The following is a 56,330-nucleotide window of genomic DNA, read 5'->3' as shown; positions in this document are numbered from 1 at the left end:
ACGGCCCGATCGCTTCGCGCGAACTGCTCAAGGCCGCCGACATCTGGGCCGCGGGCGTTTCCCGCGACCTGACCCAGGAAGCGACCAAGTCGCTCGACGCCAAGGTTGGCAGCACCCAGCCGGCCGCCGAGGGCGCCGCCCAGCAGCCGGCGCAATAATCGAGCGCGCCAGCGCCAGTCATCACGTTTCGAGGAGCCCGGAGTGATCCGGGCTTTTCTTTTGCCTGGGGGCACCACTATATGTGCCTGCGGCGCGGTCCTCGGCTGGCCGCGACTGGCTGCCGGACGCGAGATCGTTCGGCCAGCTTTCCATTTCGCCATTCCGGCCCGCTTGCTTTCAGGAGACTGCCCATGCCCGCATTCGACTATGACCTCTTCGTGATCGGTGGCGGGTCCGGTGGCGTCAGGAGCGGGCGCCTGGCGGCAAGCCTCGGCAAGAAGGTCGCGATCGCGGAGGAGTTTCGTTATGGCGGCACCTGCGTCATCCGCGGCTGCGTGCCGAAGAAGCTCTATGTCTACGCGTCGCAGTTTTCCGAACATTTCGAAGACGCTGCCGGCTTCGGCTGGTCGGTCGGCGAGAGCCGGTTCGACTGGAAGAAACTGGTCGCCGCCAAGGAGCAGGAGATCACCCGGCTCGAGGGGCTCTACCAGAAGGGGCTGAACAATGCCGGCGCCGAAATCCTGCATACGCGCGCCGAGCTCGTCGGCCCGAACACCGTTCGCCTGCTCGACAGCGGCAAGACGGTAACGGCTGAGCGGATCGTGATCGCCGTTGGCGGTCATCCCACACCACATGACGCGCTGCCGGGACACGAACACTGCATTTCCTCGAACGAGGCTTTCGATCTCGCAGAGCTGCCGAAGTCGATCCTGATCGCCGGCGGCGGCTACATCGCCGTCGAATTCGCCAACATCTTCCACGGCCTCGGCGTCGAGACGACGCTGATCTATCGCGGCAAGGAAATTCTCTCGCGCTTCGACCACGACCTGCGTCGCGGGCTGCACGTGGCGATGGAGGAGAAGGGCATCCGTATTCTCTGCGAAGACATCATCCAGTCGGTCACCCTCGATGCCGACGGCAAGCGCGTCGCGCACACGATGAAGCACGGCGACATCGCCGTCGACCAGGTGATGCTGGCACTCGGCCGCGTGCCGAACACCAGGGGGCTCGGTCTCGAAGCGGCCGGTGTGAAGACCGATGAGCGTGGCGCCATCGTCGTCGATGCGTTCTCGCGCACCAGCGCGCCCGGCATCTATGCGCTTGGCGACGTGACCGACCGCGTGCAACTGACGCCGGTCGCGATCCATGAGGCCATGTGCTTCATCGAGACCGAGTACAAGAACAATCCGGTCTCGCCGGATCACGACCTGATCGCCACCGCCGTCTTCTCGCAGCCGGAGATCGGCACGGTCGGTCTGACGGAAGAAGAAGCCGCGCGCCGCTTCGACGAGTTGGAAGTCTACCGCGCCGAATTCCGGCCGATGAAGGCGACGCTTTCGGGCCGCAAGGAAAAGATGATCATGAAGCTGGTCGTCAATGCCGCCGACCGCAAGGTGCTTGGCGCGCATATCCTCGGCCACGACGCCGGCGAGATGGCGCAGTTGCTCGGCATCTCGCTCAAGGCCGGCTGCACCAAGGACGATTTCGACCGGACGATGGCGGTGCATCCGACGGCGGCCGAGGAACTGGTGACGATGTATTCGCCATCCTACCGCATCCGCAAGGGTGAGCGGGTCTGACCGCCTCTGGCGGATGCGCCTGCAACCCCTCCCGAAAGTCCACCTGTCGCACGCAGGGGCCTCCTGCCGCGGGCCGGAAGCCGCCGGGCATGTTTGATGAACTGACTGTCGCCGATCTCGTCGCTGTTTCCACGCAGAAAGGGCGGCGGCGAGGTGGCGCCACTATCTCGTTGAAACTGCGCACAATTCTTTCGAGATGTCGCCTTCGCTTTTCAGGATTGTGCGTTGCCTGGACATATCCTTGCGCCGGATGTGTCCTGCAACGCAATGAATTCTGGTAGGATGGCTTTCCAAGCGTTTCCTTAACGTCTATAAGCCCGCATTCCGCGGCGTTTCCGCCCGGGGCCGGCGCAGAGGCCAGGCTCAGCGTCCGGGCAGGGCACGCGGATGTGAGTGAAATTTCCGAATACCGGGCGGCCGCCTTCGGCCGTCAGGGCGCGACCCGCGCGGATGGATCCGCGGCAGACAACAGGTGAACGAAATGGCACAGACTTGGACTCCAAACAGCTGGCGGCAGAAACCCATCCAGCAGGTGCCGGACTATCCGGACCTGGCAGCGCTTGAGGCGACCGAAGCGCGCCTCGCGAAGTATCCGCCGCTGGTGTTTGCGGGTGAAGCGCGTCGTCTGAAGAGTGCCCTTGCCAATGTCGCCGAAGGCCGCGGCTTCCTGCTGCAGGGCGGCGACTGCGCCGAAAGTTTCGCCGAGCACGGCGCCGACACGATCCGCGACTTCTTCCGCGCCTTCCTGCAGATGGCCGTCGTCCTGACTTTCGGCGCGCAGCAGCCGGTGGTGAAGGTCGGCCGCATCGCCGGCCAGTTCGCCAAGCCCCGTTCTTCCGGCGTCGAAAAGCAGGGTGATGTGACGCTGCCGTCCTACCGTGGCGACATCATCAACGGCATCGAGTTCACCGAGGAAGCGCGTATCCCGAACCCGGAACGCCAGATCATGGCTTACCGCCAGTCGGCCGCGACGCTGAACCTTCTGCGCGCCTTCGCCATGGGCGGCTATGCCAACCTCGACAACGTGCACCAGTGGATGCTCGGCTTCGTCAAGGACAGCCCGCAGGCGGAACGTTACCGCAAGCTCGCCGACCGGATCTCCGAAACCATGGACTTCATGAAGGCGATCGGCATCACCTCGGAAAACCATCCGAGCCTGCGCGAAACAGACTTCTTCACCAGCCACGAGGCGCTGCTGCTCGGCTACGAGCAGGCGCTGACCCGCGTCGATTCGACCTCGGGTGACTGGTACGCCACCTCCGGCCACATGATCTGGATCGGCGATCGCACCCGCCAGCCCGACCACGCCCACATCGAATACTGCCGCGGCATCAAGAACCCGCTCGGTCTCAAGTGCGGTCCTTCGCTGACGGCCGACGGCCTGCTCGAACTGATCGACATTCTGAACCCGGCCAACGAAGCCGGACGCCTGACGCTGATCTGCCGCTTCGGCCATGACAAGGTGGCCGAGCATCTGCCGCGCCTGATCCGTGCGGTCGAGCGCGAAGGCAAGAATGTCGTCTGGTCCTGCGATCCGATGCACGGCAACACGATCACGCTCAACAACTACAAGACCCGTCCGTTCGAGCGGATCCTGTCGGAAGTCGAGAGCTTCTTCCAGATCCACCGCGCGGAAGGCACGCATCCGGGCGGCATCCATATCGAGATGACCGGCAACGACGTGACGGAATGCACCGGTGGTGCACGTGCGCTTTCCGGTGACGATCTTGCTGACCGCTACCACACGCATTGCGATCCGCGCCTCAATGCGGACCAGGCGCTGGAACTGGCGTTCCTGCTCGCCGAACGCATGAAGGGTGGCCGCGACGAGAAGAAGATGGTCGTCAACGGCTGATCCCGCCGCGCCGACAAGACGGTGCTGCAGGCGTGGTTCAGCTTTTCTGAACCTCGTCGGACGGTTTTGAAATTGACAATGCCGGGCCGGCTCTCGAAGCTGGCCCGGCATTTTCGTGTCTGGAGCAGGAAGCGGCGCGCGTGATCGGGTCGCCGTATCCACCTCACGGCAGGATGACGCATGATGATTGCGCTTTGGGGGGACAATGCCGGACGTTCACAAGGGAAGCTGCCTTTGCGGGGCAGTGCGCTTCGCTGCGCATGGTGAGCTGCGCGAGCTGATCTATTGCCATTGCAGCCAGTGCCGGAAGCAGACCGGCCTCTACTACGCCGCGACCAATGTGGAGGATCGGAACCTCGAGGTGGAGGGGGCGGAGAACCTCACCTGGTACCGGGCGAGCGAGACCGCCAGTCGCGGCTTCTGCCGCCATTGCGGATCGGCCCTGTTCTGGAAGGCGGATGAGCTCGACTATACTTCGATCCTGGCCGGTGCCTTCGAGAAGCCGACCGAGCTGAAGGGCGGCTATCACATTTTCTGCGAAGACCAGGGCGACTTCTACCAAATCAGCGACGACTTGCCGAAATATGCGGCCGGGCGCGGTTGAGCGTTCACTCCGGTGTATGCTTCGCCCGCCGAACCGCCTGTTCGAAGCCGTTGGCAAGGCCGGCCAATTTGACCGACTGCCACTGACAATATTCGTCGATCAGGCGTTCGCTGAGCCAAAAATGCCCGCGCTGGCGCTCATCGGCGCGACCGATGAGGCCCGTATCCTGGGCGCGCGTGAAGATGCGCCTGATATGCGTGTTCGAAATCATGTAGTGCGTGGCGAGCTCCGAGAGGCTCGCTTCGAGCCAGACCTTGCCATCGACGGGATCGAGACTTGCCGGCCGCGACATGAGATCGTCCAGCAGCAGGCCGCCGCACTCGGTCCAGACGAAGGCGGCCACGGCTTCCGGTGGCTCGCTCCAACGCTGGTCGGCGAGCAGCAGGCGAGTGGCGATCGGCTGGGCGCGCTCGAAGATGGTCCGATCCGCCTCGACGCGCTGGACGCGGCCCTTGCCGTCGAACCGATCGAGCGTGCCCATCTGGCTCATGAACCAGCGCAGCATTGCTCCTTCGCTGATTTCTGTCGGCTCCAAGGGCCGCACCTTCTTTCTGGCCCGGCCGCCATCGACGTCACGAAGCAGCTTGTAGGTCAGCAACTCGGCGATGAAGGCGGCAGCGGTATTGCGGCTGGCGCCGCCCATTTCGTGCATGAACTTCAGGAGCCGCGCGGTCGTGATGCCGGTCTCCGGATTGGTCGGATCGCGCTCGAGGTGCAGCGTGTAGACGGCCTGGCTCAGCGTCCATTTTTGGTGGGAGGCGACGAGGCGGCCGACCCGCGGGAAGAGGTCAAACACCGACATCAGATCGCGACCGCTCGCCTGAAGGATCGCCCGGAAGTTCGGATGATTGCGAAAATCTTCTGCGGTGAAGGCAAGGGCACCAGCTTGCGCGAGCCCCTCATGCTCTGCCACGACACGCATTTGCTGCGCTCACCCCCATGCTTGCGCGGCGCGCCGGATGCTTGAATTTCAAGTTTCCCGGTCGCCAACCGCCACTCAGCCTTACCCCTTATAGTAGGGGTAGCTTGCGCATAACGTGTGAACAACCGATTTTGTTCAAACGGGGCACCTGACGTTCAGCCGTCAGACGCCCCGTTTCGATCGCTGGATCTCGATCACTGCACCAGCACGGGCGGCTGGCACTTGACGCCGGTGACGCGCACATCGGCTTCGCCGACCCGGACGCCGACCAACAGAAGCAGGTTGTAGAGCAGGTCGTCCACCGGCTTGGTGACGGAACCCAATGTCTGGGCCAGCGCCTGCTGGACCACCGTCGGGCTGCCGAGCGTCAGGAACAGAACCTGGATGTTGAGGTCGAGATTGTTGAGCAGCGTCTGGGTCGTGGAGGTGAGAATATCCTTCGTGGAGACGCTCTTGATCGAGCGAGCGGCAATCTCGGACGGGCTGAAGCTCAGACGCGAGGCCTTCAGGTTTTGTGCCTCGACATGAGCGAGCGCATCGATCTTGACGACGAGGGCATCGACGAGGCGGGCCCTTTGCACGCGGGCATCGGACGAAAAGTTCGACAGCACCGTCGGATCGACGTCGCCGATGGCGATCTCGGCAATGCCCGGCACCGCATCCACGCTGACCGCTGCGTTTTCCGGGGTGCCGCCGTAGCAGCGAATGTCGGCAAGCTTCGCCTCGGCATAGGCGAGTTCGACGTAGATCGGCAGTCTGATGCGGATGCCGGCGAGGGCCGCCAGGCCATCGACGTTGACTTCGACGGCGAGGCGGGTTTGTGCGGTGCGGACGGCCGCGCCCGGCGTTCCAAGGCGATGGCTTGGCGTTTCGACCGGCGGTTCGCCGATTGCGAGCTTGACCTTGGCAGAAGCGATGCCGGGAAGCCCGGTCACGGCGTTGAGCGCGATCTGGTTCTCGCCATTGGCGATCGCTGCCGCCGCGGAGACGATCTGCAGTGCGCTGACTTTCATCGCCCAGTCGGAACCGGCATCGATCTGCAGGCTCTTCTTGGGATCGAGGTTGAGGATCTGCGCCAGCGTCACGGTCTTCTTGTTGTTTGCGGTCGAAAGCTCGATGCTCTTCAGTGCCGCCGTCACGGTTCCCGACAGACCCTGGACGAGCCGCATCGAGGAGAGCAGCTGCGGCATGGTCAGATCGGCCTTCAGCACGTCCTCATAGGAGGCCGCGGTCAGGTTGAGCTTTGTCGCGACGATCTTCAGGAACGGCTGGACGTCGATGTCGGCATCGATCAGCGCCTCGTAATCCATGACCTTGAGGGAGATGGTCGTGCCGAGCATCTGGCCGAGGATCGAATTCAGCAGTCCGTCGTTCAGGCTGGCGAGGCGCGAGCCGACGGAGAAGGCGGCAATCTTGGAGCTCGCGGCGGTGCCGATGACGCTGAGATCCGGCGGCGCGCTGAACAAGGAGGCAAGGAAGATTTCCCCCTTCTTTTCCAGCAGGACCTGCACGGCATCGGTTGGCGTCGCGTCCTTGACGAAACGCTGCCCGGCGTCGACCGATGGGTCGGGGACGTAGCGGCCGCGTGTCAGCGTCGCGACGCCATCCACCTTGCCCGAGCCGACATCGCTCAGCGGCAGCACCTTGCCGTCGACCGTCATCAGCCCGCTCGGCGTTGCCACGGCATAGTTGAGACCATTGTTGGAGAAATGATTGAGCACGGCCTTCTCGGCCAACGAGATGTTGGCCGCCGCCGCGATCGCGGCGAGGTCGACCGTCGACTGCATCTCGCGCTTCTGCACGGTCAGATAACCGTAGTCGATGCCGAGCCCCATGGAGGCGACGACCAACGGCATGACCAACGCGGCGGAGATGCCGATGTTTGCGTCCCGCGATCGGAGCAGCCCGCGCAGTCGCGTTGATTTCCACGACATGTCAGACCCCTCCGACACGAATGGTTGCAAAGCGCTCGATCTCGCTGCTCGGCATCGCGAATGTGAAAAGATTGAAAATCGGCAGGTCTGCGGCGTCGTATTTGATCCGAACGGTGAACTGGTTGGTGTTGTTGGCGTCGTCCTTGACGGTGACGACCATGCGAGAGGATTTGATGAAGGCCTGATCCATGGTCGTGCGCTGGATATAGTCGGTCGCGAGGCGTTCGCGTTCACTTTCCGATAGTCCAGCGATGGCTGTGCGCGCGGCATCGGCGGCGATCTGCTGTATGGAATGGGCTGTGCTGAGATAGATGCCGTAGGCGATCAAGGTCAGCACGCAAAGGAAGAAGAGCGGCGCTATGATTGCAAATTCGATTGCAGCGGCGCCGTCTCGGCCGCCTAAAAGGCGCTTGAAGTTGGACATTGCAGCATCTCCGCGTACCCACGTTGCTGTATTTTTTCGAATGTCCCTGCACCCGTACGATGCCCCTCAAACGTTAATTTTTTCATACTCTGATAAGTTGTTGAATCCGCGCAGATTTCGCAAATGTTGCAAGAAATGTATTTTGAGTTGAATTAGTGTTTATGAAAATTGGCGCGTTTTACCGGCCCGAAGCAGCCGGACGGCCGATGGGCGGATGGCAACGAAACTGATCCGCGGGGCCTGCGTTTCGCCTCGCGCCGGGGGCGGATCCAGGGTGTCGTGGTTCGCGCTCAGTCCCGGCCGGGTGCTGAACGGTATTGTTCGAGCTGCCGGTTGAGGGTTGCGAGGTCAGCGCGCAGCTCCGAAATCTCGCGTAGCAACACGTCGTCGACCTTGTGGTGCAGAGCAATCAGTTCGACTTCCGATTTCAGATTGACCTCGTAGTCCTTGGATGCGGCGAAGCGGTCGCGTTCGGCCTGGCGGTTCTGCGACATCATGATGACCGGCGCCTGCAGCGCGGCAAGCATGGAAAGCACCAGGTTGAGGAAGATATAGGGGTAGGGGTCGAACGCACCGGTGATGAGCAGCACGGAGTTCACCAAGACCCAGCAGACGAGAAAGCCGCAGAAACCGATGATGAAGCTCCACGAGCCGCCGACGCGGGCGATGCTGTCGGCAAGCCTGTCGCCGAAGGAAAGCCCGGCCGTAAAGGCTGCATGTGAATCGGTGGCAAGGGTGCGCCGATCGCGGGCGTGCGCAAGAATGCGACGTTCGATTTCGCCAAGCTCGTTCAGCGGCTTGCCGAAAAGCTGTTTTGATAGGTCGTTGAAATGCGGCATGGCGATCTCCGGTGTTGGCCGGAAGCCAATCTAGAGCGCAGGGGCCGCAAGGAAAATCAGGCGGGGCCGGAAAATACAGAGAGCCGGACCGGATGCAGCCGGTCCGGCCCTCACGGATCAGTGGGTTTCAGCCGCGCTTGCGAAGAGCTCGGCGTGAGACTTGAAGAACCGGTCGGTCGAGAAACGTTTACCGAACATCATGTCGTGCTGCAGGAAGCGATAGTCGCGCAGCAAAGCGGGCACCTTCGGCTGGCGCGACCACTCGGCGACTTCCTTGCCGTTCTTGCGGATCAGCATGTAGCGGTCGACGACGCGGAACTGGTCGTGAACCTTGCCGAGGAACCCGGTGTAGTAGGGGTGCTCGTAGCCGGATTGCTTGAGGATCGTGTAGGAGAGGAGGGCCGGGCTGATCGTGCCGACGTTCTTCTTCGGGCCTGTCTTGTTCGACCAGACGACCAGCGGCGTTTCATGCTGCGCCTTCATCTGGTCCTTCGAACCCTTCCGCTCCGCGGTGACGCCCTTCATGAAGCCGGTATTGGTATAGACGGTGTTCAGCGGCGGCAGGTGGTCGCCGAAGAGCACGATGATCGTTTCGCGATCGCGCTTCTTCGCCCAGTCCATCAGCTTCTTCAGGCTGTCGTCGGCTTCCTTGATCCCTTGCGAATAGGTGGCGAGCACCTGGCGGTCGCCTTCCGGCAGGTTGCCTTCGATCTTGATGGTGTTCTTCGCGTAGCGGTTCGCCTCATAGGGACCATGGCCCTGGAGCGTGACGGCGAAAAAGAAGAACGGGTCGTCCATCGCATCGGCCTGGCGGATGATCTCGTTGGTCAGTGACTCGTCCGAGGCGAAGATGCCGCGCTTCTGCATCGGCGGCATGTTCTCCTCCGACCTGAACGTGTCGAAGCCGAAGGCCTTGTAGACGGCGGTGCGGTTCCAGAACCAGCTCTGGAAGGGATGGATGGCGCGCGAGACGTAGCCTTCGCCACGGAAGAAGGTGGCAAGCGACGGGATCGGGTTGCGGATGTACTGCTGGTACGGAATGCTGCCATAGGGCAGGAAGGCGTTGGAGAAGCCGGTCAGCGCCTCGAACTCGACATTGGCGGTCATGCCGCCGAATTCCGGCGAGAAGACGTTGCCCGACTGCATCTCGCGGATCGTCGGCATCGGATCGGGCGAGAGCTTGACGTTCGGCAGGCGGGTCGGATCCCAGAAGGACTCGCTCATCAGCACGATGACGTCGGGCTTGCCGCGGTGCGAGGTGCCGGCCGGAAGCGGCTTCACCGGAATGCGATCGATGGCATCGGCCATGTAGCCGGCGGGCGCGCTGACATTGGCCATCGGCAGATTGATGGCGAAGGCGAGTGCGAAGCCGTTGTGCTTATAGTTCTCGGTCTGGTCCCACATGATGGGGAGGACCTTCAGGCGGTCACGGATCCAGGAGAACTGGTTGTAATCCATGATATTCCAGAAGGCGACGAGCAGCGGCAGCGCAAAGGCGAGCCGAGCCACGCGCTCGCGCGTCGTCAGCTTGGGGAAGTTCCGCCAGGCAAAACGCAGCAGGAGGGCGATCGCGATGACCCCAGCGACGAGGCCGACGGCGATGCCGACGGCGGTCCAGGGCCGATCCTTCACCAGAACAGGCATCAATTCCATGATCTGGCGGCCGAACAGGAAATCTGTCGGATAGAGCGGGTCGGACAGGAAGACCTGCTTCTGCTGGCAGATGACGGCCGGTATGACGGCAAGCGGCGCCATCACCACGGCCGACTTGTGCTCGCGGCCGAAAATGCCGTCGATGGCGAGCAGGATGAGGAAGAAGGCGCCGACCGTGGTCAATGCCGGACGCATGGGGTCGAGGAAATAGGCGACCGTATCGGTCATCGACTGACGCACGACCAGTTCGACGACGAACACGAGAGCAGCTGCGACGAAAAGGGAGAACAATGCGCTGCGGGTGCCCGCGAGCGTCTTGGCGTGCCGCGCGGTGAAGCCGGGTCTATCGACATAGACGCGCGAGCCTCTCGCGACAGCGGAATCGATACTAGCCAATATATTCTCCAATTCACAAATGTGTCGTGTAACTGTCATACGCTCGTCATTTTGAACAGGGGATGAATGGTTTCTTAACGGGAGTTGGGAACAGCTTTCCGCCGCGTGACGGCGCTGCAACTGCCCTGGATAAGAACCGGGAAAGACAGAATTTTTCGGATTTTTTCGTCTAGCGGCGATTGCCTGTGGGTATTTTCCCGCGGATTGCGCTAAAGAACACTGCGAAAGCCAGATGCAATCGCTCAGAAGAGACCGACAGGCCCGCTCATGACCGCTCACAAGACCGCCCCCTCGCTCCTCCGCATCGCAGTCGCCCAGCTCAATCCGACCGTGGGTGACGTCGCCGGAAACCTGGCCAAGGCACGTGAGGCACGCGCCGATGCGGCGCGCCAGGGCGCCGATCTCCTGCTTTTGACGGAGTTGTTCATCTCCGGCTATCCGCCGGAAGATCTGGTGTTGAAGCCGGCCTTCCTGAAGGCCTGCTACCAGGCGGTCGAAAAGCTGGCGGCCGAGACGGTCGACGGCGGCCCGGGCGTCATCATCGGCTTCCCGCGGCAGGCCAAGACCGGACGGCACAATTCGGTGGCAGTGCTCGACGACGGCAAGATCATCGCGGTCCGCGACAAGGTCGATCTGCCGAACTATGGCGAGTTCGATGAAAAGCGCGTCTTCGACCAGGGCGAGATGCCGGGGCCGGTGAATTTCCGCGGCGTGCGCATCGGTATTCCGATCTGCGAGGACATCTGGGGCGATCTCGGCGTTTGCGAGACGCTGGCCGAAAGCGGCGCGGAAATCCTGCTGTCGCCAAACGGCTCGCCCTACTATCGCGGCAAGGTGGACGTGCGGCATCAGGTGGTGCTGAAGCAGGTCATCGAGACCGGCCTGCCGATGATCTATGCCAACCAGCTCGGCGGCCAGGACGAACTGGTGTTCGACGGCGCGAGCTTCGCCTTCAATTCCGACAAGTCGCTGGCCTTGCAGATGAGCCAGTTCGAAGACGCGATCAGCATCGTCGAGTGGAGGAAGGGCGAAAACGGCTGGCACTGCGACAGCGGGCTGAAGTCGCGCCTGCCGGAGCGGGAGGAGGCGGACTACCGTGCCTGCATGCTCGGCTTCCGTGACTACGTCAACAAGAACGGCTTCAAGAATGTCGTGCTCGGTCTTTCCGGCGGCATCGATTCGGCGATCTGCGCCGCGCTGGCGGTCGATGCGCTCGGCGAGGAGCGGGTGCGCACCGTCATGCTGCCCTATCGCTACACCTCGCAGGAATCGCTGAAGGACGCCAAGGAATGCGCGGCCGCGCTCGGCTGCCGCTACGACATCGTACCGATCTCAGAACCGGTCGAAGGCTTCCTCAGCGCACTCTCCGACATGTTCGAGGGCACCGAATCGGGCATTACCGAGGAGAACCTCCAGAGCCGTACGCGCGGCACGATCTTGATGGCGATCTCCAACAAGTTCGGCTCGATGGTGGTGACGACGGGCAACAAGTCGGAAATGTCGGTCGGCTATGCCACGCTCTATGGCGACATGAATGGCGGCTTCAATCCGATCAAGGACCTCTACAAGATGCAGGTCTATGCGCTGTCGCGCTGGCGCAACACGACGGTTCCGCCGGGCGCGCTGGGTCCTTCGGGCATCGTCATTCCTGAGAACATCATCGACAAGGCGCCGTCGGCAGAGCTTCGCCCCAACCAGACGGACCAGGATTCGCTGCCGCCCTATCCGGTGCTCGACGATATTCTCGAATGCCTGGTCGAAAAGGAGATGGGAACCGACGAGATCGTGGCCCGCGGCCACGAAGAAGCAACCGTTCACCGGGTTGAACACCTGCTCTACATCGCGGAATACAAGCGGCGGCAGTCGGCGCCGGGCGTCAAGATCACCAAGAAGAATTTTGGCCGCGACCGCCGCTACCCGATCACCAACCGCTTCCGCGACCGGGGATAGTCAGTGAACGCCCTCGGTGACGGGCGGGACGGCAAGCACGGCCATCCCGCGTTCACGTTTGACGAAATCCGGCTGATCCGGCTGTGGTCGGTAAGCGACGTTTCTGCTGCCAGGCAGCTTTCGTCTGCATCCTGCTGCTGTTGGCCCGGGGCACCGTCTCGATCTGGCGGGAGCAGCGCCATTCCATCTTGATGCAGTCGCTCTGCGCCAAGGTCCTGGCGGCGCGGGCGAAAGAACGCAAACAGCTTCGTGGCTGCGGCGGGAGAACGGTATGCGCAGTTCCATCGAAACCTATGACATCGTTACCGGCGAAACGCGTGTCGTCTGGCAGACGGATCGGCTGGTCGAGGCGCCCAACTGGTCGCGGGATGGCGCGCATCTGGTCATCAACGGCGATGGCCGCCTTTATCGCCTCGGCTTCGACGGTTCGGAGCCGATGGAGATCGACACCGGCTTTGCCACGCTCTGCAACAACGATCACGGCATCTCGCCCGATGGCGGCACGATCGCGATCAGCGACAAAACCGAGTTCGGCAAATCGGCGATCTACCTGCTGCCGGCCGAAGGCGGAACGCCGCGGCTTATCACCCGCAACCTGCCATCCTATTGGCACGGCTGGTCGCCCGATGGGCAGGCGGTGACCTATTGCGGCATCCGGGATCAGGTCTTCGACATCTATACGATTTCGGTGGATGGCGGCGAGGAGAGGCGCTTGACCCACGGCGAAGGGCGCAATGACGGGCCCGACTGGTCGGCGGACGGGGAATGGATCTATTTCAACTCGAGCCGCACCGGCCGCATGCAGATCTGGCGCGTCCGTCCCGATGGCAGTGATGTCACGCGGATCACCGACAGCCCCTATGGCGACTGGTTCCCGCATCCGTCGCCGGATGGGAAGCATCTGCTGGTGCTCTCCTATGACGGCGACGTCTTCGATCATCCGCGCGACCTCGATGTCCGCCTGCGGCTGATGGACATGGATGGCGGCAATGCGCGCGTGCTGTTCGAGCTCTTCGGCGGGCAGGGAACGATGAACGTGCCCAACTGGTCTCCCGCCGGCGACCGCTTCGCCTTCGTGCGTTATCAGCCGGAAAGCTGAGACGAGGCGGCACTAGGCAGCAATGTCGATATGGCGAAGCTGTTGCTCGATCACGCGCCAACGCAAAACGGCACGCGATCCCTACCGTCGTGCGCCGATCGATAGGCGATCGCGAATATGGGTGAATGGGGCGTCGGCTGGTGCTTGCGCCCCCTTTTGGTTTCGCCTGCGACTGCTGATTGTCAGTCGAATTGTCGATCGATTCAGGCGGTTGAAATCGTTAAGTATTTCAACACCAGCTTATTTAAGCCAAACTTCTAATTTGGTCGCTAGGGTGCCCACGTATTCGGCTGCCATCGCCGAGCATCGCGCTTGCAGGAGTGCCAAAATGCTCGCCGTGGCCGGTACGGGTGAGGGGGACTGGCGTGGTGGACAAGACGTTGCGGTTGGCGAAGCGGAGCAGAACGGTTTGGGCGATTCATGCCGCCTGCACTCTGGTGGCCGTCCTGATCATCGCGAGCCTCATCTTCGTTCTTGATCGTTCGGTCGCCGAGGCGGATCGCTTCGGCCTTTCGGCGGAGCGGCGGTTGGTGGCAAACGAACTGCGCCACCAGATGGATGCGGTCGTTCAATTCCAGGCGCAGCTCTCCTTCTGGGACAAAACCTACCAGGAACTCGCCAAAGGACACGTCAGCGACGCCTTCGTTGCGGACGAATTGGCGGGGTGGCTGTGGAAAGACTACGGTTTCTCCTGGCTGATCTTCACGGATCTCGACCACAACGTTTCGACGGTGTTGAAGGACGGCGTTGCGGTGTCGAGCGAGGCTGCCCGCGTTCCGCTCGAGGAGGTGGACGATCTGCTCGACGAAGCCCGGCGCCGCTACGACAACGCGCTCAGAAACAATCACGGCTCCTATGTGCTGGATTTGGTGACACCGGACCCGCAGTCGGTGATGCCGGCCGTGCCCGGAATTCACGCCGTGGACTTGCGTGAGATCGACGGACGCATGAGCGTCGCGGTCGTGCAGGCGGTCATCCCGGAAACGCTGGCGATACCTGCGGAGCGTCGCGCGCCCGTGCTCATGGTTTCGGTGCGACCGGTGACGGCGAAGGTGATGCGCGAGATCGCGGCGCGGCTGGGTATCGGTGGACTTGCCTTCGTGCCGCTCACCGCGCGGCCGGAGGGGAGCGTCTACGCGTCGGTCGGGCGCTGCTCCGACGCATCCTGCCTCGTGGCGGCGTGGATGCCGAAGTCACCGGGCGGGTTCGTCCGGGCCGAGCTGTTGCCGAGCGTCATCGTGATGGCGATCGTGGCGGCGCTGCTGATGGCCTTCGTCGCCCTGCGCTTCTCGACGCTCTTTGCCGCCTTGCAGCAGAGCGAGGCGCTCAACCGTCATCTTGCCAAGCACGACCGGCTGACGGGTCTGCTCAACCGGAGCGGTTTCGACGACATGCTGGCGGCGGCGCTGTTGAAGGCAAAGACGCACCCGTTCACACTCGTCTATGCCGACCTCGACGCGTTCAAGGCGGTCAACGACCGCAATGGTCATGCGGCGGGCGACGCCGTTCTGGTCGCCATGGCCGAGCGCTTCCGGAACCGTGCCGGCCCCAAGGGTACCGTCGCACGGCTTGGCGGTGACGAGTTCGCCATCATTCTCGGCGACTGCAGCGAGGCCGAGGCTCGCGGACTTGCAGCCGGTCTTGTCGCCGATGCGCAGACACCGGTCGCGTTCAACAGCCAGTTGCTCACTGTCGGCGGCAGCGCCGGCATCGCCTTTGCGCCGCGCCACGGGTTGACCGCACGCGCCCTGCTGCTGGCTGCCGATGAAGCGCTCTATCTCGCCAAGCGGCGCGGCCGCAATCGCGTCGAAACGGCTGACGATACGGTCCTGCCGGGCGGAACCTCCGGCAACCGGCTCGTCCCCGGACCGAGTGGCGCCGGCGATCGTCCTACTCCGGCACGTTATAGGGCGTGATGACGACGACCGCCGAAAGCTGAGGGCCGACCGCGCCCGACGGCGCGCGGCCGTGCAGCATGATCGTGCGAAATGCCGTGCGCGCATCGGTCTTCAGATCATGGTGCAGGACGAAATGAATGCGCCGCTCGCGCAGCAGCGCCAGATTGTCCTCGTCGAGGTCGCGAGGCACTGGCCGCGGGAACGAGAGAGCAGGACTTTCATGCGGCACTCGATGCGCAGGCGCGGCGCAAGCTGAGCTGACGGTTCCGTCTCACATTTGACGGTCTCCCGATGCGTTGTGGTTGGGGGCCGTACCTGTTTCACACGATCATTTCCGAGGGAGGAATTCGATGAACGGACAGATGCAAGGCAAGATCACCATCGTCACCGGCGGCACGCAGGGACTGGGCGCCACGATTGCCGGCCTTTTCGCCGAACGCGGTGCCGCCGGCATCGTCATTTGCGGGCGCAATACCGCCAAGGGGCGCGCGAAGGCGGAAGAAATCGGCAAGGCCAGCGGCGCGAAAGTGGTCTATGTCGAGGCCGACCTGGAGAAGGTAGAAGACGCCCGCAAGGTGGTTGCCGCCTGCGATGCCGAGTTCGGCCGGGTTGATGCGCTGGTCAACGCTGCCGCCATTACCGATCGCGGCACGATTCTCGACACGACGCCGGAACTCTTCGACCGGATGTTCGCCATCAATGTAAGGGCGCCTTTCTTCCTAATGCAGGAGACCGTGAAGGTGATGCGGCGCGAGCGGACCGAAGGCACGATCGTCAATATCGGTTCCATGTCGGCGATGGCCGGGCAGCCCTTCATCGCGGCCTATTGCGCGTCGAAAGGGGCTCTCGAAACGCTGACCAAGAACACGGCCTACGCGCTCTTGCGCAACCGCATCCGCGTCAACGGCCTGAATATCGGCTGGATGGCATCCGAAGGCGAAGATCGCATCCAGCGCGAGTTTCACGGGGCCGCCGCGGATTGGCTCGAAAAGGCGGCCGCCAGCCAACCGTTCGGCAGGCTCGTCGATCCGGCGGAGGTGGCGCGCGCCTGCGCCTATCTGTCTTCGGCGGAATCCGGGCTGATGACCGGATCGGTGATCTGCTTCGACCAGTCGGTCTGGGGTGGCTATGACGGTTCGCCGCATCCGGTGGCACCCCTCTGACAAGTACTTGTCTTTCCTTGGCGGCTGTGCCCTTATGGCGCCGTCAGGTGCCCGCGTGAGCGGGAGAATCGGGAATCCGGTGTCAATCCGGAACGTGCCCAACGCTGTGACGGGGACGGTTGCCTCTCGAAGTGCCTTGAATTGATTCAAGGGCTTGCCACTGGATCTTCAATCGATCTGGGAAGGTGGGGCGACTGGTTGAACCGAAGTCAGAAGACCGGCCTGGCGAGATAGACCGAACCCTGCGTGGACGGCGGGGAGGTTTTCGCATTGTTGGGGATCGAACGATGCTGACTGAACCGAAGGGTGGCCTTGCGGCTGCCGGTGCCTTTTCGCTGCAAGAGCGGGAGGCCGTCTACCGCGCCATCGAAACACGCCGCGACGTGCGTGACGAATTCCTGGACAAGCCTTTGCCTGAGGAACTGGTGAAGCGGCTGCTGACAGCGGCGCACAGCGCGCCGTCCGTGGGCTTCATGCAGCCCTGGAACTTCGTGCTGGTGCGGGCGCCGGAAACGCGCGAACGCGTCTGGCAGGCCTTTCGCCGTGCCAATGACGAGGCGGCGCTGATGTTTGCGGAGGAGCAACAGGCCAAGTACCGCTCGCTGAAGCTCGAAGGCATTCGCAAGGCGCCGCTCAGCATCTGCGTCACCTGTGATCGCACGCGTGGTGGCGCCGTCGTTCTCGGCCGCACGCACAATCCGCAGATGGATGTCTATTCAACGGTTTGCGCCGTGCAGAACCTGTGGCTTGCGGCCCGCGCCGAAGGGGTGGGCGTCGGCTGGGTCAGCATCTTCCACGAGGCGGAAATCAAGGCGATCCTCGGCATCCCCGATCATATCGAGATCGTTGCCTGGCTCTGCCTCGGCTATGTCGATCGCCTCTATCAGCAGCCCGAACTGGCGGTGAAGGGATGGCGCCAGCGCCTGCCGCTTGAAGAACTGGTGTTTGAGGAAGGCTGGGGAACGGCAGCGACGGATCGTACCGCGCTCAATTCTGGACCGGTTGATAGGCCGGTCCCTTCGGGTGCTTGAGGTCGATCGAGGTTTCTTCGTTGGGCAGGAAGGTCGGGCCGACGACGCGCACCTTGCTCTTGGACGGATCGTAGGGGCGCTCCTCGGGGGGCGCCTTTGCGGTCGTGGCATCTGCGGGCTTCTTGGTTTCGATCACCACGATCGACGACTGATCGTCGCCGGTCATCGTACCGGTTGCTTTCGGCGAGGTCGCGGCGGTCCGCGGTATCTGGCAGCCGCACATGCCGGGTTTGCTGATGCCGCGGGTGCGATAGGCGAAAGCATTGGGCATTTCAGTATAGGGCAGGCCGGTCACGGCCGAGACCATCTGCTCGCTCTCCTCCGTGTTGAGATCGTGGAAGTAGAGCTCGGTCTCGGCGCCGGGGCAGCGCGCCCGGCAGGCCTGTTCGTCACGCGGGAAGTCGGCGGGCGTCGCATCCGAAGAGATCGGGAAGAAGGCGCCGTCGCAGGTGCGCACACACATGGTCCGCAGGGTTCCGCGATAGTAGCCGTCCTGCGGCGCATAGCCGTCTTCGCCATGCCCAAGCATCGGCCCGTACGCGTCGTCAGGCGGCAGGTCGGCGATGATGTTGCGGTGCGTCTCCGGCTCTTCGGGTTCGACGCTCGCAAAATAGTCGCGGTCGCTGTAGCAGCCATTGATCTCGAGCGCGGCGACGATACGGCGACGGGTCTCTTCGCTGCCGCCGGCGACGATCTGCTCACGCTCCGATTTCAGCATGCGCAGATTGTCTTCCATCTCGGCGATGAGGCTGTTGAGCTCGCCGCAGGTGTCGGGGTCGCCGCCATCGAAGGTGGCGACGCTGCCGCCGCCACAGCCCGCGCGGCGGCGATCGTTCTTCGCCCGGCGCAGCTCGATGTTCTGGCGCGAGATGGCGCTGGCATAGTCGCGGGCATCGGCATTGGTGGCGACCATGTCGGACATTTGCGCAAGCCGGGTATTCAGCCGGTCGCACACGGTCGATGCCAGCGAAGGATCGGCACCGACCAGAGCCAACGGCACAAGCGCCGCAGCGACGTGTTTCAAGCGAGGGAACACGGGCGAAGTCTCTTCCTGCTGCCGCACGATGCCAAGCTTCTGGTGTGGGCGGCTGCCGGCGGCAATTCCTTTTTCACCTCCATCATAGAGCTTGTCGGTGATCGTGCAACGACAAGCGGCGGTTTGCGTTAACGGGTCCGGCCGGCCGAAGCGCTCAGGCGGCGCGGGCGGTTTCCAGCGACATCGGGCGTTCCAGAACGGTGCCTTCGATGGCGGCAACAGCCTTCATGCGCTGAAGCAGGCTTTCGGTCACTTCCCAGGCGACGGCAACGGCGAAGACCGAGCCGATGCGATGCGGTTCGGCGATGCGCTCTCCCGGGCATCCCATGCGGCGGAACATGCGTTCCAGGAACACGTCGGTGACCGTGACGATATGGCTGATGCCGGAGGCGAGGCCGAGTTCGCCAACGCCGCACATCAACTCGGCGGCCGCGACGGTGACCTGGTTCGAGGCGCGGTCCTGCGAAATATCGGGCTCGATGCAGAAGCGACTCGATTCCCAGACCGAAGCGCTGCGGATTTCCGGGTTGTCGCCGAGCAGGATCGGGAAGGTATCGTCCAGCATGTTGGGGCCGAGCGTCGGCAGCAGCCGGAGCGAGCCGCGCAGGCGACCGGTGTCGGGGGCGTAGGACAGCACGTAGAGCGGGTTCGCCTTGTCGTAGTTGTCGATCTCCCACTCGCCGTCGGTCTGAACATCCCATTTCAGGAAATCGTGAAAGACGCGCTTGCGCAGCCGGAACATCTCGTCGACGGCCTGCGGGTGCTGTGCGCGGGTCTTTCCGTTCAGAATCCTGATCATCTTTTTCTCCATCCTTGTTTTGGGATGGGCGGATGCTGTCAGGCTGGCGACGGTCGCGTAACTGTCGGTAGTGACAGTTTAAATCAGTGATATTGTCCACTAGATTTCGAGGGGTTTTGGGAGAGAGCCTACTGCATGTCTCCTTAAGTCGACCTCGATTTAAGGACAAAGACATGCAGCAAATCAAAGTGCTACAGCGACCTTTGCGCGTCTGATAAGACGCGCGGCGCTGTAGGCGCGGCCGGCGTCAAACAGTGGGGATCAGCGCATGGCGCACAGCCTGGGCAACGGCCTGCGTATTGGAGACGACATTCAGCTTGCGTCGCGCATTGGTCATGAAGAAGCGCACGGTGCGTTCGGAAATGCCGAGAATCGTGGCGATTTCCCAATAGCTCTTGCCGGCGGCGGCCCAGGTCAGAACCTCGGTTTCGCGGCCGGTGAGGCGCTCGCGCGCCGAAAACGCTCCGGGCATTGCCGCGTGCTCGAGCATTGCGGCATGGAAGAGGTTGGCCGCGAGCTGGAAATCGCGCAGATGCTGGCGCCGATAGGCCGTCCATTCGTCGGCCGACATGTTGACGTTGAGGGCAAGCAGTGCCATGCGGCCGGCAGGCGAAGGCAGCGGCAAGGCGACGCCTTCGGTCGAAAGGCCGATCTCCTGCGCCGCCTCAAACAGGGGCTCGCAATCCGGAAAGCGATGCCGCGCCATCGTCCACTCCACCGGGCGGACGCCGCCAAGTGCGAGCTTCAGGATGGGATCGATTCTGTGAAGGTTGCGCGACCGGTAGATTTCGGCCGCATAGGCGCCGAAGGTGTGATGCAGGCGGCAGATCTTGAGCTCGTCGGCGTAGGGCTCGGCTTCAAGGTACAGAAGATGAGCGATGCGGAAGGTCCGGCGCATCAGCGTAAAGAAATGAGCGGGCTCGACACAGCCCCCGCATTCCAGGATTTCCAGCATGTCGAGGACAGCCTGTTGCTCAGTCATGCCACAACACCGAATCTCGTCCGAGGTTGCAGCATGGTTAGGGGTTCACCTTTTGTCCAGCGCAAACTTACCCGTTTGGGGTATAATACCAGCTCTGCAATTTTCGGTTGCTGCTGATGGCGGCAGGCGTACGCGCGCAGAACGCGAATGGTGATTCCGCTGCAATCCCCGGGACTTGGAGCGCCGCGCGCGACGATTGCGCGACGCCTGGATATGGCATTGGGGGCGCCGGTCTGGCGCCCGGTATCCGCGAAGATCGATGGCGATCTCCGCGGCTTCATATCAGCCCGGATGGCTGGCTTCGACGACCGCAAGCGCCGCCATGTTGACGACACCGCGCGACGTGACCGAAGGCGAAAGGATGTGTGCGGGCAGCGCCGAGCCGAGCAGGATCGGGCCGACATGCAGGCTGTCGGTCATGGTCTTGACGACGCCGAGCGTGATGTTGGCGGCATCGAGATTGGGGAAGACCAGCAGGTTGGCTTCGCCCGGCAGGCTGCTGTCCGGCATGACACGCTGGCGCAGCGCTTCCGAGATCGCTGCATCGCCGTGCATTTCACCGTCGACTTCGAGGTCGGGCGCGAGTTCCCGCACGAGCTGGAGCGCCTTGCGCATCTTGGTGGCGCTCTCCGAATCGCGCGAGCCGAAGTTCGAATGCGAGACGAGGGCTGCACGCGGCGTGATGCCGAAGCGGCGGATTTCCTGTGCCGCCATGACGGTCGTCTGGGCGATCTCCTCGGCGCTCGGGCAGTAGCTCACATAAGTATCGGTGAAGAAAGTGGCGCCGCGCTGCGAAATCAGCAGGCTGAGCGCGGAGAAGTCGAGCACGCCCTCGCGCTTGCCGATGATCTGCGAAACGTCACGCATGTGGCGGGAATAGCGGCCCTCGACGCCGCAGATCAGCGCATCCGCTTCGCCGCGCTTGACGGCAAGCGCGCCGATCACGGTCGTGTTGGTGCGCACGATCGTACGGGCAGCCTCCGGGATCACGCCCAGGCGGCCGACGAGCGAGAAATAGTCCTCGACATAGTCGCGATAGCGTGGATCGCCTTCGGGGTTGACCACTTCAAAATCGACATCGGGACGGATGCGCAGGCCGTAACGGCGCAGGCGCGTCTCGATGATCTGCGGACGGCCGATCAGGATCGGGCGGGCCGTGCCTTCTTCGAGCAGGACCTGGGCGGCGCGCAGCACCCGTTCGTCTTCGCCTTCGGCAAAGATCACGCGGTTCTTCTGGGCATTCTTCGCCGCGGCGAAGACCGGCTTCATGATGAAGCCGGAGCGGAAGACGAAGCGGTTCAGCTTGTCGAGATAGGCGTCATAGTCCTGGATCGGACGGGTGGCGACGCGGCTTTCCTCGGCCGCCTTGGCGACCGCGGGCGCGATGCGCAGGATGAGGCGCTGATCGAAGGGCGAGGGGATCAGGTAATCCGGGCCGAAGACCGGGGTCTCGCCGGAATAGGCGCGGGCAGCGACATCGGACGGTTCCTCGCGGGCAAGGCCGGCGATGGCGCGGACTGCCGCCATCTTCATTTCTTCGTTGATCGTGCTCGCGCCGCAATCGAGCGCGCCGCGGAAGATGTGCGGGAAGCAGAGAACGTTGTTGACCTGGTTCGGGAAATCCGAGCGGCCGGTGCAGATCATGGCATCCGGGCGGGCGGCACGGGCAGCCTCCGGCATGATTTCCGGCGTCGGGTTGGCCAGCGCCATGATCAGCGGCTTCTCGGCCATCTGCACCAGCAGTTCCGGCTTCAGCACGCCGGCGGCGGAAAGCCCGAGGAACACGTCTGCGCCACCGATGCTGTCAGCGAGAACACGGTTGTCGCTCTCCTGTGCGTAGACGGACTTCCACTCATCCATCAGCACTTCGCGGCCCTTGTAGACGAGGCCTTCGAGGTCGTGCACCCAGATGTTCTCGCGCTTGGCGCCAAGCGTCACCAGCAGGTTGAGACAGGCGAGTGCGGCGGCACCGGCGCCCGACGTGACGATCTTCGCCGTGGCGATATCCTTGCCGGCGAGTTCGAGGCCGTTGAGGATGGCGGCTGCGACGATGATGGCGGTTCCGTGCTGGTCGTCATGGAAGACCGGGATCTGCATCTTTTCTCGCAGGCGACGCTCGACCTCGAAGCACTCGGGCGCCTTGATGTCTTCGAGGTTGATGCCGCCGAAGGTCGGTTCGAGCGCCGAGATGACATCGACCATGCGGTCGATGCTCGAGGCATCGATCTCGATGTCGAAAACGTCGATACCGGCAAACTTCTTGAAGAGAACCGCCTTGCCTTCCATGACCGGCTTCGAAGCCAGCGGCCCGATATTGCCTAGGCCGAGCACGGCGGTGCCGTTGGAGATGACGGCGACCAGGTTGGCGCGGGCGGTGAAATCCGCCGCCGTTTCGGGGTTGTCGCGGATGGCGATGCAGGGGGCGGCGACACCGGGCGAATAGGCGAGCGCCAGGTCGCGCTGGTTGCCGAGCGGCTTGGTGGGTTGGATTTCGAGCTTTCCCGGGCGAGGGTAACGGTGGAAGAAAAGCGCCTGCTGATCGATATCGCCGCTGGCCGGACCGGTTTGGGATTTCGTTTTATCGCCCGTATTCATGCTCTCACATTCCTCATTCGTGGTCGTGCCTTTTGGCATGAATTCGGAGCAAGGTACAGTTTTGCCGTGCCGATTTCGGCGGTCAGATGGGCGGCAAGACGCTCATGTCATCTTCCTGAAACACGAGTCTGGTTTTCACGGGGGCAGAAAGCGTAACTGAAGACGAGGCTGGCATGACGGCGCAGCAAGACAACTCCGTACGAAGGCTCAGGACGTTGTTCATCTCCGACGTCCATCTCGGGTCGAAGGCCGCCAAGACGGACTTCCTGCTCGATTTCCTGCGGCATCATGAAGCGGAGACGATCGTGCTCGTCGGCGACATCGTCGATGGCTGGCGGCTGAAGCGCAGCTGGTACTGGCCGCAGAACTGCAACGACGTTGTGCAGAAGCTGCTGCGAAAGGCGCGCAAAGGCGCCCGCATCGTCTATGTCCCCGGCAATCACGACGAGTTCCTGCGTGATTTTCCGGGCGTGCATTTCGGCGGCATCGAGGTGGCGCAGCGCTACCTTCACGAGGGCGCCGACGGCCGGAACTATCTGGTGCTCCACGGCGACGAGTTCGATGTCGTGGTGCGCAATGCCCGCATGCTCGCCTATCTCGGCGACTGGGCCTACGACACGGCGATCGCCATCAACATCGGCCTGGCGGCAATCCGCCGTCGCCTCGGCATGCCCTATTGGTCATTCTCCTCCTGGGCCAAGCTTCAGGTGAAGCACGCCGTCAACTTCATCGGCGAGTTCCAGAAGGTAGTTGCCGAGGAGGCGCGCCGCCACGACGCGCAGGGCGTGATCTGCGGGCACATCCACCACGCGGTCATCGAGGACATCGGCGACATCCGCTACATCAATACCGGCGACTGGGTGGAAAGCTGCACGGCGATTGCCGAGCATCATGACGGGACGATGGAACTCATCACCTGGCACCAGACGCGTGGCGGCGCCGTTGAAAGCGAAGCCTCCGGTGAAGCCGACAAGCTGCTTGCCCAATTGCTGACCCAGCGCGCCGCCTGACCGGAGTGCGACAGTCCGGCTCCTGTCGCGAAAACTAGGTTATGGCGAGGCCTGCCGGGGCTGTGCTAGAGATCGGGTACAGCCATCAGGTCAGCCGATGATTCCCACCCCAGCGCCCGCATCCGTGGGCCCTCCGCCGCGCCATTTCGCGCTTCGCATCGCCTTGCTCTTCTGCGCGCCGCTGATCGTCAACGGCTTCGCCATGCCGTATTTTCCGATGTGGCTGAGCACGCTGTCGATGACCGACTTCGAGATCGGCGTCGTTCTGGCGTTGCCGATGTTCGTGCGCGTCATCACGGCACCGATCGCGGGCGTCATCGCCGACCGCCTCGGCGAGCGGACGATCGTGCTGATCTGGTCCGGCTTCCTGTCGCTCGCGACTGCACTGGTGCTGTTCTATTTCCGCGACTTCTGGCCGGTGCTGGTCATCTACACGCTGCAATCGGCGGTCTATTCGCCCTATGTGCCGATCGTCGAGGCGATTGCGCTCTCCGGCGTCCGGCGCTGGGGCTTCGACTACGCCCATATGCGGCTCTGGGGCTCGGTCGCCTTCATCGGTGCGACGATGCTCGGCGGCTGGATGGTTGGCATTTTCGGCAGCGACATGGTGCTGCCGGCCATGGCGATCGGCTTCGGCCTGACGATCGCCATGGCCTATGCGGCGCCGCGCGTCGGCAAGCCGCGCCGGCCGTCGCCGATCACCGCGCTCACCGAGCCGCCGCCGAAGTCGCTCAAGCAGCTCGACCTGCAACTGCTCCTGATCGGGGTGACGCTGGTAAACGCCAGCCACGCGATGCTGTTCGCCTTCTCGGCGATCTATTGGCAGCAGATCGGCTACAGCGGCACCGAGATCGGCCTGCTCTGGAGCGCGGGCGTGGCGGCCGAAGTCACGATGTTCATCTTCGCCAAGGCGATCAGCCGCCGCTTCAGCGTGTGGGTGATGATCCTGTCTGGCTGTTCGCTTGCGGTGGTGCGCTGGATCATCTTCCCGATGAATCTCGGCTTCGGCGGCTATTTCGTCCTTCAGTGCTTCCACGCCTTCACCTACGCGATCATGCACACCGGCATGCAGCACAAGCTCGTCGAGCGAGTGGTGGAATCCCAGGAAGCGTCCGCCCAGGGGCTCTATTTCTTCTACACCGGCATCTTCACCGCGATTTTCACGTTCCTGTCCGGCTATTTCTACGCCTGGTACGGGGTAAGCGGTTTCTATTCGATGTCGGTCGTCGCTTTTGCCGGTTGCTGCTTCGCGGTTGCCGCCTGGTATCTTCAGCCCCAGAGACGTGGCTCCGGGGGGAAGACGAGCGAAGCCTCGTAGCGCAGGCCGGGTGTGCGATCTTCGGCGAGCAGCAGCGGCCCGTCGAGGTCGACGAAGTCAGCGCCCTGAGCGACGAGGATCGCCGGCGCCATCGCCAGCGAACTGCCGACCATGCAGCCGACCATGACCTTGAGGCCGAGGGCTGCGGCCTGATCGCGCATGCGCAGCGCCTCGGTGAGGCCGCCGGTCTTGTCGAGCTTGATGTTGACCGCGTCATAGCGGCCGACGAGCGCGGCGAGGTCCTCGGTCGCGTGCACGCTTTCATCCGCGCAAATGGGGACGGGGCGGGCGATCGTTGCCAGCGCCTCGTCGCGCCCGGCCGGCAGCGGCTGCTCGATCAGGTCGATGCGTTCCTCGGCGCAGATCGCGAAGTGGTAGGCGAGCGTGTCGGGTGTCCAGCCTTCATTGGCATCGAGGATGATGCGGCTCTCGGGCGCGCCGGCCCGGACAGCGCGGATGCGCCCGGCATCATCCGATGTACCGACCTTGATCTTGAGGAGCGCACGATGGGCGTATTTCGCCGCCTGTTCGCGCATGGCATCCGGCTCGGCGAGCGACAGCGTGTAGGCGGTCGTCAGTGCCTGAGGTGAAGAAAGTGCCGCAAGCATATGTACGGGCGTATTTTTCTGTTTCGATTCCAGATCCCAGAGCGCACAATCGACGGCGTTGCGAGCCGCGCCCGGCTTCATTTCGCGCTGGAGTTCGGCGCGCGTCAGACCGGCCTCGATGCGCGGGCGAATGTCGGCAATCTCGGCGAGAACCGAATCGATCGTTTCGCCGTAGCGGCCGTAGGGCACGCACTCGCCGGAACCGGTGTGGGCGCCGTCGCTGATTCGGCAGGTAACGACGCTTGCCGTCGTCTTGGAGCCGCGCGAGATCGTGAAGGTGCCTGCAATCGGGAAATGTTCCACCACGGCATCGAGGGAAAGTGACATGAAAGCGTCTCCGGCGCGCAATCTGAGGGTCCGACATCGCCGCCAACCGAACGTGCGGGTGACAGCTACGGTGCGAGCCGTTATGACGGTGTAAGGATTTACGAATCTTTACAGCGCCGCGCGCCTGTCGGACACGAAAGGTCGCTGTAACACTTTAGGTCTGCTGCATAATTTTGTCCTCAAATCGATTCCGGTTTAAGGAATTATGCAGTCGCAAATCAGGAAACCCGAAGCCACGTGTCGCCATCCGCCCGCAAGCTTACCGCCGACGTTGCGCTGGCCGAAAGTGCCGGCGGGCGAAGCTATGTCTTCACCGGCGCCTGGCGGCATGAAACCGCCGAGGCGATGGCAGCGAAGCTCGACGGTCTTGCAAGCAAAGGCGATGGGGCCGCGCAGTTCGATCTCTCCGGCGTGACGGCAATGGACACGGCCGGTGCGTGGATCATCCGGCGGTTCATGACCCGTATCGCTGGTCCGTCCCGGGATGACATCCATTTCGCCGACGGCGGACAACGCTATGTCGAGCTGATCGATGCCTTGCCGGCGGAATTGCGCGCGCCCGAGAAAGGCAGCGAGCGGCTGCCGTTGTTCCAACGCATTTTCGCTCCGGTCGGTGAGGTGATGGTTGCGACCTGGGACGACGTCGTCGCGGCGATGTACATCCTCGGTTCCGCGGTGCGTGGCGCCCAGCTCAAGCTTGGGCGACACAGCGGCGTCTCGCCGGCGGCGATCGTTCATCAGATCGACCGGATGGGCGTGATGGCGGTGCCGATCATCACGCTGATGTCGTTTCTGATCGGTGCGATCATTGCGCAGCAGGGGGCGTTCCAGCTCCGCTACTTCGGCGCGGAAGTCTTCGTTGTCGATCTCGTCGGTATCCTGCAATTGCGCGAGATCGGTGTACTCCTGACGGCGATCATGATCGCCGGTCGCTCCGGCAGCGCCATCACCGCGGAAATCGGCTCGATGAAGATGCGCGAGGAAGTGGACGCGCTGAAGGTGATGGGACTGAGCCCGATCGGCGTTCTCGTCTTTCCGCGCCTCGTCGCGCTGACCGTGGCGCTGCCGCTGCTGACGATCATCGCGAATTTCGCCGCCTTGATCGGCGCCGCGCTCGTCGCCTGGGGCTACTCGGGGATCACGATCCCGACCTTCCTTGCGCGCCTGCAGGAGGCGATCGACTTTTCATCTGTCGCCGCCGGCATGATCAAGGCACCGTTCATGGCGCTGATCATCGGCGTGGTGGCTGCGGTCGAGGGGCTGAAGGTCGGCGGCAGTGCCGAATCGCTCGGACGTCACGTGACCTCTTCGGTGGTCAAATCGATCTTCGTCGTGATTCTGATCGACGGGCTCTTCGCCATGTTCTACGCGGCAATCGATTTCTGAGGCGAGGAACAGCGTGAGCGCAATCGAGAAGCGACATGAGGAAGATCAGGCAACGGAGGCGAACGGTCGCGAGTCCGTGCTTTCCGTCCGTGACCTGACGGTGGGATTCGGTTCGAACATCGTGCTCGACAAGCTGAACCTCGAAATCTACCGCGGCGAGATCCTCGGTTTCGTCGGTGCTTCCGGCACGGGCAAGTCGGTGCTGATGCGCACCGTGCTGAGGCTGCTGGCGAAACGAGCAGGCAAGATCGAGATCCTGGGCGCGGATTACGACAAGATCACCGAAGCCGAGCGCATAGCGCTCGACATGCGCCTCGGCGTTCTCTTCCAGCATGGCGCGCTCTTTTCGGCGCTGACGGTGCGCGAGAACATCCAGGTGCCGATGCGGGAATATCTCGACCTGCCGCAAAGGCTGATGGACGAACTGGCGCGGGTGAAGATCGAGCTCGTGGGCCTGGCGCCGGAAGCGGCAGAAAAATACCCCTCCGAGCTTTCGGGCGGCATGATCAAACGCGCCGCCCTTGCCCGGGCACTGGCGCTCGATCCCGACCTGGTTTTCCTTGACGAGCCGACCTCGGGCCTCGACCCGATCGGGGCTGCGGAGTTCGACGAGTTGATCGCCAAGCTGCGCGACACGCTGGGATTGACCGTGTATATGGTGACTCACGACCTCGACAGCCTCTTTTCCGTCTGTGACCGCATTGCGGTTCTCGGCAAGAAGCGGGTTCTGGTCGAGGGGACCGTCGAAGACATGCTGGCCTGCGATGATCCCTGGGTGCAGTCCTATTTCCGCGGCAAGCGGGCTCGATCGATCGTGCGCCACGATCAATGACCGGAGCATGCCGCACTCGAGCGAATGGCTTGATGCGGAACATGCGCCTGAAACGAAGTGCTGGAGCGTCCTTCGTGCGTCATTGAACGCACGGCGCTCGAAATGAATGCGGTTTTGGCGCCAAGGCGTCGAGATCGGAGGAAGAGCCGGTGAAGCGGCCACGAAGGTAGTCGGTACGAATGGAAACGAAAGCGAACTACGCCATTGTCGGTTTCTTCACGGTGTTCGTGATCGCGGCCGCCTTCGGCTTCGTCTACTGGATGTCGCAGTACGGGCGCAGCGGCGAGATGGTCGAACTGGTGGTCAACATTCCGGGTTCCGCGAACGGCCTCTCCGTCGGCTCGCCGGTGCGCTTCAACGGCATTGCCGTTGGTACGGTGCGCAATCTTGCGATCGACGCCAATGATCCGCGCTATTCGATTGCCGTTACCGAAGTTTCGGTCGATGCGCCGGTGATGAGATCGACCAAGGCGACGCTGGAAGTGCAGGGGCTGACGGGCGCCGCCTATATCGAACTCAGCGGCGGCCGCAAGGGCGACGAGAACATCCTGAAGACGGCGATCGAAAAGGGCACGCAGGCGCGCATCCTTGCGGATCAGTCGAGCGTCACCAGCCTGCTGGCGACCGCCGACCAGATCATGGACCGGGCCAACAATGCGATCACCGACATCCAGGGCTTCGTGACCGACGTGCGCGGCCCGCTGACGAAAACGATCCGCAATGCGGAGACGTTTTCGACGGCGCTCGCCAACAATTCCGGCGCGATCGATGACTTCCTGCAGAGCGTGACGGAACTTTCCGGCTCGGTGAGTGCCGCTTCGAAGAAACTCGATTCGACCTTGGCGTCCGCCGAGTCCCTGGTGAAGTCCGTCGATCCGGCGAAGATCGATCACATCGTCTCCAACGTCGAGCAGATCAGCAACGATCTGAAGGCGGCCTCAGGCGGCGTATCCGAAACGATTGCCGCCTTCCGGCGCACGGTCGAAACCTACGATCAGTTCGGCAAGAACGCCCAGAAGACGCTGGAGCGGGTCGATACGCTGGTGGCCTCGGTGGACAAGAACAAGATCGAACTCGTCGTCAACGACATCACCGCAGCGACGGCCGATGCTCGCAGGACCGTCGCCGACATCTCGCAGTTCGCGTCGAAGATTACCGCGCGGCAGGCCGACATCGACCGCACGATCACCAACGTCACAGAGCTCGCGAGCAAGCTCAACAACGCCTCCAATCGCGTCGACAGCATTCTCGTCAAGGTCGATGGTTTCCTCGGCGATGCGGATGCGCCTTCGCTTTCGGCCGAAGCGCGCGCGACGCTCGAATCCTTCCGCAAGGTTGCCAACAATCTCAACGCGCAGATCGGGCCGATCGCCGAAAACCTTCGGCGCTTCTCGGGCTCGGGCTTGCGCGATGTCGAGGCGCTCGTCACCGATACGCGGCGCACGGTCCAGAGCCTGGAAAACACGATCTCTACCTTCGACAAGGACCCGCAGCGTCTTCTTTTTGGCGGCGAAACAGTAAAACAATATGATGGCCGCACGCGGCGCTGAGTCGGGGCGGCAGGAGCGGTGTGGGGCCAGGCGGCGTGCTTTCGATCAAGGGCGCGCCAAGGTGTGTGGGACAAAGGTATTGGCAGTATGAATTTTCCGGGGCTGGTTGGTATGCGAGTAGCGGGAGCGCGGCGCTCCGCCCTGATTTTCATGCTGGCAGCCGGACTTGCCGGATGCGGCACGCGTGCCGCCGTCAACGACACTTTCAGCCTTTCGGCTTCGCCCGTTGTCGAAGGACGCGCGTCAACCGGCAAGCAGATCCTCGTGCCGGAGCCGACGGCGCTGAAGGCGCTCGACGGCGACCAGATCGTCGTCCGTCTGTCCGCTTCCGAGCTGCAATATCTCTCCAAGGCACAATGGAGCGACCGGCTGCCGAAGCTGGTGCAGGCGAAGCTCGTGCAAGCCTTCGAAGACACCGGCAAGATCGGCGGCGTCGGCAAGCCGGGCCAGGGGCTGGCGATCGACTATCAGATCATCACCGAAATCCGCGCCTTCGAGGTTTCGACGGAGGGTGCCGATACGGCCGTCGTGGAAATCTTCGCGAAAATCCTCAACGACCGCAACGGCACGGTGCGGGCGCAAAAGGCGTTTCGCGCCACGGCCGGCGTCAAGGGCGCAGGCAATCCGGCCTTCATCAAGGCGATCGACCAGGCCTTTGCCGGCGTTTCCGCCGAGATCGTCAGCTGGACGCTGGGTACTATCTGACGCCTTCTATTCCACGCCGGCCGTCTCGATCCGGTTGATCACTTCCGCAACGCCTTGCATGCGCCTTGCCGCCTCTTCGGCGCGGGCAATTTCGGCCGCGGTTGCCACGAATCCAGCGAGTATGATCGTGTTGCCCTTGGCGGTCACCGTGATGTCGGCGGCATCGAGACCGGGTGCCACCGCCAGAAAATGGGCAACGCGGCGCTCCAGCTCCGCCGGGTTGTCCGCAGCCTGCCGTTCCGGCTCGTCGCCGAAGAATGTTCGCTTCTTGAAGATCATCGCATCCACCTTGCTCAACGCAGGGGAAACGTCGGATGTCACGCTTTGTTCGCCTGTTTCATCCGAAACAGCGGGAAATTTTCAGCCGTGCCATGTGTCTCTGCAAGCGACGGGATCTGTCGCGGTCACGAACGGCAGGCAGGGGACGCATTCGATGCGCGGCTCTTTTTTCGCCACGGCTCTGGCGATAGCGATGACACTTGCCTTGCGCATGCCGGCCCAGGCCGAAAACTACAGCTATGGCGCCAAGCAGAGCTGCGTCGTCAAAACCGTGAAGACCTACGGCGCCTATGGCAGGGTCATCCTGAAGAAGATGCGGATCTGCAGTTAGCGCGGCGAGAGCCGATCGCGCGTGGCGAACCGCTCTCAAATCTTGCCTTTACGGCCAGCGCACTACAGGCGGCAGAGACGACAGGATCGACTCGACGTTGCCGCCGGTTTTCAGGCCGAAGATGGTGCCGCGGTCGTAGAGCAGGTTGAACTCGACATAGCGACCGCGCCGCACGAGCTGCTCGTCCCGGTCTTCTTCGGTCCAGGGCATGTTGAAGTTGGTGCGGACGATCTTGGGGTAGACGAGGGCAAAGGCCTTGCCGACGTCGCGGGTGAAGGCAAAGTCCGCATCCCAGCCGCCCTGTTCCTCCGACGAATGCAGCCAGTCGTAGAAGATGCCGCCGGTGCCGCGCGGCTCGTTGCGGTGCGGCAGGAAGAAGTAGTCGTCGCACCACTTCTTGAACTTGGCGTGGTCGGCGACCTGATGACGGCTGCACGTGATTTCCATGGCGCGATGGAAGAGTTGCGTGTCCGCGTCGGTCATGACGCGGCGGCGGTCGAGCACCGGCGTCAGGTCCGCGCCGCCGCCAAACCAGTTGCTCGTCGTCACCACCATGCGCGTGTTCATATGCACGGCGGGCACGTTGGGGTTCACGGGATGGGCGATCAGCGAAATGCCCGAGGCCCAGAAGCGAGGATCCTCCGCAGCACCCGGGATCTGGCTGCGGAACTCGGGCGAGAACTCGCCATAGACGGTCGAGGTGTGGACCCCGACCTTTTCGAAGACGCGGCCCTCCATCATCGACATGCGGCCGCCGCCGCCCTTGCCTTCGTCGCGGCTCCAGTCCTTGGCAACGAAACGCCCGGGCGCACGATCGGAGAGAGGACCGGTCAGTCCATCCTCGATCGCCTCGAAGGCAGCGCAGATGGTGTCGCGCAGCCCTTCGAACCACGCACGCGCCTCCGCCTTCTTCTCTTCGATATCTGCAGGGAGGCCTGGGGGGAGTTGCGGTCGTTCCATGGAAAATTGCGTCCTGTTGGCGGGTTTCCCGATGAAATTCCGCCGATTCGATTGAAGTCGCCACAGTTCATACTTTCGCGCCGATGGCAACGCCGGTCCAGCGCCTCGGGCGGTCTGTCGCACCACGGCGCCGTGAGTCTGCCAGGACGTGCGAGGGCCGCCATCACGGTCAAGATTGGTGCACGTGTCGGTGCCAATCTATGGAATACATGCAGCGACAGTTTGGCTGTACGACGAAGGCCGCCGCCGAACAAAGCTCTGGCAAAGCTCAAGCGCCGTCACTATCTTAGCGCTTAGAGGTATAGCCCATGGCAAGAATACCTGCAGGCCCGCCGCTCGATGGTTTGCGACGGCAGATCGCCCGGCATCGCCGGGACAATCCGACACGAGGCGATAGCCTTTTCGTGCGGGAGACCTTTCGGCTCAATCGCAGCGCTGCCCGAGCGAAGGCACGGGAATGGTTCGATACCTGGCCGAAGGCCGCCTATTGGACCGAGGTCGAAAGCTGGCGGCAGCTCGAGGGCGACGAGATCGAGTTTACCATGCGCCGCCTGCCGTCTGCGGATTAGCCGGGTTCGGCCCCGCTCTCAACCGTGGCCGTCTTCATCCATCAGGCGTGGTCCGGCGCCTTCCATCGACAGCACGTCGTGCGGGTTGCGCAGCGGGCATTCACGCAGCGACAGGCAGCCGCAGCCGATGCAGCCCGTCAGGTGATCGCGCAGGGCCATCAGGCTGGCAATGCGTTCGTTCAGCTGTTCGCGCCAATTTTCGGACAATCTGCCCCAATCTTCCACCGTCAGCGGACGATCGTCCGGTAGAACCGACAAGGCGTCCTGGATCTCCGACAGGGGGATGCCGGTGCGCTGCGCCACCTTGATCACCGCGACGCGCCGGAGCACGCTGCGCGGATAACGGCGCTGATTGCCGCGGGTGCGGTTGCTGCGGATCAGGCCCTTGGCCTCGTAGAAATGCAAGGTGGAGACGGCGACGCCGCTGCGTTCCGCCACTTCGCCGACCGTCAGTTCGCGGCGCAATTCGCTGCTCTTCACAATTGTCATGATGGCTATTGACCTAAACTATTGTTGAGGTTTTATAGCATTGGCTCCATGATCCAGGCAACAGGAGCCAGACCCCATGACTGAGAAAATGACCCTCGCCGTGATCTATGGCAGTGCGCGCCAGGGTCGCTTCTGCGATACGGTCGCCAACTGGCTGATCCGCGAGCTTTCGGATTCCGAGACCTTTAGCTTGACGATCATCGACCCGGCGCGGTTGAGAACCTCGCGCGGCCTGGGTGCCGCGGTCAATCCGGGCGAGTGGCTCGAACGCAAGATCGCCGAGGCTGACGCCTTCATCATCGTCACGCCCGAATACAATCACGGTTACCCGGCTGCGCTGAAGGAGCTGATCGATTCGGTCTACGAGCCCTGGCACGCCAAGCCGGTCTCCTTCGTCTCCTATGGCGGGGCCTCGGGTGGCATTCGCGCCGTCGAGCAGTTGCGCCAGGTTTTCGGCGAGTTGCATACGGTGACGCTGCGCGATGGGATCGCGCTCGCCAAGGCCTGGTCGAAGTTCGACGCCGCCGGCAACCTCTACAAGCCCGAGGAACTGCGCGCGCCGCTGTTCCTGATGATGGACCGGCTGACCTGGTGGGCGCGTGTTCTGAAACAGGCGCGCAAGCGCGCACCGTACAACGAAGTGGCGGCGTAATGCGCCGATCATCCACGGTGGGAGGTACCGCTTCAGCGGCGCCCGCCGGACGCCGATAGCCAGGGAGGCAGCGATGCTTACGCCGTCAGGCTGGAGAGACCTGCCGGATCGCTTCGCCGGCAATCATCGCCGCGGAGATCGCGATGTTCAGCGAGCGCTGGCCCTCGGCCATCGGAATGAGCACGCGGCCGTCGGCACACTCGTGCACGTGGTCCGGCACGCCGGCGCTTTCCCGGCCAAAGAGCAGGATGTCGTCGGGACGGAACGCGAAGCGCGTATAGGGCAGGGCGGCCTTGGTCGAGGCAAGCACGAGCCTTCGGCCGCTTTCCGCTCGCCACGCCTCGAACCGCTCCCAGTTGACATGGCGGGTGAGTGCGACCGAAGCGATATAGTCCATTCCGGCGCGCTTCAGGTTTCGATCGGAAAGGTCGAAACCGGCCGGCTCGATCACGTCGACGGAAAGCCCAAGGCAGGCGGCGAGACGCAGGATCGTGCCGGTATTGCCGGGAATGTCGGGCTGGTAGAGGGCGATGCGCAGATTGCTCACGTCAAGTCACTCGTTCTCGGGGGCATCGTGCCGCGCATCAAACTCCGCAGCCAGGATGCCCATCATGATGTCGTCGTGCCATTCACCGTCGATCAGCGCCGACTCGCGTTCGCGACCCTCGATCGAGAATCCGGACTTGAGATAGGCGGCGATCGCCCGCTCGTTGAAGGCGAGAACCCTCAGCGAGACCCGATGAAGGGCAAGTTCATCGAAGGCATAGGCCAATACCCGCTTGGTGACCGCAGTGCCAAGACCCTTGCCAAGGCGCCCCGGATCGAAAATGCCGATGGCGAAGCTCGCGCGTCGATCAGCGTGATTGATGTTGTCGAGCCTGACTTCACCGACAAGGCCGTCCTGGTCGATGATCCAGGCGGCCGGGTGTGCCGCGATCCGTGCGATCCAGGCGGCTGCTTCGCCGTGACCGAAGAGGCCGGGGAACGACCTGCCCGCACCGAACATCCGGTAGATTTCCGGATCGCGGCCGAGCCTCAGGCGCGCATCCACATCACCGTCACGAGGGCGCCGAAGCACAAAGCCGACACCTTGAAGGTCAGGAGGCGTATCCGATGAAGCGTTCATCCCTGTTCTCCGCTGCGAAAGGTCCGCCACTGCTTGCTTTTGCGGTCGCTGATTTTGCCGGCGCTAATCTGTGCCGAAACGGCAACAGATACGCGAACGATGAAATATTGTGCAAGAAACAGCCTGCGACAATCTGGCATGCCGGCGCGAATAGGGGTAGAGATCAGACCTCTTCAACGCGAACCGACGGAGGCAAACATGAATGTATTGATGTTGACACGCCTTCCAGGAGTAGTGGGCCACCGTTTGGCCTGACCGGTTCCGCGACCTATCTTTTGCGAGATCGACGCGCTTCCGGGACTCCGGAAGACGAAGCCCTCTTTCGGGCTGCATTTCCGGACTGGCTTTTTCATCCTAAGAACGCGGGGAAACCCGCTTTCCTTCAAAATACTCTGAAGGAGCAATGCAATGTTTGGCTGGTTTGAATCCCGCCTCAATCCCTATCCGACGGAGGAGCCGACGCTCCCGCCGAAAAGCCTTTTCGGCTTCTGCTGGCATTATTCCAAGCCGGCCGTGCCGTGGCTTCTCATCATGTCCGTCTGCACGATGCTGATTGCCATCGGCGAAGTGGCGCTGTTCCAGTTCCTCGGCAACATGGTCGACTGGCTGTCGAGCGCCAACCGCGAGACTTTCCTTCAGGCCGAGGGCGGCAGGCTTTTCTGGATGGGTGCGCTGGTGCTCATCGGCCTGCCGGGTCTCGTCGCGCTCGACTCGCTGATCATGCACCAGGTGCTGCTCGGCAATTATCCGATGATCGCGCGCTGGCAGATGCACCGCTATCTCTTGCGCCAGAGCATGACCTTCTTTGCCAACGAGTTTGCCGGACGCGTGGCGACGAAGGTGATGCAGACCTCGCTTGCGGTGCGCGAAACGGTGATGAAGATCCTCGACGTCTTCGTCTATGTCGTCAGCTACTTCGTCACCATGCTCGCGGTGGTGGCGACCGCCGACTGGCGACTGGTGATCCCGCTCGCCATCTGGCTCGCGATCTATATCTGCATCGTCGGCTATTTCGTGCCGCGCCTGCAGAAGATCTCGAAGGAGCAGGCCGATGCGCGCTCGATGATGACCGGCCGGATCGTCGACAGCTATACCAACATCGGCACGGTCAAGCTCTTCTCGCATGCGGGCCGCGAGGAGGGCTATGCGCGGGATGGCATGGACAGCTTCCTCGAAACCGTGCATCGCCAGATGCGCAAGGTGACGCTGTTCCACGTGCTGGTTTACGCCAACAACAGCATTGCGCTCTTCGCCATCAGCGCGCTTGGCATCCATCTGTGGCTGACGAGTGCCATCTCCGTCGGCGCGATTGCGATCGCCGTCGGCCTCGCCATGCGCATCAACGGCATGTCACAGTGGATCATGTGGGAAGTCTCGGCGCTGTTCGAGAATATCGGCACGGTCTATGACGGCATCGGCATGATGACCAAGGCGCACGACATCGTCGACGAACCGGATGCCAAGGCGCTCAAGGCGGACAAGGGGGCGATCGCCTTCGACAACATCCGCTTCCACTATGGTAAGGCCAAGGGCGTCATCGATCACCTGTCGCTCGACATCAGGCCGGGCGAGAAGATCGGTCTGGTCGGTCGCTCGGGTGCCGGCAAGACGACGCTGATGAACCTGCTCCTGCGCTTTTACGATCTCGAAGAGGGCGCGATCCGGATCGACGACAAGGATATTTCCAGCGTCACCCAGGACAGCCTGCGCGCCCAGATCGGTGTTGTGACGCAGGATACCTCGCTGCTGCACCGTTCCATTCGCGACAACATCGCCTATGGCCATCCGGAAGCGGACGACGTGGCGATCATCGCGGCGGCGAAGAAGGCGAACGCCTGGGAGTTCATCCAGGGCCTCGAGGACAACCAGGGCCGCAAGGGACTGGACGCGCAGGTCGGCGAACGCGGCGTCAAGCTCTCCGGCGGTCAGCGCCAGCGCATCGCGATCGCACGCGTATTCCTCAAGGACGCGCCGATCCTGATCCTCGACGAGGCGACCTCGGCGCTCGATTCGGAAGTCGAAGCGGCGATCCAGGAAAACCTCTTCGCGCTCATGGCCGGCAAGACGGTGATCGCGATCGCCCACCGCCTGTCGACGCTGACGGAGATGGATCGCCTGGTGATTCTCGAAGCGGGCCGGATCGTCGAGACGGGTTCACACGGCGAACTCGTCACCAAGGGCGGCCTCTATGCCGATCTCTGGTCGCGCCAATCCGGCGGCTTCATCGCCGACGACATCGAGAAGGAAGAGGCGGCAGAGTAGGATACCCATCGGCCCATCGTTCGAAAGAGCGGCGGGCTGCGGTCCTGGCCGTTACGTATTTGTAATCAGCAATTGCGTCAAAACCGATTGCTGTTGCCGCCGAACCGCCTATATCGGAACAATGCTCAGCGCCATCGTCAGCCTTTTCGAGAACTGGATCAAGCCCTTCGCGCCGCGCGAGCGCCTGCAGCCGCCCAAATCGCTCTGGGGTTTCGCCTGGTTCTATGCCCGCCAGGCGAAGGGGCCGTTCCTTGCCATGGCGGTGCTCGGCGGTCTCGTCGCCATGCTCGAAGCCGGCCTGTTCTATTTCGTCGGGCGGCTCGTCGACGTTCTCGACACGGTGAAGCCCGAGGCCGGCTGGAGCGGCCTGATCGCCGCCAACGGGCCGGAACTCCTGTTCATGCTGCTGACGGTCATGGTGTTCCGCTTTGTCGCGGTGTCGCTGGCCGCGCTCGTCGAAGAGCAGTCGATCATCACCGGCTTTCTCAACCTGGTGCGCTGGCAGTCCTATGTGCATGTTGCGCGCCAGTCGCTCACCTTCTTCCAGAACGATTTCTCCGGCCGCATCGTCACCAAGGTCTGGGCCGGCGCCCAGGCGACGAGCGATCTCATCGTCTCGCTCCTGCAAGTCGTCTGGTTCATCGTCATCTACACCGCCTCCACCATGGCGCTGGTGGCGCAGCTCGACTGGCGTCTTGCGGCGATGGTCGCCTTCTGGATCGTCGTCTTCCTGTCGCTTGCACGCTACTTCGTTCCGCGCATCCGCAAACATGCCCGTGACACGGCCGAAATGGCATCGATGCTGAATGGCCGCATGGTCGATGCCTATTCCAACATCCAGACGCTGAAGCTCTTCGGTCGCGACGAGGAGAACGATCGCTATATCCGCTCCGGCTTCGACCGGTTCCAGGGAGCGGTCATTCCGTTCACGCGGCTGCTGACGGCGGTGCGCGCGTCGCTGGCGCTGCTTTCCGGCCTGATGATCACGGCCATCGCCGTCTATTCGATCCACCTTTGGCTCGGCGGCGCGATCAGTTCCGGCGCCGTCGCCTTCACGCTGGCGCTGGTGCTCCGGCTCAACATGCTGCTCGGCCGCATGATGACCCAGTTCAATGCGATCATGCGCAACATCGGCACGATCCAGAACTCGGCCGAACTCGTGTCGCAGCCGATCGGTCTCGTCGACCGGCCCGGTGCCGCGGAGCTTGCCGTCAGCCGGCCGGAGATCCGCTTCGAACACGTGCGCTTCCACTACGGCAAGGGTGAGCGCGTCATCGACGATTTTTCGCTGACCGTCCGTCCGGGTGAGAAGGTGGGTATCGTCGGGCGCTCCGGCGCCGGAAAGTCGACCCTGGTCAATCTGCTGCTGCGCTTCTACGACCTCGAGGGCGGGCGGATCCTGATCGATGGGCAGGATATCGCAGCGGTCAAGCAGGAGTCCCTGCGTGCCCAGGTCGGCATGGTCAGCCAGGACACCTCGCTGCTGCACCGCTCGATCCGCGACAACATCCTGTTCGGACGGCCGGATGCGAGCGAGGAGCAACTGATTGCCGCCGCGCGCAAGGCCGAGGCCCACGACTTCATTCTCGGCCTGCAGGACCAGCGCGGCCGCAAGGGGTTCGATGCCCATGTCGGCGAGCGTGGCGTCAAGCTTTCCGGCGGTCAGCGCCAGCGCATCGCCATTGCCCGGGTGATGCTGAAGGACGCGCCGATCCTCGTGCTCGACGAGGCGACGTCGGCGCTCGATTCAGAAGTCGAGGCGGCGATCCAGTCCAACCTCGACCGGTTGATGCAGGGCAAGACCGTGCTCGCGATCGCGCACCGGCTTTCGACGATTGCGGCGCTCGACCGGCTCGTCGTCATGGACAAGGGGCGGATCGTCGAGGAGGGAACCCACGCGGAGCTCGTCGCCCGCGGCGGGCTTTACGCCGGGCTCTGGTCGCGCCAATCGGGCGGATTCCTCGCCCGCGACGAAGCGGCGGAGTAGGGCGCCCCAAGAGCGCTTCGACGCCCACCCGTCCAGCCTGAATTCACCCCAACTGGCGACCGTCAAGTCCTTGTGCCGATTGGCCGCGCTTTTCCCCGCGACAATCTGCCCACATCCCCTTGTCAAGGCTGGACATAATTTGCGATCAAGCATAGAACGCGCCGGATTGACGGGGAATCTGTGTGCCGTGCGCGCGCAGAATTTTTCCGGATTCTGGTGCCGAAGTCGTGTTTGCAGCCGCAAATCGACGGGGGCGACAGCACTATGAATAGGGCGTGGTTCCTTGACCTGGATCAAGTCGCCAGGGGCAGGAATTTCGCCGGGGGCGGATGCGGTTTCCGCAATATTGCGTGAGAGGATGGTTTAGCCGTGAGCGAACACGACACTTCAAGCGAGGCCTTGGGCGAGCCCACTCGCCGCGATTTCCTTTATCTGGCTACCGGTATGGCAGGCGTCGTCGGCGCCGGTGCTGTCGCTTGGCCGTTCATCGACCAGATGCGTCCGGATGCATCGACGCTCGCGCTCGCCTCGATCGAGGTTGACGTTTCGAGCCTGCAGCCCGGCATGTCGCTGACGGCGAAATGGCGCGGCAAGCCGATCTTCATCCGCAACCGTACGGAGAAGGAAGTCGAAGAGGCAAAGGCCGTCAAGCTCGACGAGCTGAAGGACCCGGTTGCGCGCAATGCCAACCTTCCGGCCGAAGCACAGGCAAGCGACGTCGATCGCTCTGCCGGCGAGGGCAAGGAAAACTGGATCGTCATGATCGGTTCCTGCACCCATCTCGGCTGCGTGCCGCTTGGCCAGGCCGGTGACTTCGGTGGCTGGTTCTGTCCCTGCCACGGTTCGCACTACGATACGGCCGGCCGCATCCGCAAGGGTCCGGCGCCGGAGAACCTTCACGTGCCGACCTTCGCGTTCGTTTCCGACACAGTTATCAAGATCGGTTGAGGGGACTGCTGATAATGAGTGCTGAACATTCAACCTACACGCCGACGACTGGCATTGAGAAATGGGTTGATTCCCGTCTGCCGTTGCCGCGTCTCGTTCACGATAGCTTCATCAGCTATCCGGTTCCCCGGAACCTGAATTACGCCTACACCTTCGGTGCCATGCTTTCGGTCATGCTGGTCGTGCAGATCCTGACCGGTATCGTGCTGGCGATGCACTACGGCGCCGACACGGGCGTTGCCTTCAACTCCGTCGAAAAGATCATGCGCGACGTCAACCACGGCTGGCTGCTGCGCTACCTGCATGCCAACGGCGCATCCTTCTTCTTCATCGCCGTCTACCTGCACATTGCCCGCGGTCTCTATTACGGCTCCTACAAGGCGCCGCGCGAAATCCTCTGGATCCTCGGCGTGGTCATCTATCTGCTGATGATGGCGACCGGCTTCATGGGCTACGTTCTGCCCTGGGGCCAGATGTCCTTCTGGGGTGCGACCGTCATCACCGGCTTCTTCACCGCGTTTCCGCTGGTGGGTGAGTGGATCCAGCAGTTCCTGCTCGGCGGCTTCGCGGTCGACAACCCGACGCTGAACCGTTTCTTCTCGCTGCACTATCTGCTGCCCTTCATGATCGCCGGCGTCGTCGTCCTGCACATCTGGGCGCTGCACGTCACCGGCCAGACCAACCCGACCGGCGTCGAAGTCAAGTCCAAGACCGACACCGTTCCCTTCACGCCCTATGCGACGCTGAAGGATGCGCTCGGCGTTTCCGTCTTCCTGATCGTCTATGCCTGGTTCGTCTTCTACCAGCCGAACTTCCTCGGCCACCCGGACAACTATATCCCGGCTGACGCCCTGAAGACGCCTGCCCACATCGTTCCGGAATGGTACTACCTGCCATTCTACGCGATGCTGCGCGCCATCACCTTCAACATCGGCCCGATCGACTCCAAGCTCGGCGGCGTTCTGGTGATGTTCGGCTCGATCCTCGTCCTGTTCTTCCTGCCCTGGCTCGACACGTCCAAGGTCCGCTCGGCCGTCTACCGTCCGTGGTACAAGCTGTTCTTCTGGATCTTCGTCGCCAACGCCATCATGCTCGGCTGGCTCGGCTCGCGCCCGGCAGAAGGCCTCTACGTCGTGATGTCGCAGATCGGCACGCTGTACTACTTCGGCTTCTTCCTCGTCATCATGCCGGTTCTCGGCCTGATCGAAACGCCGAAGCGCATTCCGAACTCCATCACCGAAGCGGTCTTGGAAAAGAAGAATGCCAAGACGCAGCCGGCCGCCGCACGCGCCTGATCAGAACAGCGATTGATAAGGAACCCACAACAATGAAAAAGCTTGTTACAGGCATTCTGTCACTCGCTGTCGTCGCTGGTCTCGGTCTCGGTGCAGCTGTCGCCGAAGAGGCGAAGGGCGGCGAGGAGCATGGCGGCGGTACGCCTCACTATCCGATCCACAAGCCGGAACAGCAGGAATGGAGCTTTGCCGGCCCCTTCGGTCACTATGACAAGGGCCAGCTTCAGCGCGGCCTGAAGGTCTACACCGAAGTCTGTTCGGCTTGCCACTCGATGAACCTGGTGGCCTTCCGTACGCTCGAAGACCTCGGCTACTCGGAAGCGCAGGTGAAGGCGTTTGCGGCGAACTACGAAGTTCAGGACGGCCCGAATGCCGACGGTGAGATGTTCACCCGCAAGGCCCTGCCGTCCGACCACTTCCCGTCGCCCTATCCGAACAAGGAAGCGGCTGCGGCATCGAACAACGGTGCAGCGCCGCCGGACTTCTCGCTGATCGCCAAGGCACGCGGTATCGAGCGCGGCTTCCCGCAGTTCATATTCGACATGTTCTGGCCCTACCAGGAAGGCGGCCCGGACTACATCCACGCGCTGCTGACCGGCTACCAGGATCCGCCGCAGGGCGTCGAAGTCGCGGAAGGCACCCACTACAACCCGTATTTCGCGAACGCTGCCGCTCTGGCGATGGCCCAGCCGATCTCCAACGACCAGGTCACCTACGACGATGGCACGCCGCAGACGGTCGATCAGTACGCCAAGGACGTTGCCTCGTTCCTGATGTGGGCGGCCGAGCCGCACCTCGAAGAGCGCAAGCGCACCGGCTTCATGGTCATGGTGTTCCTGCTGATCTTCACCGGCCTCGTCTACCTCACGAAGAAATCGGTCTACGCCAACAAGGAACATTGACCAGATGCCGGATTAAGCCGGCTCTGATCGAGATCCAGCAAGGGGCCCCGGTTCGTCCGGGGCCCTTTTTCGTTGGGTTGGGCCCGGCGTTCTCTTGACCGGGTGCACCGCGGGCAACAGCGTTGCCGCTGATCCCGAGCCAACTCAGGGGTGATCGCATTTAATTGGCCACGGCTGCAATCTGTACGGACATAGGGTTTGCGTCTGTTCCCGTCTTGGTGAACCAAAGTTCGCCATCGCCAATTATGACGCCTTTCCAGTTGGTAAACAGTGTTTTCGCACTTCTGTTTGGCTTTGAAATTCAGAAGAAAGCTGGAGCGCAGAAGAAAAGTAGACTCGGTCCGGCAGCGGTCTTCCAATGCACCTAACCTATGCTCCTTCCACAAACATTCCCATCAAGGCGTCACGCCATCGGCTATTGGCAGCTTCCGTCGCATTCACTTCGCCGGCAGGACAACGATGTTTGCCATCATGCCATTATCCTCATGCTCCAGGATGTGGCAGTGATAGACAAACTTTCCGGCGATGTTCGGACGCAGGAAGGGGACGATGATTTTCACCTCTCCGGGCTTTCCGTTTCGTTGCTGCGGAATATCAATGACGTCCCGAAGGCCCTTGTAGTCGAGGGCGGCGCCTTCCTGTTCCGTCACGAGGAAATCGGTTTGATGGATGTGGAAGACGTGCCGTTCGCCCGTTACGTTCCTCAACGTCCACTCCTCGACGTCGCCTATTGTCACAGTGGTATCGATGCGGCCCTGGTCGAACATCTTGTTATTAAGGAAGAAGGTCTTTCCGTCGGCCGTTTCTGAAAAGGTGATCGTCCTTCGGTTGGTGATGGGAAGCTTCCTGACTTCCCTGGCGGTTATGTCGCCACTGTCGAGGGCGACCGCCGGCTTCGAAAGATCTGCGCTAGTCGACCCACCATTGACCGGCCCACCTTCGACGATGACCGTTCCTAACTCCACCTGGGGGTTGGGATCTCCCTGCGGACCAGTATCCACTTTCAGCGAGCGCAGTGGATAATGGCCGGCCTTGGCACTCTGTACAAGAACCTCCGCCCGTGCCCCCGGCGAAAGGTACAGGGTCTGTTCCTTGACCGGCAGTTCTGTCGGATTTCCGTCACGACCGAGAACCCAGAACGAGTGGCCGTCGAGCTCAAGGTCGAAATAGGAGTCCGCGCCGAGATTGCCAATTTCCCAGATCTGGAATTCGCCGGGCCTCATTCGAATGGCTGGGTGCTTCTGGCCGTTGATTGTCTTCGTTTTCGGGTCACCATCCTTTGCGCCGGGCAGATCGATGTCACGGAGGATCAGCGTCTGGCGCTGCAGGTCGGCAAATTGCGGATAATGTGTCTCGGTCATGCTCTCAACGACGAGCAGGCCGGAGAGGCCGCTAAGCACCTGATCCTCCACACGCCCGTGGACATGCGGATGATACCAGTGCAGACCCAGCGCATGATCTTCCGGCACGCGCCAGGCATATTCGTAGACGTTGCTGTGATGCCCCACATGTTCATGACCTTTGGGGTGAACTTCGACGAAGATGTCGTCGGCCGGCTCCGTCGGGGGGATGGCCATGCCGTGATAATGAAGATTCGTGGGTTCGGGCTTGCTGATCTCGTTGTCCGCCTTGGCGATTTCGTTGACGAGATGAATCTTGACGAGATCCCCCCGTCTAACCCGTAGCACCGGCGAGAGGTACTTGCCGTTGAACACGTTGGAGCTGAACGAAACGCCCGCTACGTTGATCTTGGCAGGCGCGGCGGTGAGGGCAAGGGTGAGTTCGCCATTGCGACTGTGCACTTCCTCGGGCCTTACAAGCTCCTCGGCCGCCTGCTGAGCGCTGGCAGCGCCTGGTAGTAGCTCGGCGAGACATATGAGTCCGGCCGCAAGTAAGGCATGTCTAGGAACGAAACAACCTTCGGACTGATAGGTCATGCAAAGCTCCTCTTTGATTTGAGAATTGAGGAAGCTGCGTTAAGCCCGAGTTGGGCCACGCTTGCACTCATAATTAGCGATTAAATTTCTGGTAGCAACCGTGTTGGAACGGATCAGGACGGAGAGCGTGCTTGGGATGACAAGGGGATGATGTTGCCGCTGAGAGGCTTGCGTTTTGCATTGGGACTGATGGCGCGCACGGTGGAGAAATCCGCACGCTCTGGTTCATATCCGGAGAGATGGGCGGTAAGGGCAACGTCGTCCTATTGACTTGATCGAGCTCCAAAACAAAGGCTCTGGTCCGTCCGGGCCTTTTGCGTTTGGGGAGCATAGGATCTGTTGGCAGCAGATAAGACTAGCGCCGTTCGCGCATTCAATCCGCGACAGTCCAGTGCGGATTCCAGGCGATCTCCCAAAGGTGGCCGTCGGGGTCGTGGAAGTAGCCAGAATAGCCGCCCCAGAAACGTTCGTGTGGGCGATCGGTAATGATCGCGCCAGCATCTTCGGCCTGTTTCATGACCGCATCGACCTCCTGCCTCGAATTGACGATATGTCCGATTGAGACGGCGCCAAGCCGCGCCTGCGTCGGGGATATCTTTGCGTCTTTGGCAAGCGAAGGCGCGGGAAAGAGCGCCAGTATCAAGTCGTCGCCCATGTGGAAAAAGACCACTGCGCCGTCCTCGAATTCCTGGCCGATAATTCCCTGCGTCGGCAGCCCCATGCCGTCGCGATAGAAGGCCAGTGACCTTTCAAGGTCGTTTACCGCGAGCGTGAGGACTTTCAGCCGTGGTTTCATTTCCGCCTCCCGATTTGCTGCAGCGACCTTTGCGCGTCTGACAAGACGCGCGGCGCTGTAGGCGAAGGCGTTGCCACATAGGCCACACCAACCCCTTCCGGGACATTATAGCGGAGGATGGTTGGCTTTTCGCCGGTGGTAGCGCCGGCGGGATCGAGTTCGAGTGCAATTGAAGGGCTTGGCCGTTCCGATCAGTATTGCCGGTCGTGGGCATGCGAAAACGGCCCCGTCAAAAACGGGGCCGTTCGCGAGATTCCTTTGATTTCCGCCGGTTAGCTGAAGCGGCCGGCGGCGTGGGCGAGCATCGTGTAGACCTTGCCGGTATCCGACGTCAGGTAGGTCTGGGTGATGCGCTTGTCCGGGTCGTTGCGGGCAACGTCGGCGAGCAGCTTCTCGAAGTCGGCGATGTAGCGGTCGACGGCGGTGCGGAACTCCGGCTCGCGGTCGTACTTGCGCTTGATCTCGTCAAAGGTCTGCTGGCCCTTCAGCGTGTAGAGGCGACGGGTGAAGACGTCGCGCTCGCCGCGCTGGTAACGGCGCCACAGTTCGACCGAGGCATCGTGATCGATGGCGCGGGCGATGTCGACCGACAGCGAGTTCAGCGACTCGACGACGTGGCGCGGATTGCGGCTGTCGCCGGTGCGGGCCGCAGGCTGCGCTTCGGCCGGGCGTTGCGGCGCCGGCGAGGGGGCCTCTTCGCGCGATGCCGCACGCAGCAGATCGCGCATCCAGCCACCACCTTCTGCAACCTCGCTGGTCACCGCCTGCGACGGAGCGGGCTGGCGAATGGCCGGCTGCTCGATGCCGAGGCTACCGCGCAGTGCCGGGGCCGGTTCCTGCCGGGCTGGCTGCTGCACGACGGGCTGTTGAGCGACCGGCTGAGGCTGAGCGACCGGCTGAGCCTGGACGACCGGCTGGGGCGCAGGCTGCTGCTGCACCGGACGAGAGACCGGAGCGGGGGGCTGCTGGCGCAGCGGCTGAGCCACTTCGAGCTGCGTCGAGGACTTGCCGATGATGTCGGACAGTTCCTGCAGCGCCTTGATCTGTTCGCCGACGGCGCGACGCATGACCGCCGCGTTTTCCTTCGCCTCTTCCGGCAGGTCGAAGGCACCGCGCTTCAGTTCTTCGCGGGTCATGTCGAGTTCCTTGCGGATCTCGCCGGCCGAGCGACGGATTTCGTCGGTGGCACCGCTGAAGCGGCCAATCGCCTCGTCGATCGCCACGCGAACCGCGTCGCGCAGTTGGCCTGCCACGCCGTCGGACTTCTTGCCGCTCTCGGCGAGCATGCGCTCGATGTCGGACACCGAGGCCGCGACGCTGCCGCGCAGGCGCGAGGCCACTTCCTTGGAGCGTTCCTCGGCATTGGCGAAGGCGCCTTCGATCGACGCACCGGCATCTTCGCCGATCTTGGCGATCGCCTGGCGCAGGGCTTCCGAAGCGCCGAGCGCACGGCCCTCGACCGAAGAGAGCGTCTTGTTGACGTCGGCAAACGAGGTCTCGACGCCGGAGCGAAGCGTATCGGCGATCTGGCGCGAGCGCTCCTCGGCTCGGCTGAAGACCTGCTCGACCGACGCACCGGCTTCGTCACCTGCCTGGGCGAGCGTGTTGCGCATCGCTTCGGCCGCTTCGGCGGCGCGCTGTTCGGCGCTGGTCAGCAGGCGACCGACATCCGAGAAGGATTGCTGGATACCGCTGCGCAGGTTGCCGGCAACGAGGCCCGAACGCTCTTCTGCGCGCTGGAAGGCGCCATCGACGAAGCCTTCGAGCGCACGCATGGTCCGTTCGATCTCTTCCGAGCGCTGGACGAGGCCCACCGAAAGGGTGCGCAGCGCATCCTGACGTTCCTCGAGCGTGCTGACGAGGTTCGACTGGGCAGCGCCAAGCAGGTCGGAGGCCTGGCTCAGCACCTTCGAGTGATCCTCGAAGCGGCCGACGATGCCGCCGATCTGCGACAGGGTTGAGGCGGACATGTCGGACAGCTTGTCGACCTTGCCTTCGATGAGGCGGGTCGAGGTCGACAGCATGTCGGAGGCCTGACGGGTCGATTCCGACACGCGGGCGATCGTCGATTCCAGACGCTGGTCCATTTCGCCGAGGTTGCTGCTCGCCTGGTCGATGACCGTGGCGATCGCGGCGTTGTTGTTGGCGAGCTGGTCGATCAGGCCCATGGCGGTCGACTGCAGACGGTTCTCGACCATCTTCATCGCCTTTGCCGTTTCTTCGGCCCGGTGCGAGATCGCATTCAGCGTTTCGCCGGTGCGCTCGGCGATGGCGTTGACGAGGGCGGCGTTTTCCGCACGCAGACGATCGGCGCTTTCCTGGGTCACGGCGGCAATGCGCTCGGCGGCCTCGCGGCCGGTCGCGGCATATTGGTCGATGACGGGGCGGGCCTGCTCGTCGATCAGGCGCGACAGCTCCAGCGAACGGCCGGCGAGCATCGAGTTGAGCTCGCGGGTGCGGTCGTCGAGCGTGTTGCGGATCGCTTCGCCACGGGCTTCGAGCGCCTTCTCGGTGTTGGCGAGGCCCTGCTGAATGTTGTCGGCGTGGCTGGCGATCTGGCTGTGCGTGGCCGCGAGCCGTGCCGTTGCAGTATCGGCCGCGTCGGCGATCGAACGGGCAAGATCGGCGTGACGTGCTGCGCTGGCAGCAGCCTTCTGCTCGATCGTATTGGCAAGCTCCGCATGGCGGGCGGCGGTGGCCGCTGCCGTCTGGTCGATCGTGTTGGCAAACTCGGCCTGGCGAGCGGCAAGCGCCGAGGCGAAATCGTCGCCGGCCTTGGAGAGGAGCTCGGCCGAGCGCGCCGCTTCCGCGTCGATCTCCCGAGCGACATCGCTGACGGCGCCGCGAAGCGTGGTCGCGAGGCCTGCAGCCTTGCCTTCGATGCGTGCGGCTTCTGCGTCGAGTTCCTGGGCGACCTCGCCGACCGCGCCGCGAAGCGTGGTTGCAAGGCCTGCAGCCTTGCCTTCAAAGCGCGCGGCTTCTGCGTCGAGTTCCTGGGCAACATCGCCGACCGCGCCACGAAGCGTGGTGACGAGACCGGCGGCCTTGTCCTCGATGCGGACGGCTTCCGCGTCGAACTCCTGGGCCACGTCACCGACGGCGCTGCGCAGGTTGCTGACGAGATCGCTGGTCTTGCCTTCGAGGCGGGAGGCTTCCGCGTCCAGGTTCTGCGTTGCTTCGCTGACCGCACCGCGCAGGCTGCTGACGAGCACGGCGGCCTTGCCCTCGATCGTCCGGTTGACGTTTTCAAGGCCGATGTTGAGGGCACGATCCATGGTGCCGAGGCGCTCGGCAATGTGCTCGGCACCGGCTTCGATGGCGCCGGTGATCCGGCTGGCCGCCATTTGGCTCATGCGATCGATGTCGCCCGCCCGGTCGCCGAGGCTGTTGGCGATCCGCTGGCCGGCGCCATCGACGATCTCGTTGACGCTGCCGACGCTGTCGCGGACGCGTTCCTCGAGCGAGCTGAGGCTGACTTCCAGGCGCAGGCCGGTATCGTCGACCAGGGCGTTGACGTCGTTGACGCTGCCGCGGATGCGATCCTGCAGCGCACCAAGGCTGTTTTCGATGAGGGTGCCGGTGTCGCCGACGACCGAACCGACACTGCTGACGCTGCCACGGATCCGATCTTCCAGCGCATTGAGGCCGCTTTCGACGCGGGCCGCGGCATCGTCGACGACGGAGCCGACATTGGCAACGCTGCCGCGGATGCGGTTTTCAAGCGCGCCGAGATTGCTTTCGATGCGGGCGCCAGTGTCGTCGACGACCGTGCCGACATTGCCGACGGTGTTGCGAATGCGATCTTCGAGCACACCGACGCGGGTTTCGATATGCATGCCCGTTTCGTCGACGATCGAGCCGATGTTGCCGGCGCTTTCGCGCATGCGCTCCTCGAGGGCGCCAAGGCTCGTCTCGATGCGCAGGCCGGTGTCGTCGAGGCGGTCGTTGATGCCGTTGATCGACATGTCGACGCGGTTGGTCAGGCTGTCGGCCGCCAGGCTGATCTGATTGGCGGTTTCGGCCAGGCGCTCGGCAATATTGCCGGTTGTCGAGCGCATGCGGGCTTCGAGCGCTTCACCGCTGCGGTCGATGACGCCGGCAAGCGCGGACTGGCGCTCATCCAGCGACATTTCGAGCATGCTGGCGCTGGTGGCCAGCGTCGTGGCGATTGCGGTCGACTGATCGGCCAGCATGCCTTCGAGCTGGTCGCGGCCCTGGCCGACCGCGAGGTTGATGGCGTCGATGCGGTCGTCCAGCGTGGCGCGGATCTGTTCGTGCGTCGACGACAGGGTATCGCGCAGGTGCTCGGCGCGGCCGCTCAGCGTCTGCTCGATTTCGGCTGCCTTGCCGGCGAGCGAAGCGGTCGCTTCGGTCGTGCGTGCCGTCAGGGCATCGGCGATCTGCGCACTGGTCTCGGTCAGCGTGTCGGAGATCTTGCCGACACGGCCGCTGAGGTCCTCGGCGATGCGGGCGCTCGTCTGGGTGAGGGTGTCGGAGATCTGGCTGACGCGGCCGCCGAGGTTTTCGGCGATCGTGTTGACGCTCTCGGAGAGCTTCTGCTCGATATCGCCGACGCGGTCGGTCATGGTTTCGGCAACGGCGGTCGCGCGGAACGTCAGGCTGTCGGCCACGTCTTCGGCGTGGCGGCTCAGCGTGTTGGCCATTTCATTGGCGCGCGACGACATCGTCGAGGTGATGGCGGCGGCACGTTCGGCAAGAACGCCATCGAGGGCCGAGGTCTGGCTCGTGAGCGCTTCGGAGATCGCCTCGCCACGTTCGGACAGGACGCGCTCCAGCCGATCGGCCGTGCCGCTGACGGCGTTGTCGATCGAGTCGGCGCCCATGGACAGGATAGTCGAAAGGGCGAGCGTGCGCTCGGACAGCGTGTTGTCCAGGCGGTGCTGGCTGGCAGCGATCGCGCTGGTGATCTCGTCGGTCGAGCCGCTGAGCGTCTGTTCGATGCGGGCATGAGCGGCATGCAGGCCGTCAACGAAGGCGGCGGTGCGGGTGTCCAGCCCCTCGGTCAGGCGCTGTTCGCTGCTGGTGAGCGCGCTGGCAAGCGCGTCGGCGCGCTGGCCGAAGCCGTTTTCGATGCGCTCCTGCGCCTGGGAGAGGGCGCCCATGAGGCCGCTGGTCTTCTCGGAGAGAACGGCATCGATGCGGCTGTGGGCATCGCCGACCAGATTGCTGAGTTCCGAGGTGCGGCTGGCGATCGTCTCCTCGATGAAGTCCTGGGTCGCGCCAAGCGTGGTCGCCAGCGTCAGCGACTGATCGGAGAGGGCAGAGCCGATCTTCTCGATGCTGCTGTCGAGCGCGCCGCCGATCGCTTCCGAGCCGCCGGAGACGGTCTCGTTGATGCGGTGCAGGCTCTCCATGAGTTTGGTGTCGAGCATGCTGGCGCGCTTGTCGAAGGCGGAAGCAAACTCGTGGAAGCGCTCGTCGAAGGCGGTCGCGAGCTGGCCGACGGTGGTCTGCAGCTTCTCTTCGAAGAAGCCGCCGCGCAGGTCCAGATCCATGATCGCATCGTCGGCGCTGGAGCGCAGGCTCTGGCGGAAGCTTGCGCCTTTTTCGTCGAGCGTGGCGTTCAGTGACGCGAGGACGTCATCGAGACCGCCGGTGATCGCCTGCTGGCCGACGCTGAGGCTTTCATTGAGGTCACGGGTGCGGGCGATCAGCGTCTCGTTGAGTTGGCGCGCACGGTCGTTGAGCGCCGCGTTCAGCCGTTCGGTGCTGGCGTCGAGCGAGGAGGCGCGTGTCTCGAACTGGCTGAGCAGGTCTTCGCCGCGCTTGGTCAGCGTCTCGCTCAACTGGTCAAGCCGGGTATCGAATTCGGTGCTGAGACCAAGGCCGGCCGCCGTCAGGCCGGAAAGCAGCGCATCGGTGCGGGACGACAGCATGGTGCCGATCGACTGCAGGGCGCTGTCGGATTTTTCGCTGAGGGCTGCGGCGCGCGTGTCGATCAGCGAGGCGAAGGCTTCGCCCGAAATGGCAATGCGCGAGGCGATGTCGTCGCTCGCCTGTTCCAGGTCGTCCTTCAGCTTGCTGTGGGCGCCCGATATCGCCGAGCGGATACGCTCCGAGTGACCGATGATCGCTTCGCGCTCGAGGCCGAGTTCCTGGACCAGCGTGCGGACGCGCAGTTCGTTTTCGCTGTAGCTGCGCTCGAGCGCGTTGACTTCCGAATGCACCAGCGTTTCGAGCTCGGTGGCGCGCGCGATGGTGCGCTCGATCCCCTCGTTCATGGCCGACACTTCGCGGCGAACGGCCTGGCCGACGGTCATCACGCGATCGGCTGCAGCCGTTTCGGGCTCGGCGAGGCGCAGCGCGACCTCGGTCATGGACCGGGCGGCGTTGCGCAGTTCCTGCGCACGGGCGATCATGATGGCGAAGGAGAAGAAGAGCATGACCGGCAGCAGGATGCCGATCGCGACGCCAATGGCGCCCGGCGTCGCGGCGAGATCGCTCAGCGAGCGGATCTGCCAGATTTGCGGCCCATAGAGCAGGTTGGCAATGCCGAGGCCGGCGATGGCCCAGATGACCGACACCAGCGCGGCAACCCGGATCGCGGCGCGATTGGAGCGCACGTCAAGCGCGCGCAGCATCGCAGCCGGAGAGCGACGACCGTCGTCGTTGGCGGCGGAAAGGGCGGGGGATTTCGGCGCAGGTTCCGGGGCGAGCGTTTTGGCCGCTTCGGCAGCACGCGCGGCGCGGGATGGCTCCGGATGAGACTTTGCTCTTTTGTTCTGATCGGGCGCATGCGCCTGATTGCCGGGCTGAGACACATTTTCCTCCGGATCATCCAAGGAAGTCTTGTCGTTCGGGCTCGAGTTAAGCTCGTCGAAATCGATCTTCAGGGCAGCTTCCAAAGCCTGGAAGGCCTTTTCGTCGATTGACTCATTGCTCTTTTTCGTCGCCATAGGGATACGCCTCATTACCTTTTGCCAGCGACAACACTGCCAGCGCTCGCGCACAACGGGCGGCCGGATTTCTTCCTCGCGGGCTGTGACGGCAAGATACGCGCATCGGATCTACGCAATACCCTACTGATCACACACTGCATTGCCTCGACGGATAGTCACATTTGTGGCCGAAAGGGACCACGCGTTGAGCTTATCCACCGGAACGGTTGCCATTTTCGCACGTAGGCAAGTTCCTAAGCGTATCGTAGTGACACATTAGCTGGGTTCTTACAATTAAGAGCGCTCGGGCTTAGTTAAAATCCTAATGAAATCTTAATGCGATAACGGTGCCAAAGCCAGAAAATATAAGGAAATCAGCCGGTTTAATGGCCATTAACCATTTTCCCAGATTCCTGCCCATATTGCGCCCCGATTTAAGCTGATAGCAGCCCGCACCCGCAAAGGATGAGTATCTGAGTTTGCGCGTGTAGGTGGCTGCGACATGGCGGCACCGAAAACAAGATCAACATACAATAAACAATAGGGAATTTGGCTCATGGCGGCCCTCAGGATTGCCTTTGAAGCTCCGGACACCCCGGGAAACTCTGCCGCTGCCGGCAGGAAGCCGATCGACTTCGTCCATCTTGCGGCACAGACGATGGGTGACAAGGCGCTCGAAATCGAAGTGCTGCAGCTTTTTGCGCGCCAGGCGCGCCAGGTCATGAAAGAGATCGTGGAGGGCAAGAGCACGCTTCGCGCTCAGGCCGCCCATCGGCTGAAGGGTGCGGCGCTTGCAGTTGGCGCCGTCGACGTCGCCAGCATTGCCGGCGCGATCGAGCAAAACCCGGCAGACACATCGCTTTACGACGCGCTTTCGGCCGCTGTGCTCGAGGCCGAGCTCTTCATATTGAAGCTTTGCCGCTAATCCAGTGGCCCAATGGGGCGAGCGGAAGCGGAGAACGCATCCCAACCGCCACCCCATTTCAAGATTGCGGCCTCGCGCCTTTGGCGCGCGAGGCGCGGACTGACGGCCGTTGTTGACTGACCGGCGGATTTGTTGGAAGAACTTTCACTGAATTTGCGCCCGAGCGGCGTGCGTCCTGAAGAGGCTTTGCGCCTTGCCAGTCCCAGCAGTTCATTCCGGAAAGAGACATGACAAAACTTACGATCGTTGCCTTTGACGGCGCGCGCCATGAACTTGATGTCGAAAACGGCTCGACGGTCATGGAGAACGCCGTTCGCAATTCGGTTCCCGGCATCGAAGCCGAATGCGGCGGAGCCTGCGCCTGCGCGACCTGTCATGTCTATGTCGACGACGCCTGGGCGGCTGCCGTCGGCGCTCCGGAAGCCATGGAGGAAGACATGCTGGATTTTGCCTATGACGTGCGGCCGACGTCGCGGCTTTCCTGTCAGATCAAGATGAACGATGCACTCGACGGTCTCGTCGTGCATGTGCCGGAGCGCCAGGCCTAAAACGCGCCGCGATCTTTCGGGTTTGCGCCTTGCGTTATTGATGCTTCGCATGTCGTCGTCGCAAGACGGCTGCGTACTCGTACGCGACATGCGCTTCATGCCGCCCAGCGCCGCCTTTCCAATTCATGATTGATGCGCAAAAAAAAGCGCCTCGCCGGTCGTTGGACAAGCGAGGCGAGGAGGGCGCATCGCTAACAGATGAGGGAGGGGACATCTGCAGCACCAAGACACGCCAGGAGAACCCATTTTGGCCCCGCTGTTCGGTTTTCTTCTTTTTAATATTGAACAACGTCGCCTAAACTAAAGTAACGGCAACAATTAAGCTCTTCGCACAACTACTGCGCCGCGCTTAACCCGATCGTTCGGCGGAGGCTAGTCTTTAGCCTGGCCCCTCGCTCCATGGTTTCAATATAGATGAGTCGGCGGCCGGCAGCCATCGTTATATTTCACCAATAAAATACTGTGGGTATTGCCACTGAAATCACGTCGGGCCCGACTATAGTCAGGCTCTTCTTCAGGGGCGGGGCGCGGCTACCTATTGTTGCGTTTTCTTCAGCGCTTCGAGCCGGTATTGCAGTAGCCGGATCATGCGCTTGTCGAAATTCGCAGCTTCGGTGCGATCGAAGCGCGCCTGATCCTTGTCGTGCGCTTCGATTGCCGTGACACTGACACGCGCGACGGTCGCCTGCATGCGTTCGCAATCCGCTTCCGGCTTCAGGGCCAGGAACGCCTTCTCCATGCGGCGGGCGTGGTTGCGGGCGATTTCCGCGTGCCGCTCCTCATGGCGCTTGATGTCGCTCGAAAGCGTATCCCAAACCAGAGCCAGATCCCGGCCGGCCTGGCGTCGATATTTCCAGCGCGGCAGGATGATGCGGGTGCTGAGCGTCACCCGTGCCGAGCCAACTGCACAACGGCCGCCGCGACTGACGTAAGTGATGGAGCCTCCGAACTTGATACGGGTGGCGCCCGGATGACGCGCGCCGGTGGCTTTCATCATCGGGCCACTGGCCGAGAGCGCCTTGTCGAGTTCCTCCGCAGTGCGCCCACCGATCGAGAAATAGGAAAAGCTCTTGTTGATCACGGTTTCGCCCGACGCAGCGCTGAGGGGAGCGGCGACCAGGAGAGCGAGGAGGGCGGCTTTGAGCGGGACGCGTACTCGGGACATCAATGCGTGGTTCTCTTCAGTTGAACTTCGATCAAGCTTGAGGCATAGCCACGACCGGCGCAACAGCAAATCGAGGGCTCTCGGCCGAGGACGGATCGTGAGGGAAAATGACTTACAGTCCATTTCAGAAATTTAGCTGGAAGCTGGCGCATGGGCGCAGCCTCGAACTCGGGCCGCGTGGCGTTTTGATGGCGATCGTCAATGTTACCCCGGATTCTTTCTCCGATGGCGGACGTTTCATCGATGCTGTTGCAGCGGTGGCGCAGGGCGTGCGCTGCCTGCAGGAGGGCGCATTGATCCTCGATATCGGCGGTGAATCGACGCGGCCGGACGCGGCGGCGGTCAGCGCTGAGGAGGAGCAGGGACGTATCCTGCCGGTGATCTCGGCGCTGAGCCGCGATACCGATGCGCTGATCTCGGTCGATACCTACCGGGCCTCGACGGCGCGGCTGGCGGTCGAAGCCGGCGCGCACATCGTCAACGACGTGCACGGTCTTCAGCGCGAGCCGGATATCGCTGCCGTTGCCGCGGATACCGGCGCGGGGCTCTGCATCATGCATACCGGGCGCGACAGGCAGAAGCTCGCCGATGTGATCGACGATCAGTTCCACTTCCTCGATCGATCGCTGCAGATCGCGGCTGAAGCCGGCGTGAAGGGCGAGCAGATCGTGCTGGACCCGGGATTCGGCTTTGCCAAGGATACGGACGAGAACCTCGAACTGATGGCGCGATTTGCCGAATTGCACCGTTTCGGACGTCCGTTCCTGGTCGGAACGTCCCGCAAGCGCTTCATTGGAGCGGTGAGCGGACGTGAGGCGGCCGACCGGGATGTGGCAACGGCGGCGACTACGGCGCTGCTGCGGGCTGCGGGCGCCTCGATTTTCCGTGTACATGATGTCGCAAACAGCAGGGATGCGCTGGCCATGACCGATGCTATGCTGATGGCCAGAGCGGGATGAGGACAAGCGCATGCGGCCCTTCGCCCGCATCCGCGTGCAAATTACCAGAATAGATTACGTCACGATTTTAGGTCGACTCGACCCAAAACCAGCGTGATCCCAGAATAGCCGATGGGACGGAGAAGCATGAGCCCGACGTACACGATCACTCTCAAGAACTGTGCCTTCTTCGCGCGCCACGGCGTCTTTGACGAAGAAGAGCTCCTCGGGCAGCGCTTCTTCGTGGACGCCGAGCTCGAAGTCGAGCAGGGAACGGCGCTCGTCGATGATTCGATCGAAGACACCGTCCACTATGGCATCGCCTTCCAGGAGATCGAGCGCATCGTCACGGGGCGCCGCCGCTACCTGATCGAGGCGCTGGCGCTGGAAGTCGCAAAGACGCTCTGCGTACGCTTCCCGCAGATCAAGCGCGCCAAGGTTTCGATCCGCAAGCCGAACGCGCCCGTACCCGGCGTGCTCGACTATGTCGAAGTGACGGTCGAACATGTCGTCTGAGCCCGAGTGGCGGGTCGCCACACTCGGGCTTGGCGGCAACCTTGGGGATCCGCGCAAGGCCATGGCAGCGGCGCTTCAGGCGCTCGATCAGCGCGCCGACTGCGTCGTCAAGGCCGTCTCGCGGCTCTACCGCACGCCGCCATGGGGCAAG

Annotated in this window: 48 protein-coding genes, 1 pseudogene and 1 riboswitch (2 of these 50 cut by a window edge); of the genes and pseudogenes, 29 read left to right on the top strand and 20 right to left on the bottom strand. The window is 62.9% G+C overall.

What is annotated here, in order from left to right:
* The 4 genes from BHMPCIPO_RS10575 to BHMPCIPO_RS10560 all read left to right on the top strand — a co-directional run.
* A protein-coding gene (locus BHMPCIPO_RS10575) for a DUF2059 domain-containing protein (RefSeq protein ID WP_173516691.1) crosses the window boundary here: on the top strand, positions 1-158 show its 3' portion. 388 nt of this gene lie to the left of the window's left edge; 158 of the gene's 546 nt are visible here — the last part of the coding sequence; the start codon falls outside the window, past its left edge; its stop codon occupies positions 156-158.
* Positions 159-350: 192 nt separating this feature from the next.
* Positions 351-1,739: a glutathione-disulfide reductase gene (gene gor, locus BHMPCIPO_RS10570; RefSeq protein ID WP_173516690.1), complete on the top strand. Its 1,389-nt coding sequence runs from the start codon at positions 351-353 to the stop codon at positions 1,737-1,739.
* A 481-nt stretch (positions 1,740-2,220) separates the two neighbouring features.
* Positions 2,221-3,594: a class II 3-deoxy-7-phosphoheptulonate synthase gene (locus BHMPCIPO_RS10565; RefSeq protein ID WP_173516689.1), complete on the top strand. Its 1,374-nt coding sequence runs from the start codon at positions 2,221-2,223 to the stop codon at positions 3,592-3,594.
* Positions 3,595-3,799: 205 nt separating this feature from the next.
* Positions 3,800-4,198 carry a GFA family protein gene (locus tag BHMPCIPO_RS10560; protein ID WP_173516688.1) on the top strand — a complete coding sequence of 133 codons (399 nt, stop codon included), beginning with the start codon at positions 3,800-3,802 and terminating at the stop codon, positions 4,196-4,198.
* A 4-nt stretch (positions 4,199-4,202) separates the two neighbouring features.
* Here the strand turns inward: BHMPCIPO_RS10560 and BHMPCIPO_RS10555 are convergent, their stop codons facing one another.
* From BHMPCIPO_RS10555 to BHMPCIPO_RS10535, 5 genes are all read right to left on the bottom strand, one after another.
* Positions 4,203-5,120, bottom strand: coding sequence for a hypothetical protein (locus tag BHMPCIPO_RS10555; RefSeq protein ID WP_173516687.1), 918 nt, complete (start codon positions 5,118-5,120; stop codon positions 4,203-4,205).
* Between the two features lie 194 nt (positions 5,121-5,314).
* Positions 5,315-7,054, bottom strand: coding sequence for a TadG family pilus assembly protein (locus BHMPCIPO_RS10550; protein WP_173516686.1), 1,740 nt, complete (start codon positions 7,052-7,054; stop codon positions 5,315-5,317).
* 1 nt (position 7,055) lies between these two features.
* Entirely contained in the window at positions 7,056-7,478 is a 423-nt protein-coding gene (locus BHMPCIPO_RS10545; protein ID WP_173516685.1) for a TadE/TadG family type IV pilus assembly protein, read from the bottom strand.
* 290 nt (positions 7,479-7,768) lie between these two features.
* Positions 7,769-8,317, bottom strand: a complete 549-nt coding sequence (locus tag BHMPCIPO_RS10540; RefSeq protein WP_173516684.1) for a DUF1003 domain-containing protein — start codon at positions 8,315-8,317, stop codon at positions 7,769-7,771.
* 117 nt (positions 8,318-8,434) lie between these two features.
* On the bottom strand, positions 8,435-10,366 hold the full coding sequence (locus BHMPCIPO_RS10535) for an LTA synthase family protein (protein WP_173516683.1): 1,932 nt from the start codon (positions 10,364-10,366) through the stop codon (positions 8,435-8,437).
* Between the two features lie 267 nt (positions 10,367-10,633).
* Between BHMPCIPO_RS10535 and BHMPCIPO_RS10530 the strand changes: the two genes are divergently transcribed.
* The 3 genes from BHMPCIPO_RS10530 to BHMPCIPO_RS10520 all read left to right on the top strand — a co-directional run bounded on the left by BHMPCIPO_RS10530 (position 10,634) and on the right by BHMPCIPO_RS10520 (position 15,331).
* Positions 10,634-12,316: an NAD+ synthase gene (locus BHMPCIPO_RS10530; protein WP_173516682.1), complete on the top strand. Its 1,683-nt coding sequence runs from the start codon at positions 10,634-10,636 to the stop codon at positions 12,314-12,316.
* Positions 12,317-12,587: 271 nt separating this feature from the next.
* Positions 12,588-13,415 carry a TolB family protein gene (locus tag BHMPCIPO_RS10525; protein ID WP_173516681.1) on the top strand — a complete coding sequence of 276 codons (828 nt, stop codon included), beginning with the start codon at positions 12,588-12,590 and terminating at the stop codon, positions 13,413-13,415.
* Between the two features lie 365 nt (positions 13,416-13,780).
* Positions 13,781-15,331 (top strand): sensor domain-containing diguanylate cyclase, encoded by a 1,551-nt coding sequence (locus BHMPCIPO_RS10520; RefSeq protein WP_173516680.1) that lies wholly within the window; start codon positions 13,781-13,783, stop codon positions 15,329-15,331.
* Here BHMPCIPO_RS10520 and BHMPCIPO_RS10515 read toward each other — a convergent pair.
* Positions 15,306-15,503 (bottom strand): annotated as a pseudogene (locus BHMPCIPO_RS10515) (LacI family transcriptional regulator); the annotation flags it as partial. The gene BHMPCIPO_RS10520 and the pseudogene BHMPCIPO_RS10515 overlap by 26 nt on opposite strands.
* A 160-nt stretch (positions 15,504-15,663) precedes the next feature.
* Between BHMPCIPO_RS10515 and BHMPCIPO_RS10510 the strand changes: the two are divergent.
* Both BHMPCIPO_RS10510 and bluB read left to right on the top strand, forming a co-directional pair.
* On the top strand, positions 15,664-16,476 hold the full coding sequence (locus BHMPCIPO_RS10510) for an SDR family oxidoreductase (RefSeq protein ID WP_173516678.1): 813 nt from the start codon (positions 15,664-15,666) through the stop codon (positions 16,474-16,476).
* Positions 16,477-16,504: 28 nt separating this feature from the next.
* Positions 16,505-16,716: riboswitch (cobalamin riboswitch) on the top strand.
* A gap of 47 nt (positions 16,717-16,763) precedes the next feature.
* Positions 16,764-17,507, top strand: a complete 744-nt coding sequence (bluB, locus tag BHMPCIPO_RS10505) for a 5,6-dimethylbenzimidazole synthase (RefSeq protein ID WP_173516677.1) — start codon at positions 16,764-16,766, stop codon at positions 17,505-17,507.
* Here bluB and BHMPCIPO_RS10500 read toward each other — a convergent pair.
* From BHMPCIPO_RS10500 to BHMPCIPO_RS10485, 4 genes are all read right to left on the bottom strand, one after another.
* Positions 17,464-18,543, bottom strand: coding sequence for a DUF2865 domain-containing protein (locus BHMPCIPO_RS10500; RefSeq protein WP_312033019.1), 1,080 nt, complete (start codon positions 18,541-18,543; stop codon positions 17,464-17,466). The two genes, bluB and BHMPCIPO_RS10500, sit on opposite strands and share 44 nt — an antisense overlap.
* 154 nt (positions 18,544-18,697) lie before the next feature.
* Complete coding sequence (locus tag BHMPCIPO_RS10495; protein WP_173516676.1) at positions 18,698-19,342, bottom strand: acyl-homoserine-lactone synthase; 645 nt, start codon at positions 19,340-19,342, stop codon at positions 18,698-18,700.
* 247 nt (positions 19,343-19,589) lie between these two features.
* The gene (locus BHMPCIPO_RS10490) at positions 19,590-20,324 is read right to left on the bottom strand and encodes a helix-turn-helix transcriptional regulator (protein ID WP_173516675.1); all 735 of its coding nucleotides are present in this window, start codon (positions 20,322-20,324) and stop codon (positions 19,590-19,592) included.
* Positions 20,325-20,606: 282 nt separating this feature from the next.
* The gene (locus BHMPCIPO_RS10485) at positions 20,607-22,919 is read right to left on the bottom strand and encodes an NADP-dependent malic enzyme (RefSeq protein WP_173516674.1); all 2,313 of its coding nucleotides are present in this window, start codon (positions 22,917-22,919) and stop codon (positions 20,607-20,609) included.
* 173 nt (positions 22,920-23,092) lie between these two features.
* Between BHMPCIPO_RS10485 and BHMPCIPO_RS10480 the strand changes: the two genes are divergently transcribed.
* Both BHMPCIPO_RS10480 and BHMPCIPO_RS10475 read left to right on the top strand, forming a co-directional pair.
* The gene (locus BHMPCIPO_RS10480; protein ID WP_173516673.1) at positions 23,093-23,929 is read left to right on the top strand and encodes a UDP-2,3-diacylglucosamine diphosphatase; all 837 of its coding nucleotides are present in this window, start codon (positions 23,093-23,095) and stop codon (positions 23,927-23,929) included.
* Between the two features lie 97 nt (positions 23,930-24,026).
* The gene (locus tag BHMPCIPO_RS10475; RefSeq protein ID WP_173516672.1) at positions 24,027-25,247 is read left to right on the top strand and encodes an MFS transporter; all 1,221 of its coding nucleotides are present in this window, start codon (positions 24,027-24,029) and stop codon (positions 25,245-25,247) included.
* On the opposite strand, the gene dgcA is transcribed toward BHMPCIPO_RS10475, so the two are convergent.
* Positions 25,199-26,182, bottom strand: a complete 984-nt coding sequence (dgcA, locus tag BHMPCIPO_RS10470; RefSeq protein WP_173516671.1) for an N-acetyl-D-Glu racemase DgcA — start codon at positions 26,180-26,182, stop codon at positions 25,199-25,201. The genes BHMPCIPO_RS10475 and dgcA overlap by 49 nt on opposite strands.
* Before the next feature lie 237 nt (positions 26,183-26,419).
* Between dgcA and BHMPCIPO_RS10465 the strand changes: the two genes are divergently transcribed.
* The 4 genes from BHMPCIPO_RS10465 (at position 26,420) to BHMPCIPO_RS10450 (ending at position 30,655) form a co-directional block, all read left to right on the top strand.
* Positions 26,420-27,568 carry an ABC transporter permease gene (locus BHMPCIPO_RS10465; protein WP_173516670.1) on the top strand — a complete coding sequence of 383 codons (1,149 nt, stop codon included), beginning with the start codon at positions 26,420-26,422 and terminating at the stop codon, positions 27,566-27,568.
* Positions 27,569-27,590: 22 nt separating this feature from the next.
* Positions 27,591-28,400 (top strand): ABC transporter ATP-binding protein, encoded by an 810-nt coding sequence (locus BHMPCIPO_RS10460; RefSeq protein ID WP_173518140.1) that lies wholly within the window; start codon positions 27,591-27,593, stop codon positions 28,398-28,400.
* A 179-nt stretch (positions 28,401-28,579) separates the two neighbouring features.
* Entirely contained in the window at positions 28,580-29,950 is a 1,371-nt protein-coding gene (locus tag BHMPCIPO_RS10455) for an MlaD family protein (protein WP_173516669.1), read from the top strand.
* Positions 29,951-30,037: 87 nt separating this feature from the next.
* Positions 30,038-30,655 (top strand): ABC-type transport auxiliary lipoprotein family protein, encoded by a 618-nt coding sequence (locus BHMPCIPO_RS10450; protein WP_173516668.1) that lies wholly within the window; start codon positions 30,038-30,040, stop codon positions 30,653-30,655.
* A gap of 6 nt (positions 30,656-30,661) precedes the next feature.
* Here the strand turns inward: BHMPCIPO_RS10450 and BHMPCIPO_RS10445 are convergent, their stop codons facing one another.
* Entirely contained in the window at positions 30,662-30,934 is a 273-nt protein-coding gene (locus BHMPCIPO_RS10445; protein WP_173518139.1) for a BON domain-containing protein, read from the bottom strand.
* Positions 30,935-31,088: 154 nt separating this feature from the next.
* On the opposite strand from BHMPCIPO_RS10445, the gene BHMPCIPO_RS10440 reads away from it, so the two are divergent.
* Complete coding sequence (locus tag BHMPCIPO_RS10440; protein WP_173516667.1) at positions 31,089-31,265, top strand: hypothetical protein; 177 nt, start codon at positions 31,089-31,091, stop codon at positions 31,263-31,265.
* A 48-nt stretch (positions 31,266-31,313) separates the two neighbouring features.
* Here BHMPCIPO_RS10440 and hemF read toward each other — a convergent pair whose 3' ends face one another.
* The gene (gene hemF / locus BHMPCIPO_RS10435) at positions 31,314-32,225 is read right to left on the bottom strand and encodes an oxygen-dependent coproporphyrinogen oxidase (RefSeq protein WP_173516666.1); all 912 of its coding nucleotides are present in this window, start codon (positions 32,223-32,225) and stop codon (positions 31,314-31,316) included.
* A 308-nt stretch (positions 32,226-32,533) separates the two neighbouring features.
* On the opposite strand from hemF, the gene BHMPCIPO_RS10430 reads away from it, so the two are divergent.
* Positions 32,534-32,794, top strand: a complete 261-nt coding sequence (locus BHMPCIPO_RS10430) for a hypothetical protein (RefSeq protein ID WP_173516665.1) — start codon at positions 32,534-32,536, stop codon at positions 32,792-32,794.
* Between the two features lie 18 nt (positions 32,795-32,812).
* Here BHMPCIPO_RS10430 and soxR read toward each other — a convergent pair whose 3' ends face one another.
* Positions 32,813-33,283 (bottom strand): redox-sensitive transcriptional activator SoxR, encoded by a 471-nt coding sequence (gene soxR / locus BHMPCIPO_RS10425; RefSeq protein WP_173516664.1) that lies wholly within the window; start codon positions 33,281-33,283, stop codon positions 32,813-32,815.
* 76 nt (positions 33,284-33,359) lie between these two features.
* Here soxR and BHMPCIPO_RS10420 point away from each other — a divergent pair, with 76 nt between their 5' ends.
* Positions 33,360-33,935: an NADPH-dependent FMN reductase gene (locus BHMPCIPO_RS10420; protein WP_173516663.1), complete on the top strand. Its 576-nt coding sequence runs from the start codon at positions 33,360-33,362 to the stop codon at positions 33,933-33,935.
* Between the two features lie 85 nt (positions 33,936-34,020).
* On the opposite strand, the gene BHMPCIPO_RS10415 is transcribed toward BHMPCIPO_RS10420, so the two are convergent.
* The gene (locus tag BHMPCIPO_RS10415) at positions 34,021-34,482 is read right to left on the bottom strand and encodes a tRNA (cytidine(34)-2'-O)-methyltransferase (protein WP_173516662.1); all 462 of its coding nucleotides are present in this window, start codon (positions 34,480-34,482) and stop codon (positions 34,021-34,023) included.
* A gap of 6 nt (positions 34,483-34,488) precedes the next feature.
* Positions 34,489-35,061: a GNAT family N-acetyltransferase gene (locus BHMPCIPO_RS10410; protein WP_173516661.1), complete on the bottom strand. Its 573-nt coding sequence runs from the start codon at positions 35,059-35,061 to the stop codon at positions 34,489-34,491.
* On the opposite strand from BHMPCIPO_RS10410, the gene BHMPCIPO_RS10405 reads away from it, so the two are divergent.
* The 6 genes from BHMPCIPO_RS10405 (at position 35,049) to BHMPCIPO_RS10380 (ending at position 42,455) form a co-directional block, all read left to right on the top strand.
* Entirely contained in the window at positions 35,049-35,486 is a 438-nt protein-coding gene (locus BHMPCIPO_RS10405) for a hypothetical protein (protein WP_173516660.1), read from the top strand. The two genes, BHMPCIPO_RS10410 and BHMPCIPO_RS10405, sit on opposite strands and share 13 nt — an antisense overlap.
* On the top strand, positions 35,470-37,323 hold the full coding sequence (locus tag BHMPCIPO_RS10400) for an ABC transporter ATP-binding protein (RefSeq protein ID WP_173516659.1): 1,854 nt from the start codon (positions 35,470-35,472) through the stop codon (positions 37,321-37,323). Before BHMPCIPO_RS10405 ends, BHMPCIPO_RS10400 begins: the two co-directional genes overlap by 17 nt.
* Positions 37,324-37,444: 121 nt before the next feature.
* On the top strand, positions 37,445-39,310 hold the full coding sequence (locus BHMPCIPO_RS10395) for an ABC transporter ATP-binding protein (RefSeq protein ID WP_173516658.1): 1,866 nt from the start codon (positions 37,445-37,447) through the stop codon (positions 39,308-39,310).
* A 369-nt stretch (positions 39,311-39,679) separates the two neighbouring features.
* On the top strand, positions 39,680-40,258 hold the full coding sequence (gene petA / locus BHMPCIPO_RS10390) for a ubiquinol-cytochrome c reductase iron-sulfur subunit (RefSeq protein WP_173516657.1): 579 nt from the start codon (positions 39,680-39,682) through the stop codon (positions 40,256-40,258).
* Positions 40,259-40,272: 14 nt separating this feature from the next.
* On the top strand, positions 40,273-41,553 hold the full coding sequence (locus BHMPCIPO_RS10385) for a cytochrome b (protein WP_173516656.1): 1,281 nt from the start codon (positions 40,273-40,275) through the stop codon (positions 41,551-41,553).
* Between the two features lie 32 nt (positions 41,554-41,585).
* Positions 41,586-42,455, top strand: a complete 870-nt coding sequence (locus BHMPCIPO_RS10380; RefSeq protein ID WP_173516655.1) for a cytochrome c1 — start codon at positions 41,586-41,588, stop codon at positions 42,453-42,455.
* 437 nt (positions 42,456-42,892) lie between these two features.
* On the opposite strand, the gene BHMPCIPO_RS10375 is transcribed toward BHMPCIPO_RS10380, so the two are convergent.
* The 3 genes from BHMPCIPO_RS10375 to BHMPCIPO_RS10365 all read right to left on the bottom strand — a co-directional run bounded on the left by BHMPCIPO_RS10375 (position 42,893) and on the right by BHMPCIPO_RS10365 (position 52,105).
* Positions 42,893-44,392: a multicopper oxidase family protein gene (locus BHMPCIPO_RS10375; protein WP_173516654.1), complete on the bottom strand. Its 1,500-nt coding sequence runs from the start codon at positions 44,390-44,392 to the stop codon at positions 42,893-42,895.
* Positions 44,393-44,765: 373 nt separating this feature from the next.
* Positions 44,766-45,188 (bottom strand): VOC family protein, encoded by a 423-nt coding sequence (locus BHMPCIPO_RS10370; protein ID WP_173516653.1) that lies wholly within the window; start codon positions 45,186-45,188, stop codon positions 44,766-44,768.
* Between the two features lie 272 nt (positions 45,189-45,460).
* Positions 45,461-52,105 (bottom strand): apolipoprotein A-IV repeat region-like domain-containing protein, encoded by a 6,645-nt coding sequence (locus BHMPCIPO_RS10365; RefSeq protein ID WP_173516652.1) that lies wholly within the window; start codon positions 52,103-52,105, stop codon positions 45,461-45,463.
* Positions 52,106-52,643: 538 nt separating this feature from the next.
* On the opposite strand from BHMPCIPO_RS10365, the gene BHMPCIPO_RS10360 reads away from it, so the two are divergent.
* Together BHMPCIPO_RS10360 and BHMPCIPO_RS10355 are read left to right on the top strand one after the other, a co-directional pair.
* Complete coding sequence (locus tag BHMPCIPO_RS10360; protein ID WP_173516651.1) at positions 52,644-53,012, top strand: Hpt domain-containing protein; 369 nt, start codon at positions 52,644-52,646, stop codon at positions 53,010-53,012.
* A gap of 227 nt (positions 53,013-53,239) precedes the next feature.
* Entirely contained in the window at positions 53,240-53,560 is a 321-nt protein-coding gene (locus BHMPCIPO_RS10355; RefSeq protein ID WP_173516650.1) for a 2Fe-2S iron-sulfur cluster-binding protein, read from the top strand.
* 535 nt (positions 53,561-54,095) lie between these two features.
* Here BHMPCIPO_RS10355 and BHMPCIPO_RS10350 read toward each other — a convergent pair.
* The gene (locus tag BHMPCIPO_RS10350; RefSeq protein WP_173516649.1) at positions 54,096-54,725 is read right to left on the bottom strand and encodes a DUF922 domain-containing Zn-dependent protease; all 630 of its coding nucleotides are present in this window, start codon (positions 54,723-54,725) and stop codon (positions 54,096-54,098) included.
* Between the two features lie 107 nt (positions 54,726-54,832).
* On the opposite strand from BHMPCIPO_RS10350, the gene folP reads away from it, so the two are divergent.
* From folP to folK, 3 genes are all read left to right on the top strand, one after another.
* The gene (gene folP / locus BHMPCIPO_RS10345; protein ID WP_173516648.1) at positions 54,833-55,684 is read left to right on the top strand and encodes a dihydropteroate synthase; all 852 of its coding nucleotides are present in this window, start codon (positions 54,833-54,835) and stop codon (positions 55,682-55,684) included.
* A 126-nt stretch (positions 55,685-55,810) separates the two neighbouring features.
* Positions 55,811-56,179, top strand: a complete 369-nt coding sequence (gene folB, locus BHMPCIPO_RS10340) for a dihydroneopterin aldolase (protein WP_057248908.1) — start codon at positions 55,811-55,813, stop codon at positions 56,177-56,179.
* A protein-coding gene (folK, locus tag BHMPCIPO_RS10335) for a 2-amino-4-hydroxy-6-hydroxymethyldihydropteridine diphosphokinase (RefSeq protein WP_173516647.1) crosses the window boundary here: on the top strand, positions 56,169-56,330 show its 5' end (the start). Its footprint extends 363 nt past the window's final position; only the first 162 of its 525 coding nucleotides appear in the window; its start codon is at positions 56,169-56,171; the stop codon falls past the right edge of the window. Before folB ends, folK begins: the two co-directional genes overlap by 11 nt.

Source organism: Ensifer sesbaniae, assembly GCF_013283665.1.
Classification (GTDB): Bacteria; Pseudomonadota; Alphaproteobacteria; order Rhizobiales; family Rhizobiaceae; genus Ensifer; species Ensifer sesbaniae.
Note: the sequence above shows the minus strand (reverse complement) of the source record. Positions and strands in the feature narration are given on the sequence as shown.

What these genes read in the sequence shown, in the direction of transcription:
- gor (WP_173516690.1), top strand. Translation starts at nt 351, where the DNA reads ATGCCCGCATTCGACTATGACCTCTTCGTGATCGGTGGCGGGTCCGGT.
- BHMPCIPO_RS10565 (WP_173516689.1), top strand. Translation starts at nt 2,221, where the DNA reads ATGGCACAGACTTGGACTCCAAACAGCTGGCGGCAGAAACCCATCCAG.
- BHMPCIPO_RS10560 (WP_173516688.1), top strand. Translation starts at nt 3,800, where the DNA reads ATGCCGGACGTTCACAAGGGAAGCTGCCTTTGCGGGGCAGTGCGCTTC.
- BHMPCIPO_RS10555 (WP_173516687.1), bottom strand. Translation starts at nt 5,120, where the DNA reads ATGCGTGTCGTGGCAGAGCATGAGGGGCTCGCGCAAGCTGGTGCCCTT.
- BHMPCIPO_RS10550 (WP_173516686.1), bottom strand. Translation starts at nt 7,054, where the DNA reads ATGTCGTGGAAATCAACGCGACTGCGCGGGCTGCTCCGATCGCGGGAC.
- BHMPCIPO_RS10545 (WP_173516685.1), bottom strand. Translation starts at nt 7,478, where the DNA reads ATGTCCAACTTCAAGCGCCTTTTAGGCGGCCGAGACGGCGCCGCTGCA.
- BHMPCIPO_RS10540 (WP_173516684.1), bottom strand. Translation starts at nt 8,317, where the DNA reads ATGCCGCATTTCAACGACCTATCAAAACAGCTTTTCGGCAAGCCGCTG.
- BHMPCIPO_RS10530 (WP_173516682.1), top strand. Translation starts at nt 10,634, where the DNA reads ATGACCGCTCACAAGACCGCCCCCTCGCTCCTCCGCATCGCAGTCGCC.
- BHMPCIPO_RS10525 (WP_173516681.1), top strand. Translation starts at nt 12,588, where the DNA reads ATGCGCAGTTCCATCGAAACCTATGACATCGTTACCGGCGAAACGCGT.
- BHMPCIPO_RS10510 (WP_173516678.1), top strand. Translation starts at nt 15,664, where the DNA reads ATGAACGGACAGATGCAAGGCAAGATCACCATCGTCACCGGCGGCACG.
- bluB (WP_173516677.1), top strand. Translation starts at nt 16,764, where the DNA reads ATGCTGACTGAACCGAAGGGTGGCCTTGCGGCTGCCGGTGCCTTTTCG.
- BHMPCIPO_RS10495 (WP_173516676.1), bottom strand. Translation starts at nt 19,342, where the DNA reads ATGATCAGGATTCTGAACGGAAAGACCCGCGCACAGCACCCGCAGGCC.
- BHMPCIPO_RS10490 (WP_173516675.1), bottom strand. Translation starts at nt 20,324, where the DNA reads ATGACTGAGCAACAGGCTGTCCTCGACATGCTGGAAATCCTGGAATGC.
- BHMPCIPO_RS10485 (WP_173516674.1), bottom strand. Translation starts at nt 22,919, where the DNA reads ATGAATACGGGCGATAAAACGAAATCCCAAACCGGTCCGGCCAGCGGC.
- BHMPCIPO_RS10480 (WP_173516673.1), top strand. Translation starts at nt 23,093, where the DNA reads ATGACGGCGCAGCAAGACAACTCCGTACGAAGGCTCAGGACGTTGTTC.
- BHMPCIPO_RS10475 (WP_173516672.1), top strand. Translation starts at nt 24,027, where the DNA reads ATGATTCCCACCCCAGCGCCCGCATCCGTGGGCCCTCCGCCGCGCCAT.
- dgcA (WP_173516671.1), bottom strand. Translation starts at nt 26,182, where the DNA reads ATGTCACTTTCCCTCGATGCCGTGGTGGAACATTTCCCGATTGCAGGC.
- BHMPCIPO_RS10455 (WP_173516669.1), top strand. Translation starts at nt 28,580, where the DNA reads ATGGAAACGAAAGCGAACTACGCCATTGTCGGTTTCTTCACGGTGTTC.
- BHMPCIPO_RS10450 (WP_173516668.1), top strand. Translation starts at nt 30,038, where the DNA reads ATGAATTTTCCGGGGCTGGTTGGTATGCGAGTAGCGGGAGCGCGGCGC.
- BHMPCIPO_RS10445 (WP_173518139.1), bottom strand. Translation starts at nt 30,934, where the DNA reads ATGATCTTCAAGAAGCGAACATTCTTCGGCGACGAGCCGGAACGGCAG.
- BHMPCIPO_RS10440 (WP_173516667.1), top strand. Translation starts at nt 31,089, where the DNA reads ATGCGCGGCTCTTTTTTCGCCACGGCTCTGGCGATAGCGATGACACTT.
- hemF (WP_173516666.1), bottom strand. Translation starts at nt 32,225, where the DNA reads ATGGAACGACCGCAACTCCCCCCAGGCCTCCCTGCAGATATCGAAGAG.
- BHMPCIPO_RS10430 (WP_173516665.1), top strand. Translation starts at nt 32,534, where the DNA reads ATGGCAAGAATACCTGCAGGCCCGCCGCTCGATGGTTTGCGACGGCAG.
- soxR (WP_173516664.1), bottom strand. Translation starts at nt 33,283, where the DNA reads ATGACAATTGTGAAGAGCAGCGAATTGCGCCGCGAACTGACGGTCGGC.
- BHMPCIPO_RS10420 (WP_173516663.1), top strand. Translation starts at nt 33,360, where the DNA reads ATGACTGAGAAAATGACCCTCGCCGTGATCTATGGCAGTGCGCGCCAG.
- BHMPCIPO_RS10405 (WP_173516660.1), top strand. Translation starts at nt 35,049, where the DNA reads ATGAAGCGTTCATCCCTGTTCTCCGCTGCGAAAGGTCCGCCACTGCTT.
- BHMPCIPO_RS10410 (WP_173516661.1), bottom strand. Translation starts at nt 35,061, where the DNA reads ATGAACGCTTCATCGGATACGCCTCCTGACCTTCAAGGTGTCGGCTTT.
- BHMPCIPO_RS10400 (WP_173516659.1), top strand. Translation starts at nt 35,470, where the DNA reads ATGTTTGGCTGGTTTGAATCCCGCCTCAATCCCTATCCGACGGAGGAG.
- BHMPCIPO_RS10395 (WP_173516658.1), top strand. Translation starts at nt 37,445, where the DNA reads ATGCTCAGCGCCATCGTCAGCCTTTTCGAGAACTGGATCAAGCCCTTC.
- BHMPCIPO_RS10385 (WP_173516656.1), top strand. Translation starts at nt 40,273, where the DNA reads ATGAGTGCTGAACATTCAACCTACACGCCGACGACTGGCATTGAGAAA.
- BHMPCIPO_RS10380 (WP_173516655.1), top strand. Translation starts at nt 41,586, where the DNA reads ATGAAAAAGCTTGTTACAGGCATTCTGTCACTCGCTGTCGTCGCTGGT.
- BHMPCIPO_RS10375 (WP_173516654.1), bottom strand. Translation starts at nt 44,392, where the DNA reads ATGACCTATCAGTCCGAAGGTTGTTTCGTTCCTAGACATGCCTTACTT.
- BHMPCIPO_RS10370 (WP_173516653.1), bottom strand. Translation starts at nt 45,188, where the DNA reads ATGAAACCACGGCTGAAAGTCCTCACGCTCGCGGTAAACGACCTTGAA.
- BHMPCIPO_RS10365 (WP_173516652.1), bottom strand. Translation starts at nt 52,105, where the DNA reads ATGGCGACGAAAAAGAGCAATGAGTCAATCGACGAAAAGGCCTTCCAG.
- BHMPCIPO_RS10360 (WP_173516651.1), top strand. Translation starts at nt 52,644, where the DNA reads ATGGCGGCCCTCAGGATTGCCTTTGAAGCTCCGGACACCCCGGGAAAC.
- BHMPCIPO_RS10355 (WP_173516650.1), top strand. Translation starts at nt 53,240, where the DNA reads ATGACAAAACTTACGATCGTTGCCTTTGACGGCGCGCGCCATGAACTT.
- BHMPCIPO_RS10350 (WP_173516649.1), bottom strand. Translation starts at nt 54,725, where the DNA reads ATGTCCCGAGTACGCGTCCCGCTCAAAGCCGCCCTCCTCGCTCTCCTG.
- folP (WP_173516648.1), top strand. Translation starts at nt 54,833, where the DNA reads ATGACTTACAGTCCATTTCAGAAATTTAGCTGGAAGCTGGCGCATGGG.
- folB (WP_057248908.1), top strand. Translation starts at nt 55,811, where the DNA reads ATGAGCCCGACGTACACGATCACTCTCAAGAACTGTGCCTTCTTCGCG.